The organism is Deltaproteobacteria bacterium, from assembly GCA_016219225.1.
In the GTDB taxonomy this organism is placed as follows: domain Bacteria; phylum Desulfobacterota; class RBG-13-43-22; order RBG-13-43-22; family RBG-13-43-22; genus RBG-13-43-22.
Window position 1 is genome coordinate 1 of sequence record JACRBX010000047.1, and the last position, 57,671, is coordinate 57,671.

At 49.2% G+C, this 57,671-nt stretch carries 52 protein-coding genes (1 of these 52 running past the window's edge); 34 read left to right on the top strand and 18 right to left on the bottom strand.

Annotated features, from left to right (window positions below; translation table 11 throughout):
• The 16 genes from HY879_03655 to HY879_03730 all read left to right on the top strand — a co-directional run.
• Positions 1-474: hypothetical protein (locus HY879_03655; GenBank protein ID MBI5602427.1), on the top strand; the 474-nt coding region annotated here is incomplete at its 5' end.
• A gap of 284 nt (positions 475-758) precedes the next feature.
• Positions 759-2,486: a hypothetical protein gene (locus HY879_03660; protein ID MBI5602428.1), complete on the top strand. Its 1,728-nt coding sequence runs from the start codon at positions 759-761 to the stop codon at positions 2,484-2,486.
• Positions 2,487-3,077: 591 nt separating this feature from the next.
• Positions 3,078-4,805: a hypothetical protein gene (locus HY879_03665; GenBank protein MBI5602429.1), complete on the top strand. Its 1,728-nt coding sequence runs from the start codon at positions 3,078-3,080 to the stop codon at positions 4,803-4,805.
• 54 nt (positions 4,806-4,859) lie between these two features.
• The gene (locus HY879_03670) at positions 4,860-6,233 is read left to right on the top strand and encodes a glycosyltransferase family 39 protein (protein ID MBI5602430.1); all 1,374 of its coding nucleotides are present in this window, start codon (positions 4,860-4,862) and stop codon (positions 6,231-6,233) included.
• 4 nt (positions 6,234-6,237) lie between these two features.
• Complete coding sequence (locus HY879_03675; protein ID MBI5602431.1) at positions 6,238-7,587, top strand: hypothetical protein; 1,350 nt, start codon at positions 6,238-6,240, stop codon at positions 7,585-7,587.
• Positions 7,588-7,601: 14 nt separating this feature from the next.
• Complete coding sequence (locus HY879_03680) at positions 7,602-8,381, top strand: glycosyltransferase family 2 protein (protein ID MBI5602432.1); 780 nt, start codon at positions 7,602-7,604, stop codon at positions 8,379-8,381.
• Positions 8,382-8,561: 180 nt separating this feature from the next.
• On the top strand, positions 8,562-9,041 hold the full coding sequence (locus HY879_03685; GenBank protein MBI5602433.1) for an N-acetyltransferase: 480 nt from the start codon (positions 8,562-8,564) through the stop codon (positions 9,039-9,041).
• A 3-nt stretch (positions 9,042-9,044) separates the two neighbouring features.
• Positions 9,045-9,419, top strand: coding sequence for a hypothetical protein (locus HY879_03690; protein MBI5602434.1), 375 nt, complete (start codon positions 9,045-9,047; stop codon positions 9,417-9,419).
• Positions 9,420-9,429: 10 nt separating this feature from the next.
• On the top strand, positions 9,430-10,446 hold the full coding sequence (locus HY879_03695) for a Gfo/Idh/MocA family oxidoreductase (GenBank protein MBI5602435.1): 1,017 nt from the start codon (positions 9,430-9,432) through the stop codon (positions 10,444-10,446).
• Between the two features lie 2 nt (positions 10,447-10,448).
• Positions 10,449-11,543 carry a DegT/DnrJ/EryC1/StrS family aminotransferase gene (locus HY879_03700; GenBank protein MBI5602436.1) on the top strand — a complete coding sequence of 365 codons (1,095 nt, stop codon included), beginning with the start codon at positions 10,449-10,451 and terminating at the stop codon, positions 11,541-11,543.
• 452 nt (positions 11,544-11,995) lie between these two features.
• The gene (locus tag HY879_03705) at positions 11,996-13,414 is read left to right on the top strand and encodes a hypothetical protein (protein ID MBI5602437.1); all 1,419 of its coding nucleotides are present in this window, start codon (positions 11,996-11,998) and stop codon (positions 13,412-13,414) included.
• Positions 13,415-13,518: 104 nt separating this feature from the next.
• Entirely contained in the window at positions 13,519-14,292 is a 774-nt protein-coding gene (locus HY879_03710; protein MBI5602438.1) for a class I SAM-dependent methyltransferase, read from the top strand.
• 53 nt (positions 14,293-14,345) lie between these two features.
• Positions 14,346-15,317 carry an NAD-dependent epimerase/dehydratase family protein gene (locus HY879_03715; GenBank protein ID MBI5602439.1) on the top strand — a complete coding sequence of 324 codons (972 nt, stop codon included), beginning with the start codon at positions 14,346-14,348 and terminating at the stop codon, positions 15,315-15,317.
• The gene (locus HY879_03720; GenBank protein ID MBI5602440.1) at positions 15,314-16,498 is read left to right on the top strand and encodes a DegT/DnrJ/EryC1/StrS family aminotransferase; all 1,185 of its coding nucleotides are present in this window, start codon (positions 15,314-15,316) and stop codon (positions 16,496-16,498) included. The genes HY879_03715 and HY879_03720 overlap by 4 nt, the downstream gene beginning before the upstream one ends.
• A 166-nt stretch (positions 16,499-16,664) precedes the next feature.
• The gene (locus HY879_03725; protein MBI5602441.1) at positions 16,665-17,651 is read left to right on the top strand and encodes a glycosyltransferase family 2 protein; all 987 of its coding nucleotides are present in this window, start codon (positions 16,665-16,667) and stop codon (positions 17,649-17,651) included.
• 62 nt (positions 17,652-17,713) lie between these two features.
• A complete protein-coding gene (locus HY879_03730) occupies positions 17,714-18,826 on the top strand; it encodes a GDP-L-fucose synthase (GenBank protein MBI5602442.1) in 1,113 nt (370 codons plus the stop codon).
• A 279-nt stretch (positions 18,827-19,105) separates the two neighbouring features.
• On the opposite strand, the gene HY879_03735 is transcribed toward HY879_03730, so the two are convergent.
• The 14 genes from HY879_03735 to HY879_03800 form a co-directional block, all read right to left on the bottom strand.
• Complete coding sequence (locus tag HY879_03735; GenBank protein ID MBI5602443.1) at positions 19,106-21,058, bottom strand: TRAP transporter fused permease subunit; 1,953 nt, start codon at positions 21,056-21,058, stop codon at positions 19,106-19,108.
• A gap of 51 nt (positions 21,059-21,109) precedes the next feature.
• Positions 21,110-21,568 (bottom strand): hypothetical protein, encoded by a 459-nt coding sequence (locus HY879_03740; GenBank protein MBI5602444.1) that lies wholly within the window; start codon positions 21,566-21,568, stop codon positions 21,110-21,112.
• Positions 21,569-21,789: 221 nt separating this feature from the next.
• Positions 21,790-22,782 carry a TAXI family TRAP transporter solute-binding subunit gene (locus HY879_03745; protein ID MBI5602445.1) on the bottom strand — a complete coding sequence of 331 codons (993 nt, stop codon included), beginning with the start codon at positions 22,780-22,782 and terminating at the stop codon, positions 21,790-21,792.
• Positions 22,783-23,081: 299 nt separating this feature from the next.
• Entirely contained in the window at positions 23,082-24,701 is a 1,620-nt protein-coding gene (locus HY879_03750) for a long-chain-fatty-acid--CoA ligase (protein MBI5602446.1), read from the bottom strand.
• Between the two features lie 45 nt (positions 24,702-24,746).
• The gene (locus HY879_03755; protein ID MBI5602447.1) at positions 24,747-25,514 is read right to left on the bottom strand and encodes a LamB/YcsF family protein; all 768 of its coding nucleotides are present in this window, start codon (positions 25,512-25,514) and stop codon (positions 24,747-24,749) included.
• A gap of 56 nt (positions 25,515-25,570) precedes the next feature.
• Positions 25,571-26,356, bottom strand: a complete 786-nt coding sequence (locus HY879_03760) for a putative hydro-lyase (GenBank protein MBI5602448.1) — start codon at positions 26,354-26,356, stop codon at positions 25,571-25,573.
• A 52-nt stretch (positions 26,357-26,408) separates the two neighbouring features.
• Complete coding sequence (locus HY879_03765; protein ID MBI5602449.1) at positions 26,409-27,338, bottom strand: biotin-dependent carboxyltransferase family protein; 930 nt, start codon at positions 27,336-27,338, stop codon at positions 26,409-26,411.
• Positions 27,325-27,999: a 5-oxoprolinase subunit PxpB gene (gene pxpB, locus HY879_03770; GenBank protein MBI5602450.1), complete on the bottom strand. Its 675-nt coding sequence runs from the start codon at positions 27,997-27,999 to the stop codon at positions 27,325-27,327. The genes HY879_03765 and pxpB overlap by 14 nt, the downstream gene beginning before the upstream one ends.
• Before the next feature lie 17 nt (positions 28,000-28,016).
• On the bottom strand, positions 28,017-28,721 hold the full coding sequence (locus HY879_03775; protein ID MBI5602451.1) for an ABC transporter ATP-binding protein: 705 nt from the start codon (positions 28,719-28,721) through the stop codon (positions 28,017-28,019).
• A 7-nt stretch (positions 28,722-28,728) separates the two neighbouring features.
• Positions 28,729-29,478 (bottom strand): ABC transporter ATP-binding protein, encoded by a 750-nt coding sequence (locus tag HY879_03780; GenBank protein MBI5602452.1) that lies wholly within the window; start codon positions 29,476-29,478, stop codon positions 28,729-28,731.
• Positions 29,475-30,488 (bottom strand): branched-chain amino acid ABC transporter permease, encoded by a 1,014-nt coding sequence (locus HY879_03785; protein ID MBI5602453.1) that lies wholly within the window; start codon positions 30,486-30,488, stop codon positions 29,475-29,477. Before HY879_03785 ends, HY879_03780 begins: the two co-directional genes overlap by 4 nt.
• The gene (locus HY879_03790) at positions 30,476-31,390 is read right to left on the bottom strand and encodes a branched-chain amino acid ABC transporter permease (protein ID MBI5602454.1); all 915 of its coding nucleotides are present in this window, start codon (positions 31,388-31,390) and stop codon (positions 30,476-30,478) included. The genes HY879_03785 and HY879_03790 overlap by 13 nt, the downstream gene beginning before the upstream one ends.
• Positions 31,391-31,550: 160 nt before the next feature.
• Positions 31,551-32,855, bottom strand: coding sequence for an ABC transporter substrate-binding protein (locus HY879_03795; GenBank protein ID MBI5602455.1), 1,305 nt, complete (start codon positions 32,853-32,855; stop codon positions 31,551-31,553).
• A 125-nt stretch (positions 32,856-32,980) separates the two neighbouring features.
• On the bottom strand, positions 32,981-33,121 hold the full coding sequence (locus tag HY879_03800) for a hypothetical protein (protein MBI5602456.1): 141 nt from the start codon (positions 33,119-33,121) through the stop codon (positions 32,981-32,983).
• A gap of 183 nt (positions 33,122-33,304) precedes the next feature.
• On the opposite strand from HY879_03800, the gene HY879_03805 reads away from it, so the two are divergent.
• The 3 genes from HY879_03805 to HY879_03815 all read left to right on the top strand — a co-directional run bounded on the left by HY879_03805 (position 33,305) and on the right by HY879_03815 (position 36,550).
• Positions 33,305-33,997, top strand: coding sequence for a GntR family transcriptional regulator (locus HY879_03805; GenBank protein MBI5602457.1), 693 nt, complete (start codon positions 33,305-33,307; stop codon positions 33,995-33,997).
• Positions 33,998-34,224: 227 nt separating this feature from the next.
• Entirely contained in the window at positions 34,225-34,539 is a 315-nt protein-coding gene (locus HY879_03810) for a hypothetical protein (GenBank protein MBI5602458.1), read from the top strand.
• Positions 34,540-34,882: 343 nt separating this feature from the next.
• Positions 34,883-36,550, top strand: coding sequence for a LysM peptidoglycan-binding domain-containing protein (locus tag HY879_03815; GenBank protein MBI5602459.1), 1,668 nt, complete (start codon positions 34,883-34,885; stop codon positions 36,548-36,550).
• A gap of 153 nt (positions 36,551-36,703) precedes the next feature.
• On the opposite strand, the gene HY879_03820 is transcribed toward HY879_03815, so the two are convergent.
• The 4 genes from HY879_03820 to HY879_03835 form a co-directional block, all read right to left on the bottom strand.
• Entirely contained in the window at positions 36,704-37,474 is a 771-nt protein-coding gene (locus tag HY879_03820) for an alpha/beta hydrolase (GenBank protein MBI5602460.1), read from the bottom strand.
• 161 nt (positions 37,475-37,635) lie between these two features.
• Positions 37,636-38,619, bottom strand: coding sequence for an electron transfer flavoprotein subunit alpha/FixB family protein (locus HY879_03825; protein ID MBI5602461.1), 984 nt, complete (start codon positions 38,617-38,619; stop codon positions 37,636-37,638).
• Between the two features lie 16 nt (positions 38,620-38,635).
• Positions 38,636-39,430, bottom strand: a complete 795-nt coding sequence (locus HY879_03830) for an electron transfer flavoprotein subunit beta/FixA family protein (GenBank protein MBI5602462.1) — start codon at positions 39,428-39,430, stop codon at positions 38,636-38,638.
• A gap of 67 nt (positions 39,431-39,497) precedes the next feature.
• Complete coding sequence (locus HY879_03835) at positions 39,498-40,079, bottom strand: TetR/AcrR family transcriptional regulator (GenBank protein MBI5602463.1); 582 nt, start codon at positions 40,077-40,079, stop codon at positions 39,498-39,500.
• Positions 40,080-40,437: 358 nt separating this feature from the next.
• On the opposite strand from HY879_03835, the gene HY879_03840 reads away from it, so the two are divergent.
• From HY879_03840 to HY879_03910, 15 genes are all read left to right on the top strand, one after another.
• Entirely contained in the window at positions 40,438-41,643 is a 1,206-nt protein-coding gene (locus HY879_03840) for an ABC transporter substrate-binding protein (GenBank protein ID MBI5602464.1), read from the top strand.
• 131 nt (positions 41,644-41,774) lie between these two features.
• Positions 41,775-42,668, top strand: a complete 894-nt coding sequence (locus HY879_03845) for a branched-chain amino acid ABC transporter permease (GenBank protein MBI5602465.1) — start codon at positions 41,775-41,777, stop codon at positions 42,666-42,668.
• A 14-nt stretch (positions 42,669-42,682) separates the two neighbouring features.
• Positions 42,683-43,633 carry a branched-chain amino acid ABC transporter permease gene (locus HY879_03850; GenBank protein MBI5602466.1) on the top strand — a complete coding sequence of 317 codons (951 nt, stop codon included), beginning with the start codon at positions 42,683-42,685 and terminating at the stop codon, positions 43,631-43,633.
• 56 nt (positions 43,634-43,689) lie between these two features.
• Positions 43,690-44,412, top strand: coding sequence for an ABC transporter ATP-binding protein (locus HY879_03855; GenBank protein MBI5602467.1), 723 nt, complete (start codon positions 43,690-43,692; stop codon positions 44,410-44,412).
• Positions 44,405-45,118, top strand: a complete 714-nt coding sequence (locus tag HY879_03860; protein ID MBI5602468.1) for an ABC transporter ATP-binding protein — start codon at positions 44,405-44,407, stop codon at positions 45,116-45,118. Before HY879_03855 ends, HY879_03860 begins: the two co-directional genes overlap by 8 nt.
• A 268-nt stretch (positions 45,119-45,386) precedes the next feature.
• Positions 45,387-49,808 carry an FAD-dependent oxidoreductase gene (locus HY879_03865; GenBank protein MBI5602469.1) on the top strand — a complete coding sequence of 1,474 codons (4,422 nt, stop codon included), beginning with the start codon at positions 45,387-45,389 and terminating at the stop codon, positions 49,806-49,808.
• A 193-nt stretch (positions 49,809-50,001) separates the two neighbouring features.
• Positions 50,002-50,418: a hydrogenase iron-sulfur subunit gene (locus HY879_03870; GenBank protein MBI5602470.1), complete on the top strand. Its 417-nt coding sequence runs from the start codon at positions 50,002-50,004 to the stop codon at positions 50,416-50,418.
• A 54-nt stretch (positions 50,419-50,472) separates the two neighbouring features.
• A complete protein-coding gene (locus HY879_03875) occupies positions 50,473-51,156 on the top strand; it encodes a methylenetetrahydrofolate reductase C-terminal domain-containing protein (GenBank protein MBI5602471.1) in 684 nt (227 codons plus the stop codon).
• Positions 51,140-52,021: a methylenetetrahydrofolate reductase gene (locus HY879_03880; protein MBI5602472.1), complete on the top strand. Its 882-nt coding sequence runs from the start codon at positions 51,140-51,142 to the stop codon at positions 52,019-52,021. The genes HY879_03875 and HY879_03880 overlap by 17 nt, the downstream gene beginning before the upstream one ends.
• Before the next feature lie 65 nt (positions 52,022-52,086).
• Positions 52,087-53,133, top strand: a complete 1,047-nt coding sequence (locus HY879_03885; protein MBI5602473.1) for a CoB--CoM heterodisulfide reductase iron-sulfur subunit A family protein — start codon at positions 52,087-52,089, stop codon at positions 53,131-53,133.
• Positions 53,130-54,788 (top strand): hydrogenase iron-sulfur subunit, encoded by a 1,659-nt coding sequence (locus HY879_03890; protein ID MBI5602474.1) that lies wholly within the window; start codon positions 53,130-53,132, stop codon positions 54,786-54,788. Before HY879_03885 ends, HY879_03890 begins: the two co-directional genes overlap by 4 nt.
• Positions 54,789-54,792: 4 nt before the next feature.
• A complete protein-coding gene (locus HY879_03895; protein MBI5602475.1) occupies positions 54,793-55,260 on the top strand; it encodes a 4Fe-4S dicluster domain-containing protein in 468 nt (155 codons plus the stop codon).
• Positions 55,261-55,370: 110 nt separating this feature from the next.
• Positions 55,371-56,252 (top strand): CoB--CoM heterodisulfide reductase iron-sulfur subunit B family protein, encoded by an 882-nt coding sequence (locus HY879_03900; GenBank protein MBI5602476.1) that lies wholly within the window; start codon positions 55,371-55,373, stop codon positions 56,250-56,252.
• Position 56,253: 1 nt separating this feature from the next.
• On the top strand, positions 56,254-56,685 hold the full coding sequence (gene gcvH, locus HY879_03905) for a glycine cleavage system protein GcvH (protein MBI5602477.1): 432 nt from the start codon (positions 56,254-56,256) through the stop codon (positions 56,683-56,685).
• 105 nt (positions 56,686-56,790) lie between these two features.
• Positions 56,791-57,671, top strand: partial view of an FAD-binding oxidoreductase gene (locus HY879_03910; protein MBI5602478.1) — the 5' end (the start) only. Its footprint extends 1,702 nt past the window's final position; only the first 881 of its 2,583 coding nucleotides appear in the window; it begins with the start codon at positions 56,791-56,793; its stop codon lies beyond the right edge, outside the window.

The window sequence follows — 57,671 nt, forward strand, 5'->3', positions numbered from 1 at the left end:
AAGATCATTATCTGTGTAGCAGTATCGATTCATTTTGTTCTATGGTCTGATTATTTTTATGCCTTTAAAGAAGAAAATGACGTCCAATTAAAAAATCTATTTCCGCAATACACCGAAGGCAGAAAACTGGCTGGGATTATTTATGATGATAAGTTCAGAAATGGCCCCGTTTATATTCACTTCCCAAACTATTATATTGTCTGGAAGAAGGGAATCGCCGCATCATCCATGGTGGACTATGAAGTTGGGACTGTGATAAGGAGGAAAGTTAGCGAAACCATCTTGCCATCTTATTTGGAATGGATTGATCCCGATTCAAAAAAAGGTGAAAGTTATGATGGGAGATATTCGATGATGGACTTTATCTTGATTCGGGGATCAATTCCGGAAAAAGATCGAGAAAATTTTAAAGAGTTTGAATTTAAAAGATCTTTTTCAAAATGGTCCCTTTACGAAAGATTATCAAATCATTGATTGGGAGCATTGGAGAATTTGACCTCCCGAGGGAGTTACAGAGAAAATGGCATCATTAATTTAGTCAACCAGGATGACAGACAAAAATTATTAGGTGGCGACCTATTCAGTCGTGCCTGGAGACCGGCTCCGAATGGGAATGGGGAAATCAGCGATTTCTATTATTGAATAGTTACGGAGTTATGATAGATACTGAACCGTTGATGTGCTCGGTTCGATCCGGAAAATACACATCTTGAGGATCAGAATTGCTTTCTAAGACAGTCCGGATATGGATGATTTTTTTGACCCTGGTTTGGGTTGCCCTTTTTCTCGGTGCCGGGACCGTCTCCGTTATTTCCTATTCGGCTGCTAAAGTCCTGGCCGACCAGGTCAGTATGGCAGGCAGTGCTCACCGATTCCCGTTGGAATTTTTTGAAGGAATACAAAGACAGGCCCGCTGGACCGTTGTCTTCTTGGCCCTTATCGGGATCGTTTTCTTTATCTTGCGAAGGAAGATCCAGCAAAACTTGGAAGAACTGATCCCTTCCCAAACCGGCCTTCGTAACTTAATGGACTTTTCTTCCTTTTCCCGAATAGAAATGGCCGGACTTCTTGTTTTGATTGTCATCGGCTTTTACCTTCGATTGGTCCAAATGAAAGGGATTGTGACCTACGATGAAGCCTTTACCTATTTCCAATACGCTCAAAATCCTTTGACGGCCGTTACGGTTTACACCCATGTCAACAACCATATTTTCCATACCCTGCTCATTTCCATTATCACCATTTTCTTTGGAGGTTCTATCTGGGCGTTTCGGTCCGTAGCCTTTATCGCCGGACTGTTGCTGATCCCTATTGTCTTTGGGGTGGCCAGGTCTCGACAACCAGGGGCTTCGACTTTAACTGGTTGGCTGGCGGCAACAATCGTGTCCGTTAACCCATTGGTCGTCCAGTATTCGGCCATGGCCCGTGGGTATACTCTTCAGGCCCTGATAGCTTTATTGACCTGGGGTCTATTCGTCCGGATTTACCAGGGGGATCGTACCCTGGTTTTCATGCTTGGCGTGCTATGCTCCCTATCCCTGTGGACCATCCCTACCTCTTCCTTCCTTTTGGTCGGTCTTGGATTTGCTTTTTTATTCGGGTTTTTCGAAAAAAGAATAAAGATGAATGCCCTGCTCAATTTTCTTTTAATTACAGGAATATTTTCGGCTATATTCTGGGGTCCGGCTATTATCGTTTCCGGTTTAAAAGCTTTTTTAATGAATCCTGATGTCAATCCAGTTACCGGGGGGGGGACGGTTGATCCCTTTTTTGAGCGTTTCAGGTATCTTAAGGGGCCTTTGTCACTTCATAGTGGAGGATCAGCAGGAGTCGGTGTGGTGGGTCTTTTGACCCTTTGGGGTTTGTCTGCGGCACCTAATCCTTGGCGTTGGCTTGGGATGGGGATTTTTCTCTCCATCATCTCTTTGATCGCTTTAGTTCAAGTGACGCCTCCCCCACGGACGTGTGTTTTTTTGGTGCCTCTTATAGCCCTCCTGGTTGATTTTGGCCTTTGTAACATAAGCAAGCTATGGCAAAAAAGAAGAAAAAGAGCGGAGGTTATTGTAGGTGTCCTGGCTATTTTTTATATCCTCACAGTCTTTCCCATCCCTCTCCAATACGAGGGACCCGGACATAAAGAGGTTTCCGACTTCGCCAAAGTGGTAGCCAGCCAGTGGACCCCAGGGCAGACTATCATGATACAACCCGAAACAACCCGAATGCTTCAACCTATTTCGGGAAGTTTATATCATTGGTATAATGCCTATACGGTTAGATTTTATTTAGAAAGAGCGGGAATTCCGGAATCGGCCTTTCACTGGAGAAGAAAAGGCCCCTCCTATAGAGGAGTTTGGTTGATTTCAGTTCAGGTAGACGGTAAACCTATGGACCTCCAAGGACCTGAAGGTAAGAAATTTACTTGGGACCTGATCATGGGTCCCTATTCCTTGGCTAAAAAAGTGCCTAAGAGCCAAATCCCGGATTAAATAGTTGCAAGATAAAAGATTTTGTAATAGTTTAATAACATATTTTATCGGGATAAAATAAGGAGTTGTTTTTATGGGGTCTTTTTTGAATTCAAAGAGATAATTTCGAAAAAATAGAGCATCAGATGGCTATAATAAAAGTTTGTCTTTTATTGATTATGACCATTTTTTCTTGACAACTTTTTTAAGAACATCTGAATGAATTTCGGATAGCTCTCTGACCATCATTTGGGGACCCAAGAATGGGAAAAGGGTAGAGTACCTATGGGAAGGCGGTTCAAATTACCATTGAGAATGTTGGGTATTTTTCTGGTTCTTTACCTGTCGTTGTCCGGAACAAACTGTTCGGCCGAAGCGGGCAATCTCATTTATAATGGAAATTTTGAACTTCCTGCCTCCCAGAACCCACCTCCCGGTTGGGCCATGTGGGGGGCAGCCATCTACCAGAACCCGGACCATTATACTTTAGACCCTAATAGTCCCTATCGAGGCCGGTATTGTCTGCGAATTCATCATCCGGCCGGCACCTCAGGTTATATTGTCACGTCACCCAAGAATGCCATTCAACCTAAGCAAGGAAATATTTATAGGGTGTCTTTTTTTGCTCGCACAGACAAACCAGGGCCTTCCGTGTTTGGTTTTTACGCCTACGAAAACATCAGAACCTATGTTGACGCCCCATCTCCCGGTTTCTTTTCCTTGGACGTGGATCGACAATGGAAGAAATTTACTTTTGACATCAGGGAGGGGCTGGGTTTTTTTGCCGACCGGTCCAGATTTCTGCTGTTGACCCTGAAAGCCACTAATGATTCCAAAGAAGAGAAAACCCTTTGGATAGACGAAGTTTTTGTTTCCGAAGAGGACTATTCCCCGGGAGTACGCCTGATTGATGAAAGGTCGTTGCCCCACGAGACTTTGGCGCACCGATTACAGCCGGGCCCATCTCTATCCTTTACGGTGGACGGGCAAAAGCGGTTAAGGGATGTTAATCGCATGGTCAGCGGGATCTCCTTTCATCGCGTAGCGGGTCATACGGGGCAGCCCTACAACGGACAGGGGGTATATACACTGTCCCCTTCTTTGGAACAGGCCGTTCGTGACCTTCGCCTGCCTTTGACCCGTTTTTATGGGTTAGGAGATGAGCCCTTCAGCCTGGAAGAGGCCATCGACAAGGCCGCGGAGGTATGCCTGCGGGTTGGAATCCCTCAAGGGCAAACGGTGCTTGAGTTTGAGCCCCAGGATGCCCGATATAAACTGGCCCCGGAGGTCTGGGGTAAAGGGGTCCGCCATTCGGTCCAAAAGAAATATGGCTTTCGTTATTGGGAGATCGCCAACGAACCGGAAAATGCCGCTCTTAAACCGGGTCGAAAAGTGGCCTACCCCTCCCCGGACGACTTTGTAGACCACTTTAAAAAGGTCAGTCAGGCCATCCGGCAGGTGCAGCCCAAGGCCCAAATCGGGCTCCCTATCTCCGAGACCCCCTTATGGGGAACCTATCTCCTGAGTAAGGCAGCCGGATATTATGATTTTGTGACCGGTCACTATTATGCCGTCTCCCAGGCCCACCGCCGAAAGTTTGAAGCCGTTGCCTTAACTGAAAACTTCAAGATCCTGGATAAAATAATCCGCATCAATGAACTGATCAAGGCCTATAATCCTGGGAAAGAGGTCTACCAACTGGATACCGAATGGGGAATGCACAGTGGAGGGCCGAACAATGAAGCGGCCGACTTTGTAACCCGAAACGCCAACATCTTCGGGCTCCTTCATCGGGCCGTACGCCTGATCTATTATGCCCGGGAGGGGATCCTCCGAGGTGCCGGCTCCTGGAATTTATTGTCCAATCTGGATGCCCCCGGGTTTGCCGTCCTTTCTTCTCAAGCCCCGGGGGAAAAGACTCTTTTGTATTGGCTTTATTATTATTTTAATCGCCATTTAGGAGACTGGGTTCTCGATATGAAGGGGACGGCTCCTTACTATATTCCAGTTTCAGGAGAGGACCCGCTGACCAAATCAGGTGAATTTCCAGGCCCTTTAACTCCGGTCCTAACCACCATGAGTAAGGACGGAAAGGCCCTTTTTTTTGTTATCGCCAATGGATCATGGCATAAGGAGGTCCCTTGCCTGGTGACTATTTTAAATCATCATTCCAGTCAGGCGGAGGCTGTTTTGCTTACCCATCATGATTCTAACGGAAGACCCTTTTTGGATAGAAAGGAAGATGCTGTTTCCCGATTGCCGGTTTCGATCCAGAAACAGGAACTGCGATGCAATATTCCGCCTCATTCGGTGGTTTTTATTACCGTGCGGGGGAAATAAGTCTCTCTCCTCTTTGCCCTGCACCTAGGGAAGCAATACAAGAGAAGAATTAACATGGGTCGTTCAAAAGCCATCTGGATCATCCTGATAATCTGTCTTGTCAGCCGGTTGATTTTCTTCCTGGCCGTTAAACCCTGGGATCAACGGGTTAGAGACGGGATCCTTCTTAAAGAGGATGCCTTAGAGTACCACCAATTGGCCATCACCATGGCCCAAGACCATCAGTTTGCCTATGAAAAGGATGGACCTACAGATACCTTCAGAACCCCTCTATATCCTTTGTTCGTCAGTCTGATTTATTTTTTTCAAGACCAACCCAGGCCATGGACGGTTCTCTTAGTCCAAATATTGATTGATACGGCCTCCTGTTTTTTACTCTTTTTATTAATCGTTAAATTTTTAAATAAACGGATAGCGTTTTATGCCTCTCTTTTTTATGCCGTAGATCCGTTCTTTATTTTGTACTCGGTCACCCTCCTAAGTGATATCCTTTTTGTATTTTTATGCATCCTGGGGGCCATCTTTTTGGCCGTGCCCTTGGCCAGAGAATTCAAGGAAAGGAGCAGCGTCTGGATCGCCCTATCCGCCCTGACCTTCGGCCTGGCCACTCTGGTCAGACCGGTCTCCCAATTTATTCCTTTTATCATTTTTTTCTTTCTGCTCTATATCTTGAGGGAAAAATTGAAGAAAGGAATAGGGTTGATGTTGTTATTTTTTCTTTTCTTTCTATTAACCCTTTCCCCTTGGATGATAAGAAATCTGGTCCGTTTCGATACACCTTCTTTGTCAACTGTAGGGAGTTATGATATCGTCATCCTATATATTCAACCCATGGAGATCGAGCGCAGGGGACAACCCTTCGAGGATGTTCGAAAGGCCCTCCTCAAGGAGGCGGACCAGCTTATGATCCAAGATGGTAAAGATCCTCAGAGGATGAATGAATTCCAAAAAGACCCATACTGGAGAAGACTGGCCTTCCGCTATATCGCCCAATATCCTTTCTCTTTTTTAAAGCATTTTTTATTCGGTATTTTACATACCATGGGAAATCTGGCCACCGGTCCTTATGCCGAGTTGCTCCAGCTTTCAAATAAAACGGGGAATTTTCAAATCAAAGGCCATTCCGGCTTGATCGCTTTAATAAAAGGATGGTTTAGTCAAAAATCCAGGGTAGAAATAGGAATCGGCCTGACCATTGCTTTGTATTTAATGGGTAGTTATTTTTTGTGGGCTTTAGGTCTGATTATTTTTTGGAAAAGTTGGCGTCATCAGCCTTTTTTGTGGTTCAGCCTTTTGATAGCCTTATATTTTATTTTCATTACCGGTTCAGCGGGATTGGCCAGGTATAAACTTCCTGCCGTTCCCTTTTATTTGGTTTTTGTCGGGTTGGGCCTCCATTATATCTTGTGCCGGGACAAAAGGGAATAGGGACATGAAATGGTTTAAAAAGACTCCGTTTTCATTATGGGCCATTATATTAGGATATGGCTTGCTTAATATTCCTTTTTTGTTCTCAGGATTTGGAGAACCGGATGGTTGGAGAAATGGATTGGCCGCCCTGGGTTGGGCACAAGATTTGGGTTATATACCCTCCAGATTTCCGGGCTTCCCGGTGGTCGAATTGGCTTACGGTGTAGCGGCCAAGCTTTTTCCATGGGAGTCGTTTTGGATTTATACCAATTTGGTGACTCTATTCATAACGATGATCGGGATTTATTTTTTCTTTCAGATAGCGCATTACCACAAGATATCCCAACTTCTGACAACTGTTTTACTCCTCTTTTTTATACCGGTCGTCTTTATTAACGCTTCCTCATCTATGGATTACCTCTGGACCGCAACCTTTATCTTGATTTCCTACTGGGCCTTATTACAAAATAAAGCGATTATAGGAGGTCTTTCCCTTGGTTTGGCCATCGGAGCCCGGTTAACCACAGGCATTTTTTTGCCCGCATTTTTACTATTTCTGGTATGGAATGAGAAAGTTTTTACTAAAAAGACTGTCCTTCGGGGAACTCTGCTGTTCGTTTGCGCGACCCTGTTCATTTCCTTGGGCGCCTATTTCCCCTTGCTCTGGCGATATCATCTTAATTTTCTGGAAACCCTATACCCGCCTCGTGATTTTATCCGGAGCGGCTATTATGTCATGCAATGGATTTTCGGATTGCCGGGGTGGATATTTTTTCTATTCTGGGTATTCAAGAAAAGAAAAGGGTTTATGCAATGGAATTGGGAGTTTTACTTGTGGGGGTTCATCATTGCCGCTTATCTTGTTTTGTTTCTGGTTAAACCAGAAAAAGTGGAATACCTGATCCCCATGTTCCCTTTTGCGGTCCTCTGGATCGCTCGATGGCTCAATGGGAAACACTTGACTATCTTGACCTGCCTGGTTATTGGGAATAATTTAATATCCTTCCTGGTGTTCCAACCCGGTCCCCAAGGATTGAAAATGGAATGGGTCGACAAAGGGACCGCCTTTCAGAAGTACGCCGCCTACAAGCAGTATATCGGAGATAATCGTTTTCTTGTTCGATATCCTTATTTGCCTAATTCAGTAGTGGTTGTGGGCTGGTATGAACCTGGCATTGAATATTTCTTAGAGCTTCCTGCCAATCAGACCAGAAAGAATGAGTTGTTAAAAAACAGGATCCAATTTTCTCATAATTCCGGTTGCGCCTGGCGAAAAAACACTTATTTAGTGGAGGGACCGAGTCGGGAAAAAGAGGGAGATCCTGCTTTAGTTAATGCCCAGGTTATTCGTCTCCCCTCAATGTCCAAATAATGGAAGGAAGGCCCATGGTACTTGGTAAAAAAGTAGTCGTAGTTATGCCGGCTTATAATGCCGCGCAGACCTTAGAGAAAACCTATAGTGAGATGCCTCATGAAGTAGTGGATGATGTGATTTTAGTCGATGATTTCAGTCATGATCGGACGACTGAATTGGCCCGGTCTTTGGGGATCAAAGTTTTTCTCCATGAGAGTAACTATGGGTATGGAAGAAACCAAAAAACTTGCTATGCCGAGGCGTTGAAAGTGGATGCCGATATCATTGTTATGCTCCATCCGGATTATCAATATACACCCAGGCTGGTTCTACCTATGGCTGCTATGATTGCCGGAGGGGAATATGATGTGGTTTTAGCCTCCCGGATCATTGGTGGGGGCGCCTTAAGTGGGGGAATGCCCTATTATAAATATATTTTTAATCGCTTTCTTACCGCTTTCCAAAACCTATTGATGGGTTCAAAACTCTCTGAATTTCATACCGGCTATCGGGCTTTTTCACGGAAGGTTTTGGAAACACTTCCTCTATTGGAAAATTCAGATGATTTTGTTTTTGATAACCAGATGTTGGCCCAAACCTTGATTTTCGGATTTAAGATCGGAGAACTCTCCTGTCCGACCAAATATTTCCCCGAAGCCTCATCGATTAATTTTTGGAGAAGTTCTCGATATGGGATCGGGGTAATCCTGACCAGCCTGACGTTTCGGCTGCAAAAATTGCGATTCGTGCACTCCCGGTTATTTAGCTCCAAAGGCCAACGTTTGGGGGAAGGTTATTATAAAAAATATTAATTTTTATACTATTTTATCCTTGATAGAGTTTTTTTTATCCTTTATTCTTTCTGAAGATAATAAAAGAGATTAGGAAATAATCAATCTCAGTCAAAACACGCTAAAAACGATGGTAAGAGATAGGGAGATCAGGGGATAACCTCAAAATAATTGTAGCTAAGAAAAAACGAGAGGATAAATATGCCGATAGCATCAGATGTTAAATTGGGGAAAGGGGTCTGCTTCCATCATCCCGAATTAATCAATCTCTATGGGTGCAGTATCGGTGATGAGACCAAGATCGGTGCCTTTGTGGAGATCCAAAAAAATGCCCAAATAGGTGCCCGTTGCAAGATTTCCTCTCATGGTTTTATCTGTGAAGGGGTAACGATTGAGGATGAGGTCTTTATAGGGCATGGGGTGATCTTTATTAATGATCGGTATCCTCGGGCAACAAGGGATGGTTATTTACAGGATGATAGCGATTGGGAGGTCGTCCCCACAAAGGTTAAACGCGGGGCTTCTATCGGTAGCGGGGCGTTGATCCTTTGTGGCGTAACTATTGGAGAGAAGGCCATGGTGGGTGCAGGAGCCGTGGTCACTCAGGATGTACCCGACTGGGCCATAGTTGCAGGGACGCCAGCCAGATTCATTAGGAATATCAATGAAAAAGAGCAATAGGAATTGACTGTTTCTGGTCTGATATTGGTGATTTTCAGCGCTTTATTGACTGTGGCGGCTAATCTCCTAATGAGAGCGGGGATTTTGCGGGCCGGTGGATTTCATCTTGGATTAAATACGATCCGTGAACCCATCCTGTCCCTCCTTCAGCAACCCATGTTTCTGATAGGAGTTATTTTATATGGAGCTGCTGCGGTTGTCTGGTTTCGCGTCCTTTCTTTTGAAAATCTCAGCAATAGTTATCCCTTACTGGTGAGTCTGACTTTTGCCTTGGTTACTTTGGGTGCGGCTTTATTTTTTCACGAACAAATCACTTTGCAGAAGATAGTGGGGTTGTTGGTAATCTTAGTGGGTATTATATTAGTGGCTTCAAATTGAGGAAAATTAAATGATCCAAGTAGGTGTGATTGGTTATGGGTATTGGGGGCCCAACTTGGTCCGTAATTTTTTGGAGGTCCCTGGGTGCCGGGTAGTAATGGTGAGTGATTTGCGCCCTGAACGGTTGGCCTTAGTACAACAACGTTATCCAGGGATAAGGATAACCGTTGATTATCATGATTTGATTTCCGACCCGGCTATAGATGCCATAGCTATCGCCACCCCTGTTCATACCCATTTTAGCTTAGCTCTTGAGGCCCTACGGTTAGGAAAGCATGTGTTGGTAGAGAAGCCCTTGGCCGATACCTCTGATCATTGTCTTCAGCTTATTGAAGAAGCGGCCGGGCGAAATAAGGTATTGATGGTGGACCACACCTTTGTTTATACCGGGGCCGTGCGAAAAATCAGAGAATTGGTTGAGGGCGATAGTCTGGGTGACCTTTACTACTATGATTCGGTGAGAATAAATCTCGGGTTATTTCATAATGACGTCAATGTGATCTGGGACTTGGCGGTACATGATCTTTCCATTATGGATTTTGTCATGTCGTCACGACCAATTGCTGTATCCGCAACGGGTATCCGCCACATTCAGGAACAACCTGAAAATATTGCCTATCTTACTTTATTTTTTAATAACTTTTTGATCGCCCATTTACATGTTAATTGGCTTGCTCCTGTTAAAATACGTCGGACGTTACTTGGGGGAAGCCAAAGAATGGTTGTCTACGATGACTTAGAGTTTAGTGAAAAGGTTAAGGTCTATGATAAGGGAGTCACGGTTAATAGCACTGTCGATAGCCTTTACCAGGTGCTGGTTGGTTATCGTACCGGCGACATGTGGGCACCCCAATTATCTACGACTGAGGCCTTGTTAATGGAATCTCAACACTTTATCTCCTGCATTGAGAAAGGCGAGCACCCGGTTACGGACGGACAAGCTGGTTTGCGGGTGGTGCGTATCATCGAAGCAGCTACCCAGTCCATGGCTCAGCGTGGGCGGCCGATGGATTTGAGCAAGGACTAACGATGATCCCATTCGTCGATTTGAAAGCCCAGTATTTAAGTCTTAAGGAAGAGATTGACACCGCTGTGGCTAAAATTTTTGAAAGTTGCCAGTTTATCTTGGGAGATGAAGTTTCGGCCTTTGAAAAGGAATTCGCCGCTTATACCGGAACACGGTTCGGAATCGCCGTAAATTCAGGGACCAGTGCTTTGCATTTGGCTTTATTGGCAGCCGGAATAGGCTTGGGTGATGAAGTGATCACCGTCCCGTTCACCTTTGTGGCCACCGTAGCGGCTATTGAATATGTAGGAGCCCGCCCGGTCTTTGTTGACATCGAGCCCGGATCCTATACCATGAATGCAAAACAAATTGAGGAAAAAATCACTGAACACACCAAGGCCATTCTTCCCGTCCATTTGTATGGCCAACCCGCCGATATGGATCCAATTCAAGAAATTGCCCGAAGGAATGGTCTGGTCATCGTCGAAGACGCCGCTCAAGCCCATGGAGCCGAGTACAAGGGGCAAAGAGTCGGAGGGATCGGTCACTTGGGATGTTTCAGCTTTTATCCGGGGAAAAACCTGGGGGCCTATGGTGAGGGTGGAATGGTGGTCACCAACAATCCTGAATATGATCGTTTGATTCGTATGCTGCGTGATTGGGGGCAGGACCGGAAATACTCCCATGTATTAAAAGGGTTTAATTTTCGTATGGAAGGGCTGCAAGGGGCTATTCTGCGAGTCAAATTACGGCATCTCGAAGCTTGGACGGAGTCTCGGAGGACTCATGCGGACGAGTATCGTAACAGGCTAATAGGATGTGATTTGCAGCTACCGGAGGAGATGCCCTATGCCCATCACGTCTATCATGTTTTTACCGTTCGTTTTTCCCGAAGAAATGTTCTTCAGGAAAAATTAACCGCCGAAGGGATACAAACAGGGATCCATTATCCTTTGCCGGTGCATTTACAAATGGCTTATTCTAATTTGGGTTATCAGAGAGGTGATTTCCCATTTTCAGAAAGTGCAGCAGAAGAAGTTCTTTCTCTGCCTTTGTATCCCGAAATGAATGAAACTCAAATAGAAAGAGTCTGCAAGGTCATAAAGCAAAATGGATAAACCTCCTATGGAATATTATAACGCGAAAATGCTGTTCGTCGTTTACCTTTCGGGGAAATAAATTCTTAAGATTCAAGATGCTCAATGAAGCAGATTTGCGAGTTTAAAAAGGATTCCTTTGAAAAAATGAAAGTTTATAATAAAGGGTTAACCCTTATCGATAACCCTGAGAATCGTTTTTAGATGATGACCGGCTACAGGCAGAAGGGATATGTGGGCTCCTCCTTCGGATATCAACGAAGCCTTATGGAAAATTGATGTCGGATAATACCTTTCTGAGGCCTCACCTCGCAAACCCAAAGCTCATTTTAATATTATTAATCTTATTGGCATGGTCTTGCCGACTCATCCTTGTCTTCCATGGCGGTCAATTGTTTTGGCCGGATGAGATGCGATACTTCCGGACATGGAAATTACTTTACTATATTTCCAACGGAAATATAGGGGAGGCTGTGGACGCTCTTATCCCAGATTCTTATGTGAATGGAGGATTTATTTTCCTATCCACCATTCCTGCTTTTTTTCAATATGGAATAATTCTTTTAAAAAATCTCCCTCTTACTTTAGCATCGGTTGGGGATACGAGTTGGGTGCCTGCCCTATTTCTGTCGACTGCCTCCGTAGCCAGTATTGGATTAATCTATGCTGTTTCTCGAAAGAAAGGTGCCGGTGAAACAGAGAGTCTGCTGGCAGCATTCTTGATGGCCATCTCGGTGAGTATGTTGTATTATTCTCGTCATCTGTTTTCTTACGACCTTGCCATGGCTTTAGGCCTACTGGCTTTGTGGCTAGGATTGAATCAGCACTGGAATATTCGACAATCGGTCCTGTGCGGTCTTTTGGCCTTTTCAACTTTTTGGGTTTATAATGGATATTGGTTATTTGCCTTGACATCTCTGGTTTTTCACACATTATCCGGTAAGCCGCCGAAACGGGACATGATTAAACGAGGGGTAGTCAGCGGATTTGGATTCATCTTACCCATAGCCCTGCTAACCCTTTGGACTTTTTACCGAGGCACAACTCCGTTTATCACTAAATTGGTCAGGAGTAGCCAAGTCATAACACAAGGTGATTTTTCTGAAGGTTGGTCTTTACCCTGGGTCTATCTTTGGCAGGCTGAACACGGTCTGCTATTTCTATGGGGAATAGGCATTGGAATAGTCCTTTGGCTGTCTTTTAGGGACCGGCACCCGGCCCGTGAGCGGGGTTTGGTCTGGGTAGGAGCCGTAGCCGGAATTTATTTGTTTCTTTTCTTTTTTTCTTCTGTCCTTGAAAAAATGGTCGTCTATGGGCGTCTGGCCCGACAAATGGTGCCTTTTTTATGCCTATCAGCTTCTTGCGGCCTTACCTATTTTGTGGAAAGATATTGGCCTAAAGGTAAAAATTGGATGCTAATCATCTTTATCCTTATTTTGATCCAAACAGCGATTAACTTTGCCCAACCTTTCAACCAGCGTTTCCCGGTTGACATTCAGCGTCGGGTAAAGGATCATTATGGAGAAGTAGCTCTGGATTTATCGATTAAGTGCCCCCCGGCCTTATGTGAAAAGGAGAAAAAGATGTTTTTGATTAAACGTCAGTTAGAAGCCATCTACGGAGAAAAGGCCCGAAACCTAATTATGAAGGAATCATCGGCAGAGGATGGAAAGGGGGAAAGGTGTCCCTCGCCATATGTTTTAGTAAATGCTCAATATCTCTACCCAGTCTGGGGATCCAAGACCATATCGACCGGTGAGACTTTGTTAAGCTTTAACCATCCGTTGCAGTATCTTCCCTATCAGTATGAAGGGTATACCCCCAAAGAACGCTCAATTCTCAGATCTACGGATATTTCCATGCGTCTGATAGATACCAGAACCACCCGATAAAGAATGAATAAGATAGGGATAGGAAACTCAAGTTTGGCAAATTTTTTATGTTACCAGTGCTTCTGCTCTTCCAGGCAGGTTGCGGATATAAAGGAAAATGACTATTGACTGATCCGATTGGAAAAATAAAAAAATTTTGGGATGATCGGGCACTAAATGACGATTTGTCGGAAGATCTACTTACTCATCGTGACAAAAATCAGAGAATGTTGGAGATTGAGACCCTATCGTCCCACCTTCCATACAACCAACATATCCTGGATATCGGTTGTGGAAATGGCTTTTCAACGGCCTTATTCTCCAAACAGGCCCAAAAAATTGTTGGTCTTGACTATTCCGGGGCTATGATTGAGCGGGCCAAAAACAATTTTGGACATCTTCCTAATATTGAATTCAAGGTTCAAGATGTGCTCAATTTGGATTTCCCGGAGTGTCATTTCGATGTTGTTATTTCTCAGCGATGTCTGATTAATCTTGGAACCTGGGAAAATCAACAAAAGGCCTTGCTGAACATTAAAAAGGTTTTAAAGCCCGGCGGTTTTTTCCTCCTTCAGGAAGGGACACGGCAAGGGCGGGAAAAATTAAATCAAACGAGGGAAATTTTCGGCTTGGACCGCATGCCGGAGGTGTCTTTTAATCTTGATTTTGATGAAGACAAACTCTGGCCTTTCATCCGGCAGCATTTTGATATTGTCGAAATTCGCCGGTTTGGGCTTTATGATTTGATTTCACGGGTGGTGCATCCTCTTTTGGTCAGTCCCGCCAAACCCGAATACGATGCCGAAATAAATAAGATTGCCCGGCGCCTTTCCCGGTTAAGGGGAATGGAAGAGTTGAGTCGAGAGTTCAGCGCCTTTTTGCGTCGCTTGGACGAGTGACGGGAAAAAGGCACAAAAATACAAAAAGATTGAGTGGCGGGAAGGAATTAGAATTGAGATTAGAAAAAAGCAGGGTATTGATTACCGGGGGAGCCGGATTAGTCGGGTCCCATATCGTTGACCATTTAGAAGGAATGGGGCTGGCGGAAATTGTTATTCTTGACAACTTTGGTCGCGGCCGACGTGAGAATCTATCTTTGGCCATGGCCCGTAGCCCTCTAAACATCATCGAAGGCGATATAAGAGACCGAAAATTGTTGGCTGAGGCGATGAAAGGGATTGACGTTGTTTTTCATCAAGCAGCCATCCGTATTACCCAATGTGCCGAAGAACCGCGCTTGGCTCTTGAGGTAATGGCCGATGGAACTTTCAATGTTTTGGACGCGGCGGTCCGGGCGGGCGTAAAAAAAGTTGTGGCCGCCTCTTCTGCCTCGGTTTACGGTCTGGCTGACACCTTCCCCACCCCTGAGTCCCATCATCCTTATTATAACCGTACTCTTTATGGTGCAACTAAGGTGTTTAATGAGGGTTTGCTGCGGTCTTTTAATGACATGTATGGTCTCGACTATCTCGGTTTGAGATACTTTAATATTTATGGACCTCGCATGGATATTTATGGCGCTTATACGGAGGTCTTGATTCGATGGATGGAACGGATTGTTAAGGGAGAACCGCCTCTTATTTTCGGGGATGGCACCCAGACCATGGATTTTATTTATATAGAGGACGTGGCCAGGGCCAACATCTTAGCGGCCGAGGCTGAAGTTACCGATGAAATTCTAAATATAGCCAGTGGGAAAGAGACGAGCCTCAATGAATTGGCCCAGGCCTTATTAAAAACCATGGGATCGGATTTGTCTGTCCAGCATGGTCCTGAACGAAAAGTAAATCCCGTTTCAAGACGCCTGGCTGATGTGAGTAGAGCCCGGAAACTGATAGGCTTCGAAGCCCAAACCTCTTTGGAGCAGGGATTGGGTCTTTTGGTTGATTGGTGGCGGACGCAAAAGAAGGATGTTGATCGATGATTCCGATTATCAAACCCATCATGGACCAAACGGAGGTCGAGGCCGTAGAACGTGTAATTTTGAGCGGGTGGGTTACCCAGGGACCGGAAGTGGCTGCTTTTGAACAAGCCTTCGCTTCACAAGTAAAGGCGGAACATGCCTGTGCCGTTTCAAGTTGTACTGCCGCCCTGCATCTGGCCTTGCTGGCTGTGGGGGTTAAACCGGGAGATGAAATCATCACGGTAACCCATTCTTTTATTGCCACGGCCAATAGCATCCGTTATTGCGGAGCAATACCGATTTTTGTAGATATACAGCCGGGAACCTATAATATGGATCCCTCTCTTATTGAAGAGGCCATTTCAAGCCGAACCCGGGCCATTTTATGTGTGCATCAGATGGGTATGCCTTGCGATCTCAATAAAATCATCAATGTGGCCCGGAGGCATTCTCTGCTGGTAATTGAGGATGCAGCCTGTGCCATAGGGAGTGAAATTCTCCGGAAGGGGAAATGGGAAAGGATCGGTAAACCCCATGGCGATATAGCCTCTTTTTCCTTCCATCCCCGCAAAATTATCACTACCGGAGATGGAGGAATGATTACCACGGCCAACCCGGAATGGGATAAGAAAGTGCGTCTTCTTCGACAACATGGAATGAGCGTTCCCGATACGGTGCGACACGGTGCCCAGCAGGTAATTTTTGAGTCTTATCCGATATTGGGATACAATTATCGTCTGACCGATATTCAAGCAGCGATCGGAAAAGAACAACTCCAAAGACTGTCGAAAATTATAGGGCGACGGCGACAATTAGCCTCTAACTATTTGAGGTTGATGGCCGATTGGCCTGGTTTTGGATTGCCGGTGGAGCCTTCCTGGGCCAGAAGTAATTGGCAAAGTTTCTGCGTCCGCCTTCCAGATAACTGCGACCAGCGAGAAACCATGCAATCTTTGTTGAAGGCCGGGGTTGCCACACGACGGGGGATTATGTGCGCTCATCGGGAGAAAGCCTATGACCGGGGAGATTGGTCCTGTGGCCCCTCCTCGGAGAAATGTGATTGCCCCCCCAAGACCTGTTTCCGTCTTAAACAAAGTGAACAGGCGCAAGACCGAACCATCATTTTACCTCTTTACCATCAAATGACTGATGATGAACAGGAAAAGGTCGTCAAAAGCCTTAAAATGGCCTGCGGGGTTTAAGAAAAAACACTCTTCGTCGTTGTGTGATTCGTCGTTCGGCGAAACCGATTTTATACTTCAAGGTGCCTCTGGGGGCATGAGGGTGCGAGAAAAAAATAAAGATCGGAGTTCGAAGAAAACCATTTTTATATTGCCTTCTTACCGTTTCAGGGCATAAGGGTTAATAATGGAAAAAACTTTTCTTTCTCTGGTAACTCCGGCGTTTAACGAAGCAGAGAATTTGCCAGTTTTATATGATCGGTTATCGAAAATCCTCAAAGCTTTAAACTTGGAATGGGAATGGCTAATAATTGATGATCATTCTGCAGATGATACCTTTGGGGTGATAACCTATTTGGCTAAACAGGATACACGGGTTCACGGAATTCGCTTGTCCAGAAATTTCGGTTCTCATATGGCTATAACCTGCGGACTCCAACGGGCCAAAGGGACTGGTGTGATTATTATGGCGGCCGATTTACAAGACCCTCCTGAAACACTGCCGGCCCTTTTGGAAAAATGGCGTAATGGTGCCCAGGTTGTTTGGGCCGTTCGACGGTTACGGGAAGGGGAGAAAAGTTCTAAAGTCGGCTTTTCTCGTCTATATTATTTCTTGATGCGGCGGATTACGGGAATAAAAGATATCCCGGCTACCGGAGCCGATTTTTTTTTAGTTGATCGTACTGTCGTTAATGCCTTCCGGGAATTCAGCGAGCGAAATGTTAGTATCATGGCTCTGATAACCTGGATGGGTTTTCGGCAGGATTACATTTATTACGATAAACAAGCCCGAAAATTCGGTCGTTCGGGATGGGATCTCAGGAAAAAACTAAAATTGGTTGTAGATTCAATGACCTCGTTCACCTATTTACCCGTCCGTCTCATGTCATACCTCGGCTTTTTCGTTGCTTTAATGGGACTGGTTTATGCCGCAGTGGTCATCATTAACGCTTTGAGAGGAAACCCGGTACAGGGCTGGTCTTCTCTCATGTTGGTCGTACTGGTAATCGGCGGTTTTCAAATGATTATGATGGGAATCTTAGGGGAATACCTCTGGCGGTCTTTGGATGAATCCAGGCGACGCCCCCCCTATCTGATTGAGGCTGTTACAGATTTTCGATCCAATTCCAGTGATACCGATAATAAAACCGATCGAGAAATCGGAAACATTTGAGATGGTGTTCCATTTCGAACCCTGAGAGGACAGTCAGGGGAAAAATTTTTTGAGGTTAAAAGATGGCAACTGAAATTTCTAAAGAAGCCCGTATTTATGTGGCCGGGCATGGCGGGCTGGTGGGTTCGGCCGTCCTCCGCCGATTAAGGCAGGAAGGCTTTTCCAATATTTTGACCGCCACCAGGGAACAATTGGATCTGCGGGATCAGGCGGCGGTCAATTACTGGTTCCGGGCCAACCGGCCGGAATTTGTTTTTCTGGTGGCCGGAACGGTCGGGGGGATCCTGGCCAATGCCACCCGGCCGGCGGAATTCATCTATGACAACATGATGATCCATGCTACCGTGGTCCATGCGGCCTATATTTTTAAGGTCAATAAACTCCTTTATCTGGGCAGCTCCTGTATCTACCCCCGGGAATGCCCCCAGCCCATTAAGGAGGAATATCTCCTGACTGATGTGCTTGAACCGACCAATGAAGCCTATGCCATTGCCAAGATCGCCGGGATTAAACTCTGTCAGGCTTACCACCGCCAGTACGGCTGCAATTTTATTTCCGGTATGCCGACCAATCTATACGGCCCTCATGACAATTTCGATTTACAGAGTTCCCATGTGCTCCCGGCCCTGATTCGGAAATTTCATCTGGCCAAATTAGCCGCTCAGGGGAAATGGGAAGAAATTGAAGCCGACGAAAAGATATTCGGTCCCCTGCCGGAAGACTTGCGCCTTTCCCTGGGACTTTCCAATCGGATCCGGCCACTGGCCGGCGGCACACCGCAATCGGTGATTATCTGGGGTTCCGGGGCCCCCAGACGGGAGTTCCTTTATGTGGATGACCTGGCCGATGCCTGCCTATTTATTATGCGCCACTATGAACCTTATCTCGAACCTGGGCCTATAGTCCAAAGGAATGTAATCGACCATCTCAACATCGGAACCGGCGTGGACCAGACCATTCGGGAACTGGCCGAAGCCGTGCAAAAGATCGTCTATCCGGAGGCCAACCTGATCTTTGATCACACCAAACCGGATGGGACCCCCCAGAAGCTATTGGATATCTGTAAATTGAAAGATTTGCAGTGGCGTCCCAGGATCGGTTTGGAAGAAGGGATTGCCCAAACCTATGACTGGTATGTCAAAGAAACCGAAAGATTAAGAGGGCAGGGGGGATAAGCTCTAACCGAAGCTATTTGAAATTTCGTATCAGTTTAGCTTTTGGAAAACGGCGATAACCCCTCTGTCATTCCGGTGAAAACCGGAATCCAGGTGTTATGTTGAGACGAAAAGAACCTGGATTCCGGTTTTCACCGGAATGACGTTTGAGAAAGTCAGGATTTTCATGTAAAAGTTTCAAGTTTTTCAAAAGGCTAAATTGTTACGAAATTTCTCTGTTTTTCGTTTTTAGGAGTAACCAGCATCCAGCATCCAGTAACGAGTAACCAGTAACCCGCATCAAATATCCGTTCTCATTTTCTGGAGAACAATAACCAGGACCACCAATCCCAGACCGATGGCATCATAAAGCCACGAAGAATAAACCAGCATCAAGCCGCCGGCGGCCAGGAAAATACGTTCCATCCCATTGGCCCTTTTTAAAAACCAGGCATCCACGCCACCGGCCAGGGCGGCAATGCCGATCATGGAAGTGAAGGAGGTCCAGAGGATCTTGGGCCAGGGGCCGGACAAAAGCAGGCCGACCCCATCGGGATGCAAGGTGAACATGAATGGGACGATGAAGGCCGGCAGGGTGTATTTCCAGGCCATCATGGTGGTTTTAAAAGGGTTCCCACCGGTCAGGGCCGCCGCGGCAAAGGGGGAGAGGGCCGTGGGCGGAGAAACTTCGGATAAAACGGCATAGTAGAAAATAAACATGTGGGCCGCATAATCCGGAACCTTGAGCATGATCAGGGCCGGGGCGGCAATAACCGCGCCGATGATATAAGAGGCTGTTACCGGGACCGCCAGACCGATAACCCACATCAATATCCCCGTAAATACACAAGTCAGGAATAAATTACCTCCGGCATAGCTGATGACGATAGAACTGAATTTCAGCCCCAATCCGGTCAGGGTCACCACCCCGACAATGATGCCGGCGCTGGCGCAGGTGGCGGCCACCCCTAATACGCCGATAGAACCGGATCGCAGGGCGGCAATTAATTTTTTGGGTTTTAAGGCCGTTTCGGATCTGAAAAAGCTCACCCCAAAGGCGATCAGGGTGGCATAAAAGACCCCCATAATGGGCGTAAAACCCACGACCATCAGGACCACGATGGCAATCAAAGAGGTAAAATGAAACCAATAGCGCCAGGTTAATTGCTTTAGGCTATAGGTCTCATCGATGGAGACTCGTTGGGCGCCGAATTTTTTGGCGTCAAACTCGACCATCAGAAAGATGGATAAGTAATAGAGGAGGGTGGGCATTACCGCCATACGCAGGACATCGAGGTAGGAGATTTTTAAAATCTCGGCAATCAGAAAGGCGGCCGCTCCCAGGACCGGCGGCGAAATGATGGCCCCTATCCCCCCGGCCGAAAGCAATCCACCGGCCGATTCCTTGTCATATCCGGCTTTGGCCAGCATGGGATAGGCCACAGATCCCAAGGTAACGGTCGTAGCCACCCCGCTGCCCGAAGGCCCACCTAAAAGAAAGGAGGCTAAAGTCACGGTCCGGCCGGCACCGGTAGGTTTCCGGCCCATAGCGGCAAAGGAAAAATCGATAAAGAATTTACCGGCCCCGGAATATTCCAGAAAGGCTCCATAAATGGTAAATAGAATTATAAAGGTGGCGGAGACATCGATCGGGACGCCAAAGATCCCTTCCAGGGTCATATACATGTGGCCGACGATGCGTTCCACATCATAGCCGCGATGGGTCCAGGGGGACGGCAATTGAGGGCCCATATAGGCATAGATCAAAAAAAGAATACTGATAAAGGGCATAATCCAGCCGGTGGCCCGTCGGACGACCTCCAGGACCAGCAAGATAAAAATGATCCCAAAGGCCTTATCCCAGAAAGTGGGTGTCACCGCCCGGTAGATGAATTCTTCAAAGTCAACTAACATATAGACGATGGTGGCTACTCCCAGGAAGGCCAGACCGATGTCATACCAGGCGATGCGATTTTTTAGTCTTTTTAAGGGGGGAAAGACCAGGAAGCCTAAAAAGAAGACAAAAGCTACATGTACTCCCCGAAGGATCTGGGTGGTCACCGTCCCCACCGCGGCATAGAGGTGATATAGGGACATGGCTACGGCCATAATAGTGATAAAGGTTTCGAAAGGTCCCGAAAGCCTTCGGGTGACCCCTTCTTCTTCTTCAATATATTTTTCTGCTTCCTTTATCCGCTCTTCATTGATCAAAGGTTCCGAAGATTCCTGGTCCCCTCTTGGTTCTGAATCCATAGATCATCCTTTTTCCCCTGATACTCTCCGGGAAGTTCATAGTATAGGAATTTAATGGGTTCGTATTTCTATCAGAGTGCCTTCCGGCAATAAGGTGGATAGGGATATTTTTTCTGTTCCCCATTCTAACCGGACTTCCCCGATAGGAGATATCAGCATCGGGATCTTGCCGATTTTTCTGGAGAGCCTGACCCAGTCAGAGGTAGATTCTTCAAGGCCATAATATTCCAGGACCGCCGGGCTGCCGGTTTTTATCCTGTCCAGCCAGATTGAACCTTCTGAATCGATTAAAAAAGCTTCCCAAACCCAGGTGTCGTAAATCGAATTGCGATGAATCAGGAAGAACTGATCCCCCGGGATAATCGGTCTTTCCCAATAGACCCGGCCGGCATCCCTTAATACCACTTGAAGCAAAGTGGTCGTGTGAGCTGGTAAAGGCAACAGGACCCACAACAGGATCAGGAGAATGGCCGGCAGGCGTTTTTTTCTTTTTCGATCCCTGGGTTCCATTAGGCGCTTAGTACCGATACCTCGACAAAGTTTTGTTGATCAAGGGGCGAACTTCCTCATTTTGCTTCGTCGGTGCCCACGTCAGGTGGGTATGATGGTTTAACACGCCAATATGAATAATAAATATCGAATTATGAATTTTTTTCCTTCCTTCGATATTCATTATTCGATATTTGATATTTTCATGTTTCGTAGTGCCCCATAGTGGCAAGAGGGGTTTGTTAGATTTTTGCCCCTTTTTCCTTATAATACTTGACCGCTCCCGGATGGTAAGGAATAGGGGTGCCATGCACCGCCCCTTCCAGGGTCAGGTGGTTGGCCTCTTTATGAACGGCCACCAGTTCCGGTTTATGGGCAAACAAGGTTTTTAAGATATTATAAGCCAGGGCGGCATCCAGTTTTTCATGGCAGATCAAGATATTGGCGACGGCGGCCACATGGGTGTCCGAAGCAATTCCAGGGTAGGTGTTTTTGGGGATGTTTCCTTTGAAATAGACCGGTCCGTATTTGGCCACCATTTTGGCTACACCATCCTCGTGGCCGATCAGTTTAATTTTGATCCCCGGCGTAGCGGCGATATCCAGGATGGAAGCGGTCGGCAGCCCTCCGTCCCAGAAATAGGCATCGATCTTATTATCTTTCAAGGCCCCGGCCGATTCGCTGGCCCCCAGCCGATCCCGGGTAATATCCTTGTCGGGATTAATACCATAAGCCTCCAAAACCCGTAAGGCCTTAACTTCCGTCCCTGATCCCGGGGCACCGGTCGATATTTTTTTCCCTTTCAGGTCGGAGACTTTATTGATGCCTTTTCCATCCAAGGCCACGACATGCATAAAGTTGGAATAGAGTACGGCCAGATTGCGGATGGGGAGTTTATCCTTGAATTTCCCGGTCCCCATATAGGCATCATAAGCCACATCACCCATGACAAAACCCAGATCGGCCTTTTGGGCGGCCACCAATTTGCAGTTGTCCACCGAGGCGGCGGTGACTTCGGCCGTTACCTCCACCCCAGGCAAATATTTGGTCAGGACTGCGGCCATCCCTCCCCCATAGGGGTAATAGACCCCCCCGGTCCCCCCGGTAACGACGGATAGCCGGACTTTGGTTTGGGCTAAAACCTGGTCCGGGGAATAAATCAGGATTCCCAATCCGACAGCACTGGAAATTTTTAGAAAATCCCTGCGATTCAAATAATGACTTTTCCTCTCCATAAGTAGCCTCCTAAAATAGTTATGCGTTGATCGGGATTATTCCCTTATTTCAAACCATCTAACCGGCCAAACTTTAAAAAATTGTTATCAGTTTAGCCTTTTGAAAAATTAGAAGCTTTTACTTGAAAATTCTGACCTGCTTGCCCCGTCATTCCGGATTCCGTCCCGGAGGGACTACACCCCGGAGGGTGAAAACGGGAATCCAGATGTCATGCTGAGCCGAAAAGAACCTGGATTCCCGTTTTCACGGGAATGACGAAGAGGTTATCGGCGTTTTTTAAAAAGTAAAACTGATACGATCAATGCACCTTTTTATCATATTTATCCCAGAAGGGATCACGCAAACCCTTTTTATAGAGTTTTCCTGATCCGGTCCGGGGTAAATGATCGAGAAAGGTTATCGACTTCGGGGCCTTATAATGGGCCAGGTTTGTTTTACAAAACCGGATAATTTCCTCCTCGGAGGCTTGTTGTCCTTCTTTCAATACCACGGCGGCGTGCACGGCTTCCCCCCATTTTGCATCCGGGACACCGAAGACCGCGGCCTCAAGGGTCTTGGGAAACTGGTATAAGATATTTTCCACTTCAGTGGAATAGACATTTTCTCCTCCGGTCAAGATCATATCCTTTTTCCGGTCGACGATATTCACATACCCCTCTCCATCGATGACCGCCAGGTCCCCGGTATGAAGCCAGCCGTTTTGGATGGCCTTTTCGGTTTCTTCCGGCAGCTTCCAATAACCCTTGGTGATCGTGTCCCCCCGGACAATAATTTCACCCACCTCCTGATCATCCGGCCGGACCTCTTCCCCGTTCTCCCGGACTACCTTCAGAGAAACGCCGATAAAGGCCCTGCCGGTCTTGGCCTTGTAGACGAATTGTTCTTCAGGGGGCAATTGTTTCAGATGTCCCTTCAATAGGGAAAGGGTCAGATAGGGGCTGGTTTCCGTCATGCCGTAGGTCTGAATGTAATCGCAGCCGAACCCCTGCATAATTTTCCGAACCACCTCCGGGGCGATGGGTGCCCCGCCGCTTAACAACACCCGAAGATCCGGGAAGATATAGCCCGAAAAATCCGGATGATGGATCAGCAGATTCAACATGGTGGGGATCATGTTGGAAATCGTCACCTTTTCCCGGACCATGGACTCCAGAACCGCTTTGGGTTCAAATTCCCTAACCAGAACATGGGTGCCGCCCACCCAGGTAATGGCCCAGGTGGCCCAGGCATCGGCCAGATGGAAAAGGGGAGCCACATGGATCCAGACGTCGGAATCCGTCAACTGCAGTTCGGCAATAGTCCCCAGGGCATGGAGGTAGCCATTTTTGTGGCTCAGCATGACCCCCTTGGGTCTCCCGGTCGTTCCGCTGGTGTAATAAATCTGGGCCGTAGCCTCATCACCGGGTCCCCAATCCTGGAGCGGGTCTGAAGAGGATGTCCTTAACGCCTCTTCGTAATCTAACCCTCGAGACCGGGTCTGGTCATTTGGATCCACCCAGAGGGTGGTTTTAAGCGAAGGGGTTAAAGACCCAAGGCCTTCGATCTTAGGGAAAAAATCAGAATGGGCGATTAATAATCGGGATTCCGAATCCTTGAGAATAAATTCTATTTCCCGGGTGGATAAACGATAATTGAGGGGGACGAGAATGGCTCCGATCAGGGCGGTGGCAAAATAGGCCTCCAGAAAAACATGACAGTTGTAATGCAAAATGGCCACCGCCCGGCCCGGTCCCAATCCCTGGGCTTTCAGAAAATGGGCCAGCCGACCGATCCGTTCAAAAAACTGTTCATAGCTCCAAGTTGCCTGATGGCAGCGAATAGCCTCTTTTTGAGGATAGGCCCGGGCCGCTTTAAATAAAAGTTCGGCTAAGTGAATGGAAACCCCTCCTTTCTCAATTCCGCTTATGGTACTTTCCAAGCTTTAATAGAGAGTCGGAAAAAATTCAACCAAAATTTTTGTTTTTCAAATAAACTTTTTAGATAGAGGGGCCGGTTTAATCCCTGATTTTTTTAATTCCTTGTTGAGGATCCTGGCCACCTTCCAGGCCCCGGGTGTGTCGCCATGAATGCAGAGGGTATCCGCTTTCAGTGTAATTTCCTTTCCTTCCAGACTGGTTATGGTCCCGAAGGAAATGAGTTTAACGATCCTTTCTTTGACCCGGTCTGGGTCATGGATCACCGCCCCGGCCATGATCCTGGGTGCCAGTCGGCCGTCTTTTAAATAGGCCCGGTCCGGAAATACCTCCTGGGCTACCTTTAGCCCGGAGGCGGCGGCTAATTGGGCACCCTTCGACCCGGCTAAGAGCACCAGAATTATTTCCGGATCAAAGGCCTTAACGGCTTCGATCACTTCTCGGGCCGTTTTTTCATCCTGGGCGGCCAGATTATATAAGGCCCCGTGGGGTTTTACATGCTGGAGGGAAAGGCCGCAGGCCTTGGCCAGGGCTTTCAAGGCCCCTATCTGATAAAGGAGATAATTTTTGATTTCTCCGGGGAAGGTCTGCAAGTTTCGTCGGCCGAATCCCAATAAATCCGGGTATCCGGGATGGGCTCCCACGGCCACACCGTGCTTTTTGGCCATTTCCAAGGTTTGGGCCATGACCATGGGGTCTCCGGCGTGATAACCGCAGGAGATGTTGGCCGATGTAATATAGGGGATAATCTTTTCGTCTTCGCCGATTTTATAAGAACCGAAACTTTCCCCCATATCGCAGTTGATATCGATCTGCATATATTCCTACCTTTCCCTAACGGAATCGAGTCTGACCTTTTCCCGGATCCCTTTATTCACGTTACGGCCAGGGTTTCATTCTTGATATCGGTGATGAACATGTGTCCTGGGGCATGGGTGATACAAACCTCCGACTTGGCCGATAAGGCCGCCAGGGCGGAAGTGACCCCGCAGGCCCAGAAGACCGGCGTCTCCCCTTTTTGGATGGTCACCGGGTCCCCGAAATCCGGTTTTCCAAGATCTTTTATCCCCAACTTTTTTTCATTCCCTATATGAACAGGCGCACCGTGCACCAAGGCATAACGGGCGGTGACCTGTACGGCCCGGGGGACCAGCTCCTCCTGGATGGGCCTCATGGAGACCACCAAGGGAGCGGAAAAAGGCCCGGCCGGATCGCATTTCCGGTTGGTGATATACATGGAGACGTTTTTGTTTTCGTCGATGTTTCGGATGGGAATGCCCGCCCCAATCAGGGCCTCTTCAAAAGAAAAGCTGCAACCCATTAAGAAGGAAACCAGGCCGGGATTAAAAAAAGAAGAAATTTCCCGAACCTCCTCTTTCAGCTTCCCCCTTTCCCAAATCCGGTACAAGGGAAGATCGGTCATTAGGTCCGCTCCCGGAGCGGTCCTTCGGGGTTCAATCTGACCCGGTTCGATGACCTCCAGGACAGGACAGGGCTTGGAGTTTCTTTGGCAGAAAAGGAGGAAGTCAAAGGCATAGTTCCGATCCAGGATGACCAAATTGGCCTGGGCATAGCCCGGAGCCAAACCGCTGGTAGGTTTGGCCCAAAGGCCCTTCCGGATTTTTTGTCTGATCTGACATGGGAAATCGATCTTTTTCATGACAACTCCTTTTATTAGATTCTAACGCTCTATATCTGAGGATTTATCCTCTTTAAAACCATAGAGCAATCTGCTTTTCTTTTTTGATGTAAAGCTCCTGGGCTTCCTCTATTCCGATGGCCTTAAATTGAACCCGATAACCAGGGAAGGCTTGGGCGATGAGGGGCAGATCAACGGTAGCCACGGTGGCAATCTTGACATACCCCCCGATGGTCTGACGGTCGGCCATGAGGATGATCGGTTGGCCGCTTCCGGGAATCTGGATGGAACCGAAGGCCATGGCGTCGGAGAGGATGTCCGGCCCGGTTTTGTGCCTTATGGGGGGGCCGGCCAAAAGACAGCCCATCCGGTCGCTCCGTTGGGTGACGCTATAATCAGCCGTTAAGAAGGTGGCCAGCCCTTCTGCGGTAATCGCATCGTCCTGGGGGCCCAGGACCACCCGCAGGATGGGTTCACGACTATAGATGGGAATAAATTCCGCCGGCAAGGATGAAAAAATTCCCGGACGGATCGGTGGGCCTGATTCCAGGACATCTCCTTTGCGTAAAGCCCGTCCAGCCAATCCTCCGAACCCGCCGCGCAGATAAGTGGACCGGCTTCCCATGACCAAGGGAACCTCAAACCCTCCGGCCACGGCTAAGTACCAACGGGCGCCTTTTCGCCCAAAGACCAAAGAAAGGACATCCCCCTTGGCCGCCTGATGAGCGGTCCAGGTAGGTATGATTTTGTTGTTCAGGCGGGCTTCCTGCTCGGCACCGGTTACGGCAAACCAGGTGTCCCTTAAAAACACGGCGGTGAATCCGCCCAAGGTGATCTCCAGAGAGGCGTCCTTTCCCGAATTGCCGGCCAAAAGGTTGCCGAGACGATAGGCGGTCTGATCCATGGCCCCGGATACGGGCACGCCCCGGTCCTGGAAACCATAACGGCCCTGATCCTGGACCGTAGTCAGCGGTCCGGGACGTATGATCCTAATGGTGTTCAAATTCTTCTTCACTTATGGGGTTAAATTTCACCCGGTCCCCGGGCTTCAGATAAAAGACCTCTTCCCGGTCCAGGTCAAAAAGCTTGATCGGGGTCCGTCCGATCAACTGCCAGCCCCCGGGACTGTCGATGGGATAGATCCCGGTCTGTTGGTCGGCAATACCAACCGTGCCGGCCGGGACTAATTCCCTGGGAACTTTTTTCCGAGGCGCAAACAACCGGGGGTCCAATCCCCCCAGGTAAGGAAAGCCCGGGGTAAACCCGATCATGTAAACCTGATAAACGGCCTTCGAATGGATTTCAATAATCTCCTCTTCGGTTAAATGAAGGTAGTCAGCCACCACCTTAAGATCCGGCCCATAGGCGTTCCCATAACAAACCGGGATCTCGACCAGACGGCCCACGGTTTCGGCAGCGCCTCCCGATAATTCGCTAAAGGAGAAGACGATTTTTTGAAGGTCTTTAAAGGATAACACGGTTGGATCGTATTGGACCAGGAGGGAGCGATAGGTGGGGATTAAATCGATGAGTCCTAATGGCGGCTCAGCCTTCAGCTTATTAAATAAAGCATAGACCTCACGGTTTATCAACGGATCGATGACGGATCCGAATTCGACGGCTACGGCTGAATCGCCGCAGGGAAGGATTTTGGGATGACCCATGGAGAAAGCCTTTTAATTTAGAGGCCCAGAAAGGCCTTTTGGACGGCATCGCTTTTCAGAAGTTCTTCTCCCGGGCCTTCCAGGATCGTTCGACCCGTTTGCAGGATATAGCCGTGATCACAAATTTCCAGGGCCTCGCGCACATTTTGTTCCACCAGTAGGATGGTCATGCCCTGACTTTTTAGTTGATCGATGACCCGAAAGACTTCATCCACCAGGATGGGGGCCAAGCCCAGGGAGGGTTCATCCAGGAGCAATAGCTTGGGATCGGACATGAGACCCCGGCCGATGGCTAGCATCTGTTGTTCTCCCCCGGAAAGGGTGGCTGCGGCCTGAAGGCGTCTCTCTCCCAAGCGGGGGAAAAGGGTATAGACCCGACTTAAAAGCTCATCGATGCGCACCTTGTCCTTGAGGACATAGGCTCCCAGAAAAAGATTTTCCTCCACCGAAAGGGGCCGGAATAATTTTCGATCCTCCGGTATGCAGACGATGCCTTTGCGGACGATTTCAGCGGTCTTTAACCCTATCAGGCCGATCCCGTTAAACGTCATCTGACCTTGGGTCGGACGCAGAACCCCCATGACGGCCTTGAAAAGGGTGGTCTTCCCGGCCCCGTTCCCGCCGACCACAGAGACCAGCTCCCCCTGATCCACGCGGAGGGAGATGTCCTGGATGACCGGGAGCCCGGTGTAACGGACTTCGATGCGCTTTATGTCCAACATGCCCAAGTTATGCCTTATCCTTTTCCTGCCGATGTTTTAAAAAACTCTCTCCCAGATAGGCCCTGATCACTTCCTCATCCTGGATTACCTTCCGGGGTTCACCTTCTGCGATCTTTTTACCGCTTTCCAAGACCACCACTTTTTTGCTTAAGCGCATCACCAGTTCCATGACGTGCTCGGTCAAAAGGAGGGTGATCTTCATTTCCTGATTAATTCGTAAAAGAAGGGCGATCAGCTCCTCGATCTCCGAAGGGTTCAGACCGGCGGCCACCTCATCCAAAAGGATCATTTTCGGCCCTGTGGCCAAGGCCGTGGCCAGGGTGACCCTTTTTTGGGCGGCCACCGGGATTTCGGTCATCCGGTTTTTCTCCTGAGCCCTCAGGCCCATAAAGTCCATCACTTCATGGGACCGCTCCTGGGCCTTTTTTCTGGAAGGGGTTTTTAAAAAAGCCCCGATCATGATATTTTCCAGGACATTGAGGTCACCGGAAGCGGCATAGACCTGAAAGGTCCGGGCCAAACCCATTCGGGAGATCTCAAAATCTTTCAGGAAGGTGATGTCCCGGCCATGGAAAAAAACCCGTCCGGAGGTTACCGGGTAATACCCGGCGATACAGTTAAAAAGGGTGGTCTTACCGGCCCCATTGGGACCGATGAGTCCCACAATTTCCCCTTCTTCCACATCGAAAGAGATTTGCTGGTTGGCCACCAGCCCCCCAAAATATTTGGAAACTTCCTGGACCTTGAGGAGGCTCATGGGTATTTTCTCCTCTTAAGCCGGACCTTTTCCACGATCCCCCAGATTCCCCGGGGCTCAAAGGCGGCCACGGCCATGATGATGGCGCTGTAAATGATCAGGTCTATCCCGACCAGGCCGGCCGAGGCCCCCAACCATTCTTTGAGATAGCTCTTCAAAGGGATAAGGATGGCCGCACCGATGATCGGGCCCCAGAGGGAACCGGCCCCGCCGAGCATGGCCATTAAGGCGATCAAAACCGAGATGTCCAAACTCATGGTATCTTCCGGTTCGATGTTTTTGATGTAACAGGCATGAAAAGAGCCGACCGCGCTGACAAAGGCCGTGGCCACGGCATAGGTCTTGATTTTGGCCCAGTGGACGTCGATGCCCAAGGAGCGGGCCACTTCTTCATTGTCTTTGATGGAGCGGAGCTGGAACCCCAGCCTGGACTTGCGAAACCAGTTCATATAAAAAAGGCCGATAAAAAAGAACCCCAGGATCAGGTAATAGTAATAGACGTCCTCCTTGAAGATGAGACGGAAAAAATCGGGTGGTGCATATTTGATGGGCGATATTTCCAGGCCCCGGGCGGCCCCGACAAAATTCCAGACCTCAAAAATATCCTTGAGCACCAGGGAAGTGGCGATGGTGGCGATGGCAAAATAATGCCCCTTTAGACGGAACAGCGGGTAGCCGAGGATAAAGGACCAGCCCACGGCCAGGGCCATACCCAGCGGCATGGAAAACCAAAAGGGGATATCCCAGCGGATCAAAAGCACGGCCGTGGTATAGGCCCCGATGCCGACGTACTGGGCCTTGCCCAGATCGACCTGACCCCCATAGCCGCCGATGGTGTTCCAGCCCATGCCGTAGACACTGAACATCAAAAACTGGATCAGGGTGGCCAGGGCAAAATTGGAGTGGGAAAACAGAGGGAAGCTGATCAGGAAAAGGCCTACCAGAGCGGCTATGGTCCGATCAAACCGGGTGAAATCCGAAAAATCCAGGGCGTTTTTTATTGCTTCCATCCGAACAGACCTCGGGGCCGCAAGACCATGATTAGGAAGTAGACCAAATAAACCAGGGTATATTTAAAAGAGGTCATGGGGACCTGCTCCATCCACTTAATATGAAACGTATAGGTAAAAAAATCCCAGATCCCCGGGAATTCGGTAATGATGCCCACCACCAGACCGGCCAAAAAGGCCCCGGGAACGCTCCCGAAGCCCCCTAATGCCACGATGGTAAAGGCGATCATGGTAAATAAAAGGCCCGCAAAGGGATTGACCGACCAGAAGTTGACCAGCAAGGCCCCGGCGATGGTGGCCGTGGCTCCGCCCAAACCCCAGGCCAGGGCATTCATCCTTTCGGTCCGGATGCCCATATAGCGGGCCCCTTCGGCGTTCAAGGCCGTAGCCGTCAGGGCCCTGCCTATTTTGGAGCGGTTCATGAGCAGCCAGATGGCTAAAAAGGCGGCTACGGATAAAAAAGCCGCAGCCAACTTGGTGGCCGGAAGGACCACGCCCATGCCGATTTCAAAACTCTTGCCCACCAGGATCCCTTTATTGACGGCCCGGTCTTCGGAGCCCATGAGCAGCAAGGCCAGGTTTCTCAAAAAAAGCATGAGCCCGAAGGTGCCCAGGAGCTGAGCCACCATGGGCCCCCGCAACAGATATTTGGCCAGGCCGTAATAACAGAGGAGCCCTAAAAGAAAGCCGAACAAAGCGGCGGCCGGGATGCTGAATAAAGGGTCCAGACCCGTGACCTGGGCAATCAATAGACCGGCATACATGCCGATCATCAGATATTCGCCGTGGGCGAAATTGACCATATCCATCACACCGAAGATAATGGTCAGTCCCAAGGCCACGATGGCTAATACCATCCCCAATAACAAACCGGATACGATGGCGCTCAGTAAGATTTCCATTAACCGTGTTCTCTTAAGAAAAGGCCCAAGGCGCAGGGTTCAAGGTTCAAGGAAAACCGAGGGCCGGGGCGGGTTTAAAACCCACCCCTACAAAGGTTGAGGACTATTCATAGGTTTTCGAACCGAACTCCGAACTCTTAACTCCGAACTTTCTATCGGGTTAAAAACCCTTAAAAGGAAAAATCAGGTTCGCGCTGGCCACGTCAAAAGGATAGGCGATTTCCAGGGTGATATTTCCATCCTTGTCTTTCTGATACTGGCCGATCATACCGGACCCCAAGGCATTCTGACCCAGATCCGGCCCACTGGTATTGAATTTGATCCCGGCCCAGGGGACAATGAGTTGATTGCCGGGGATATGGATCGTGTTGGCCCCCTTCTGAATATCGGCCGGTTTGGTCGATCCGGCCTTTTCCAGAACCTCCACCCAGGTCTGAACACCGGTAAAGGCCCTGGCCGAGGCCCCGCTTAAATCATGGCCGGTTTTTTTCTTATAAAATTCATTAACCTGTCCGGCCACCTTTTTGACCGTGGCCACTTTGGGTAAAAAAACCGTCCGGGTCAGGACCCCGACAATGTCATCGCCAAGGGTGTTTTTGAATTCCGGAGCCTCAAATCCGGCATCCTGTCCCCAAACGATCTTGGGTTGAGCCTTTTGGGCCTTGAGGGTCTTCATCATTAAGATGGCGTCCGAGGCATAAGAGGCAAAGAGCATGGCGTCGGGTTTAACGGCCTTCAGCGAGCCCACTTCACTGGAAAGATCCACGGATTTGCCGGCATAGAGTATGGACTTTTTAACGGTAAAGCCGTATTCTTTGGAAAAAGTTTCGATCAATTTAGAAACACTTGACCCCCACTCGGTTTTTTCACAAGCCGAGGCCAAATTGGCGATCTCCGCCTTGGGAACGGCCTTTACTCCCTTGGCTTTGCCTTCGGTCAGGCCTTTTAAAAATTCGAAGAGGTCTTTGGTAAAGGTCACATCATGGGGGGTGGTCCGCCAGAACCATTTGAACCCCCGATCGGTCAAATCCGGGGAGGTGGAGGAATCGTTGATCATGGGGGTACCGTATTGTTCACAGACGGCGCTGACCGTTTTGGTTACAGCACTGTGATAGCAACCCATGATACCCACGACCTTATCATCCAAAATCAACTTCTTGGCCAAGTCGGCCCCCAAGGTCGGGTTGCCTTCATGATCTTTGAAGATCAATTCGATCTTGGCCCCATCCAGTCTTTTGATTCCTGAATTTTTGGCCATGGTCATGGCCATGTTGGGATAAACATTATTGGCTATTTCTTGGGCCAGCTCGGCCCCGGCCCGGAGCTCCCGCCCTTCGGCTGCGGCCCCGCCGGTCAGGGGATAGATAACCCCTATCTTGACCGTATTGGCGGCCAAGGCCGTTCCCATTCCCATAACCAAAGCAACTAAGACCAACATCCCCGAAATTCCCCATTGCTTTTTCATAAGTTCCTCCTCGTCTTTTTGGGTTTAGTACACTATTCAATGAATATTCTTGCCCTGCTTCACTCCCTTGTTTCTGATGAGTTTATTTTTCTGTTTTTTTTAACACTATTTTGGGGATTCTTCTATTAAATAAAATCAAACAGATCCCTGTCGGGAATGATGACATCCGCCGGTGTGTCGCCGCCTCTGGCCTCCGGGCCGTAGGATTGGGATTGGACCGTGTTCAAGCCCTTATGGAGCACTAAGTGGGGGGCTTTTCTATGCAAAAAATATCTTGTAAATATTATTATGTCAATAAAATAAATATATTAAAAAAATATTTTGTAAATATTTTTATTAATTTATTATTTGACATTGGAAATGGGTGGCGATACACTTGACCAAACTAATAATTTGTTATATAAAAACAACTTGTTATTAAATGAATACCCTTCAAGAGGCAACTTTCTATGGCTAAAATTGAAAAAGCGCCCAAGATTCCCATGGGCATTCAAGCCTACCATCTTATTCATAAGAAAATCATTACTCTCGATCTGGAGCCGGGGCAGCATCTGGACGAGAAACAATTGGTCCACCAATTAGGGATCGGACGCACCCCTATCCGGGAGGCCTTACTGCGGTTAGCTTCAGAGTTTTTAGTCGAGACCCAGCCGAGCAAAGGGTTTATTGTCAGGCCCTTAACGGTTCAGAACGTCAAAGCCATGTTTGAGGCTATGCATATCATGGAGATGGGAGTAGTTTCTTTAGCCATACGTCAAGATCCATCCAAGTATCTGCCCATGATGGAAGAATCTCAGAAGCGTTTTGAGAAAGCTATTGAGACTAACGACGTCCTGGAGATGGTCTTGTCCAACCATAGTTTTCACATGCACTTCGCGCAATGCTCGGCCAATGAATACCTGATTCGGGCTTTAAAAGATGTCCGTAACGAGGTCAACCGATTGTCCTATCTCTCGTTCGGCAGCAGAATGGATATTACAGATGATATCCGTCAGCACTACAAATCCGTCGATCAGGATCATTTGCAAATGATGGATTGTTTGATAAAAAAGGACCAGGATTTGTTGCAAAAGACCGTTGAGGAACATAACAAAGCCTTCCAGCGGCGCGTCATTTTTTACCTGACCAGTTCGAAACTCTGAGTGAGCCGGATCAGGCCTGAACCCCTAGGAAGTCAAAGAGTTTCATCCCCTATCCAAATCCCCTATCCAAAATAATCAACGAAAAAATTGAGTCTTCCGAAGAGAATTTTAATTCAAACAAGTGGAAGTCCTTCCCTGCCGTTTTTGATAACAGCCGAGGGATTGAAAATCCCTAGACATTGCCATACAAAACAAATACATTCGCCCAATTTAGAGGAGAATAGCCGATGGCCCAAAATGAAGCCCCAGAAGATGAAATGCAGAACTTATTGGAAGTCAAGGATGAGATTTTGGAAGTCTTGAACCAGCTTCGAGAGACTTCCGAGCGGCTGCAAAAGGGTTTAGAAGTCCCTTATGATAAGGTCAATTCCCTGTTAGCCCGGGGGGAAGCCCTGGCCCAAAAAATTGGTTCCCTGCCGGGAATGGGGCAGGCCGGAGAGGACTTTTCAGTCCATATCAACAAAATAGGCCAGGCCATAAAAGACCTTCAGAACTTTGATGCCTTAAAAAAAGAAAATCTCATTACAGGCGTTAAATTTTAATTTTGTTTCCATAAATTTTTTGGGTTGCATTTATTGAAAAGATATGATACCTAATCAAGGTAAGTGTGGTCATCCCCTTATAAATCAGAGTAGCGCATGGGCAGCCGAGTACTCTAAGGCCGCGTACACCAGTATAGAAAAGAAAGGGTGGGGAATGAGTGGAATTGATTGGTTGAAGGTATGTTGGCTGTTTATAATATGTCTGATTGCTGTTCCTTCAAATTCGTATGCGTTGGCGCCTCCCAACCCCACAGCTTTCAAATCCCCTCCCGTTCCTGAATTAATACCCACACCAACAGCCAAAAATCCCAACCTTTCATCGTCACCTTCAGAAACTTTTGAATTGATCCCTCCGGTCCTGGTGGATGAAGAGGCTCTTGATGTTGTGGCCAATGATCTTCCTCCAATCATCAAACCTTCTCATGAAGAAATCAAAGAAAAGGTTATTTTAGAATTAAAAGAACTCGAAAAGGGAAGAGAACCCAAAATAAAGGCCTCTTTCGATTTTCCTATTGTGATTAATGACCAGGTGGAATACTTTATCGACTATTTCCAGACCAGACTCCGTAACCGTTTTTCCCTTTGGATGGCCCGGTCCAGCCGTTATATACCGATGATGAAAAAGATTTTAAACGAACACGCCTTGCCGGAGGATTTAGTCTATCTGGCCATGATCGAAAGCGGCTTCAGCACCAAGGCCTATTCCAGGGCCCATGCCGTAGGGCCTTGGCAATTCATCCGGGAGACCGGAGAGCGATACGGCCTTCGAGTCAATTCCTGGGTGGATGAACGGAAAGACCCCATTAAATCCACTAGGGCAGCAGCCAAGCATCTGTCCGATCTTTTTAATCGCTTTGGTTCCTGGTATCTGGCGGCCGCCGGCTATAATGCCGGTGAAGGAAAGATTTCCAGGGCCCTGGCCCTTTATAACGCCCAGAATTTCTGGGAAATCACGGCCGACCATTGTCATTATATAAAAGAAGAAACCAAACAATATGTTCCCAAGATGATTGCGGCCGCCCTGATTGCCAAAGAACCCGAAAAGTACGGATTTGATAATATTCCCTACTTCCCGCCTCTTTCCTTTGAAGAAGCCACCGTTCCGGGAAATGTGGAATTAAAAGATGTCGCCACCGCCTGCGGGGTGGACCTGGAGACCATTGTCGATTTGAACCCGGAATTAAAGCGATGGATTACGCCACCGGGAGTTTCCAGCTATGCCCTTCGTATTCCCAATGGAACCAAAGAAAAACTCCTGGAAAATTATGCCCAGTTAGTAAAACCAAAACCGGTGGTTACCTATGCTGAACACCGGGTCAGGAAAGGGGAGCGCCTGGCTTCCATTGCCAGGAGATACGGGGTCAAAGCCAGCCTGATCGCCCGGGTTAACCGGATTAAGGGCAAAGGCCAGCTTAATGCCGGCCTGGTGTTATTAATTCCCCAAAAAGGGGGGTCTTCCGGATCTGCACCTGATGTTGATTTAATCGACCGTGAAAACCAGTTCGATAAAACCGCATCCCTTCGGGCATCCCGAACCTCCAGGGGGAAAAAGGTTTCTTTCGTTGCCCATAATGAAAATGAAAAAGAGGACCAGATTCGTCGCATCCAATACAAGGTTAAAAAGGGAGATTCCCTTTCTTCTATTGCCGAAAAATTTGATGTTAAGATTGCTATGATTAAAAAATGGAATCCTAAAGGAGGCAAAAAAGTCCAGGCAGGAAGCACCTTGACCTTGTTTGTTCCCAAGGGTAATTCCGATCGAGAAGGAAAGAAAGAAAACGGGAAACCCGGCAAGTTAAATCAGAAAAAATTCAAAGCCGAAGGGAAGAGTGGCATTAAACTTGTGACTTATACGGTTAAAAAAGGAGACAACCTGTCGGAAATCGCCGAAAAATTTAATACGACCCCTGATCAAATCCGGGCCTGGAACAGGCTTTCCTCGAAAGGTCTGATTAAACCCGGAGATAAACTGAGTCTCAAATCCCTTAAACTCCCGGCCGAAAATATTTAATCCCCCTTCCCAAGCCCCTTTCATTCTTTCATTCTAAATCCCCAGGCCTTTGCCTGGGGGGGAACGAATCAGGAAAATATATTAAAAAAGGGCTATAGACCAGGAGCTGTAGGTTAAACGATTTCAAGTTTTTCTTCGCCCATAGCCCATAGCCTATTGCCCATAGCCCTTTTGAGGTATTCTCCACTTGAAACTTGCATCTTGCATCCTGAAATTTAACAGGACGAAATCCCGAACAGCCTGATTGACCTCTTTGTGTTTTTCCAACATCACCAGGTGTCCTGCTCCGGGAATCAGGATGAGCCGGGAGGAAGCTATCTTTTTTTGAAGAAAGTGAGAAGAGGCCGGTGGAGTCATGACATCTTGATCTCCGACCAGGATCAGCGTTGGGATTTTGATAGTTGAGACTTCTTCCTGTCGATCGAAATGATCACAGGCCTGAAAATCTCCCTGAATAACGGGGATCGGGGTTTGCTCCATTAACTGGATGGATTGCCTGATAAGCTGGGGGGGAGTCCCCTGGGCAAAGCTCCCTTGAATGATCTTGGCCAGGGTTTCGTCCGGCTGTTTCTTTAATCCGGATACTATCTTGGGAGAAACTCCCAAAGTGGCCCCGGTGGCAATCAAAATCAAACCTTGGATTTTCTCCTGAAATCGCAGGCCAATCTCCAGAGCGATAGCCCCGCCCATAGAATGACCGCCGAGGAAAAAGGTGTCGAAGAAAGGCCCCGTCAGGGTTTCGTGAACCCATTGGGCGTAAGAGGAAATGGAGGTCCTCCCCGGACCCGTAGTATTTCCATGACCGGGGAGTTCCAGGGTCAGTATGTTTAAAAAACGATCCAAGCCCCTCAGTTGCGGCAGAAAAGACTGGGAACTTCCGCCGGCCCCGTGAATCAGGACCAGGGTGGGTCTCTTAGGGAGCAAGCCGGAGTCGCCTGTCCGGAAACCTACATCAGCCGGCAGACCGTAACGTTGCATGGTATGGAAATTTTGAGGAAGTTTTTTCAGACAGGATTTACAGGATGGACCGGATAACTTGTTGACCTTAAATCCTGTTTGTCCTGTCTGAAAAAAAGTTTGTCTTTTTACATGATCTTTTTAAATTCTTCTTCGAGAACCGGAACCACCTCAAAAAGATCGCCGACGATCCCATAATCGGCCTTCTGGAAAATCGGGGCGTCCGCGTCTTTGTTGACGGCCACGATAACCTTGGATGATCCCATACCGGCCAGATGCTGAATCGCCCCAGAAATACCGCAGGCGATATAAAGATTGGGATTGACGACCTTGCCCGTTTGTCCCACTTGATCGGTGTGGGGACGCCAGCCGGCATCTACGGCTGAACGGGAGGCGCCGACACTGGCCCCGATGATCGCAGCCAGTTTTTCCAGAATGATGAAGTTCTCGGAACCCTTCATGCCGCGGCCGCCGGAAACGATACAAGTGGCCTCGGTAAGATCTACTTTGCCGCTTTGATCGGCAAGCTCTTCCACCAGGGTGGTCCGCAGATCTTCCGGCTTAAGAGAGACCGGAACCGGAACAGTCTCAGCGGTGCGGTTGGTATCGGGCTCAAGAATGGCAAAGACATTCGGGCGGGCTGTTACCATCTGGGGCCTGGCGGTCTCACAAACCACCTCGGCATAGATTTTACCGGCGTACATGGGCCGTTTGGCGACCAATAATCCGTCTTCCAAACGGAGGCCGACGCAGTCCATGGCCAAACCGGTTGAAAGTCTGGCCGCTAACTTGGCCGCCAACTCCTTGCCTTGTTGACTGGCCCCCCCTAAAACGATATCCGGTTCGTTGGCCTTGATGAGTTCGGCCAGGACCGCCGTATAGGCTTCCGGGGTATAGGCCGCCAGTTCAGGGGCATCGGCAATATAAATAGTCTCCGCTCCATAGGCGGCTAATTTTTTGGCTTCCTCGCCGATTTGATGGCCTATAACGATTGCCGCCAGGGGCTGTCCCGATTGATCGGCCAAACGCCTTCCTTCACTAACCAATTCAAACGATATCTTGCGCAGGGTTCCCCCTCTTTGTTCCGCAATAATCCATATTCCTTTTGCCATAACCTCTTCTCCTTCACTAAATAATTTTGGCTTCTTCTCGTAATAACTTGACCAGTAACAATCCTTTCTCTTGAATCGTTTCTCCTTCGACGATTTTACCGGGTTGGCGTTCGGGAGGCGGGGTTAAGGATCTGATCTTTAACTTGGAGCCCGCTTCCCCGACCTGGTCCGGAGAAAGGCCTAAGTCACCGAGCTTCTTGGCCGTCAGGGGTTTTTTCTTGGCCTTCATGATCCCTGGCAAAGAAGCATAACGAGGTTCGTTCAAGCCTTTTTGGGTAGTAATAAGAGCCGGCAAGGAGGTTTCAAGGACCCAGGTGGCCCCTTCCACCGGACGATGAACCTTAACTTTGGTCTTGTCCTCTGAAATTTCCACCTTGGTAATAACCGACAATAAAGGGATCTGTAACTGTTCCGACAAGGCGGCGCCCACTTGGGCATTGTCGTCATCCACAGCGCGCTGGCCGCAGAAAATAAGATCAAAGGGCACTCCCTTTACCGCCGCGGCCAGGACCCGGGCCATGGCCAGGGCATCCCCTCCATCGGCTGCCGGATCATCGACGTGAATAGCCTCATCGGCCCCCATGGCCAGGGCCGTACGCAAGGATTCTACGACCCGTTGAGGCCCGACGCCGATCACAGTCACCTTACCCCCTGTTTTTTCCTTAATACGCAGGGCTTCTTCCACTCCAAATTCATCATAAGGGTTCATCACCCATTTAATGTCAGCGGTTTGAATCCCTTTTCCCCCGGAATCGATTTTAATTTGCGTTTCGGTATCCGGAACTTGTTTGATACAGGTTAATATATTCACCTTTTCCTCCTTTTCCGCCCATCCCCGTTCGATCGGAAGGGCCGGTATTTTTTTGATTGTACAATAATCAGGCCGTTAATCCTTTTAAGAAAAAGTCACTGATCTGTTTGGCCGCCGTGGGGATCGAATATTTTTTTTGAGGCGCCAGGACCCAAAGTCTGGACAATTCATCCAGAGCGCCAAAAAAGGCCCGTTTGGCGATCCCGGGATTAATGTCCTGGCGGAAGACTTTTTGGGATTGTCCTTCAATAATGATCTCCGAAATTAAATCCAAATATTGGGCGAATTTGCGATTGTCATATTCTTTCATAAATTTACTGCTTTGCCGGGTCTCCACCTGAATAACCTCAGCTAACGCTCTATCCTTTTTAACCATTCCCATATGGATCCTGGCAAATTTTTCAATTTTTTTCCGGGGATCCGTTTCCTTGGCGATCTGAGAGCGCATTTCATCGATAATCCTGGTCATGGCCTCTTCAAAAAGGCTGATCAAGATATCATCTTTATTGTGAAAATAGAGATAAATGGTCCCGTCCGCCACATTGGCGGTTTCGGCAATCTCGGAAACTTTGGATTGATAGAAGCCTTTCCGGGCAAATACACTGACGGCTGCTCGTAATATTTTTTCTCGTTTATTGAGATCGCGCATAGGACTTCTGTGAATGATGTCTCATTCACTATATAACCAAGGTATTTTGGAGTGTCAAGTTTTTATTTTTGATGTGATAGCAAAGAGATGAATTAAGGTTGACAAAAGATGCGTTGTCTATCAATATCAGCACCAGGGATTAAAAATCCGGTTCGATGGATCTCCGTTAATTAAATCTCTTGACAGGATAACCAGGTAATAATATAGCTATTTAAAAGTCATTATCCCTTGGAGGTCTTCGAAAACCAGACAGAAGGGAGGGGGGGAAGAACTTCATAACAACAGGAAACGGAAAGCATTTCTTAACAAACTTAAATGAAGCCTTTAATCTTTTTTGAGGAGAAAGGGGAGAAACGTTATGAAAAAATTATATTGGATCTTTCTGGGTGCCATCCTGTTAACCTTTAGCCTGGCCGGCCTCCTGATGGCGGCTGAACCCATCAAAATCGGATTCATTGCCTCCATCACCGGTCCAGCCTCCTTCCTCGGTGAACCGGAAAAAAACACTGCCCTGTTGATTCAGGATTGGATCAATAAAGAAGGGGGAATCAAAGGGACTCCGGTGGAAATTATCATCGAAGATTCCAAAAGCGAAGAGAGCCAGGCGGTTCTGGCGACTAAAAAGCTGATCGAAAGGGAAAAAGTGGTCGCAGTGGTCGGATCTTCCACCACCGGCGAATCCATGGCCATGGCCCCCATTTGCGAAAAGGCTCAGATCCCGATGATTTCCATGGCTGCAGCTTTGCAAATCGTCACACCGGCCGATGAATATAAGCGGATCGTTGAAAGCCCCAAGGCGGCTTTTGAGGTTCCCAAAACCCAACGTCCCTGGATTTTTAAGACGCCTCAAACCGACACCCAGGCCGTCGAAGCGATTTACAATTACCTGAAGAAAAAAGGGATCAGTAAAGTCGGGATCATCAGTGTCAGTGCAGCCTTTGGTGATTCAGGACGGAAGGAACTTAAACGGTTGGCTCCCAAATTCGGTATTACCCTTACCGCCGATGAAGTCTACGGACCTAAGGATTCAGACATGACTGCCCAGTTGACGCGGGTTAAAGCCAGCGGGGCCCAGGGGGTCATCAACTGGTCTGTCGGCCCGGTCCAGGTGGTGGTGACCAAAAACTGGAAGGCCCTGGCCATGGGGATTCCCTTGTATCAAAGCCATGGTTTTGGGAGCAAGAAAAATATCGAATTGGCCGGCGGTGCGGCCGAAGGGGTCATCTCTCCTTTGGGGCGACTGGTGGTCTGGGATAAACTGCCCAAAAATCATCCGCAATATACGGTTCTTTCCAAGTATGCCCAGGAATTTGAAAAAAAGTATAAGGCCGAGGTTTCCACCTTCGGAGGCCATGGTTATGATGCCTTAATGATGCTGATTGAAACGATTAAAAATGTGGGGACCGATAAAACCAAGATCCGGGATTATATTGAAAACCATATTAAAAAGTGGCCTGGGACCGGCGGGGTCTTTAACATGTCTCCTACGGACCATACCGGGTTGGATCATACCGCTTTTGAAATGATTCAAGTGGTCAAAGGCGATTGGGAATTTGCCAAATAAGTGAATAAGCATAGGGTTCGGAGTTCGGAGTTGGGAGTTTGTAGACGGACTATACTATAAACCTTATACTCCGAACTCTAAACTCCGAACTTGCCCCCCTTTTGTTAATTGTTTCAGAGTGAAGGCGCAAAATGGACCTCCAGAGTCAGATTATTCAATATTTAGTGACTGGATTGACCGTTGGCAGCATCTATGCCATGGTCGGGTTGGGGTTTACCATCATCTATAACGCCACCGGCATCATCAATCTGGCCCAGGGAGAATTTGTCATGTTCGGGGGTCTGGTTATGGTTTTTTTGACCGTTACCCTGAAGATTCCCATGTTTTTTTCCTTTCTCATCACTCTGGTCCTGATTACCCTGGTGGGGGTTTTTTATGAGCGGTTTTTTATCAACCCTTTGAAAAATGCCCCGTTAATGACCCTGCTGATTATCACCGTGGCCGTGTCGATTTTTTTCCGGGGAATTGCCATGTTTATCTGGGGGAAAGACCCTTACAGCCTTCCCCCCTTTTCTTCCGGTCAGCCCCTGATTGTGGCCGGCGCAGCTATTTTGCCTCAGATCTTCTGGGTCCTGGGCCTTTCATTGCTGGCCGTTATTGGGATGAATCTTTTTTTTAATCGAACCATTACCGGCAAGGCCATGAGTGCCTGCTCAGGAAATCGTCTGGCTGCCAGTTTAGTAGGGATCAATGTCTCCAAGATGGTCCTGCTTTCTTTTGCCCTGAGCGCTACTTTGGGAGCGGTAGCCGGAGCCAGCATCACCCCCATTGCCCTCATGGAATACGATCGGGGGCCTCTTCTGGCCCTAAAAGGGTTTTGCGCGGCCGTGCTGGGCGGTCTGGGTATGGGAACAGGGGCTGTAGTTGCCGGGTTTATCATCGGGGTGATAGAATCCTTTTCGGCGGGGTTTATCTCATCCGGTTTCAAGGATGCCATTGCCTTAATTATCCTGATCCTGGTCCTCTTTATCAAACCCAGTGGCATATTCGGCAGTGCGGAAGTCGGGAAGATTAAAAAAATTTAGGGGCTGGCACAGGGATGGGCAAACAAAACTACCTTAAACTCCTCGGACTCACCTTTCTGGTTATCCTGATCCCTTTATTTATCAGAGGGGATTATTACCTGAGTGTTCTGGTTTTTATGGGTATCAATAGTTTGGTGGTTATGGGTCTTAGCCTCCTGATGGGCTATGCCGGCCAGATATCCTTAGGGCATGCCGCTTTTTATGGTATCGGAGCCTACTGCACCGGGGTTCTGGCAGCCAAATACGGATTATCCATCTACCTGGCCTTCTTGTCAGGGATCTTTCTTTCGATTGTAGTGGCCATTATCATCGGCATACCGGCCCTGCGGTTGAAGGGCCATTATCTGGCCGTGGCCACCTTAGGGATAGGAGAAATTGTCTTTATATTTTTTAATGAACTGATGGAATTGACCGGAGGGCCATCAGGGCTTTCCAATATTCCAGGGGTCCACATCGGTGGTTTTCAATTCAACTCCAGTTTCCGCTTCTATTATCTGGTCTGGGGGATTGTCCTTTTAGCCCTGTGGTTCTCTCTTAACCTGCTCCATTCCCGAGTGGGGCGGGCCCTGCGTTCCATGCATGGTAGTGAAGTTGCGGCCAATGCCATGGGGGTCAACCTTTCTCTGTATAAAATCCAGGTTTTTGTTCTGAGTGCTATTTATGCCTCCATCGCCGGCAGCCTCTATGCCCATTTTGTTAATTTTATCGCACCTAATAATTTCGGGCTCATGACTTCCATCCTGTTCCTTATGATGGGGGTTATCGGGGGCATCCAAAATATCTGGGGTTCTATCCTGGGAGCGGCCCTCTTAACCTTTTTGCCGGAATATCTCAGGGTCTTCGAACAATACGACATCCTGGTCTATGGGGCCATTCTTCTGGCCATCTTGTTATTCATGCCGGAAGGGTTCTTGGAAGGCACTCCTGTTTTAATCCGAAAACTGTTCAGGCGGGGGAAAAACTGATCTTGGCAGAACCTCTTTTACGGATTGAAGGCTTAAAAAAGGCCTTTGGTGGCTTGATGGCCATTGTCGATTTGTCTTTTGAGGTCCGTCCCGGGCAGATCAAATCGATCATCGGTCCCAATGGGGCCGGGAAAACCACCCTTTTCAACCTGATTACCGGAGTGTATCCGGTCTCCGAAGGGCGCATCTTTTTCCAGGGCGGAGATATTACCGGCCAGAAGCCCTATCTGATTGCCGGGTTGGGGATCTCCCGGACGTTTCAGACCGTTGAACTGTTTGGAAACATGACCGTTCTGGAAAATATCATGGTGGGTTGTCACTGTCGGTTTAACAGCGGCTTGCTGGCTTCCGGCCTTCGTCTACCCCGCATGAAAAAGCAGGAGACCGAGATCCTTCAAAATTCCCTCAACTTATTGGAGATGGCCGGGCTTTCTGCCAAAGCCCACCTCCCCTCGACCAGCCTTCCCTTAGGGGAACAAAAAACCCTGGAAGTCCTTCGCGCCCTGGCCACCGAACCGACCCTGATCCTGCTGGATGAACCGGCTGCCGGACTCAATGAATCGGAAACCCAGAGGATGTCGGAACTGATTTATGCTATCCGGGACAGCGGGAAAACTATTCTGCTGGTTGAACATGATATGAGTCTGGTGATGAAGGTTTCCGACGAAATCGTGGCGATTAATTACGGCCAGAAGATTGCCGAAGGACCGCCGGAATTTATTCAGAACGATTCCAAAGTGATTGAGGCTTACTTGGGCGGAGAGATGGAATATGCTTGATCTGAAGGGGGTTAATGCGTTCTATGGAACGATTCAAGCCTTAAAAAACGTCTCCATCAAAGTGGGGGACGGAGATATTGTTACCATCATCGGAGCCAATGGGGCCGGGAAAACCACATTACTGAAAGCCATATCGGGGGTGATTCAAAACAGGAGCGGAACGATACGCTATCAGGATATTAATATCATCCACCATTCCCCGGTAAAAATTGTTGCCCTGGGGATTTCCCAGGTCCCGGAAGGCCGTCAGTTGTTTGCCCACTTGACCGTATTGGACAATTTGCATCTGGGGGCCTATCTGTATCATAATCGGAAATTCAAGAACGAGATCGAAGAAAAACTGGATTGGGTGTTTAATTTATTCCCCGTTCTGAAGAAGCGGGCCAAGCAATTGGCTGGAACCATGAGCGGAGGGGAACAACAGATGGTGGCTATTGCCCGGGCCTTGATGTCCCGTCCAAAACTCCTCCTTCTGGATGAACCCTCCATGGGCCTGGCCCCTCTGGTGGTACACGAAATTTTTAAAGTCATCCGGCGACTGAATGAGCAAGGAACGACTATCCTGCTGGTGGAGCAAAATGCCCGGGCTGCTTTACAGATCGCCGGATACGGTTATGTCCTGGAAACCGGCACCGTAGCCCTGGAAGGCCCGGCCCAGGAACTTCTGGCTGATGAAAAAGTCCGTCATGCGTATCTGGGGAAATAGACTCCCCTGAGAAACATCACGGTGTAAGCCCTCATGCCCGCACGAACACCACGAAACATGAAAATGCGAATATCGAATATCGAATATCGAATCATGAATATCGAAGGAGAGTTTCCTTTTAATTCCGAAATCCGAAATCTAAAATCCGAAATCGGAATATATTTTCGTACTAAGCCCCCATGCCTGTTTTGTAGGCCACGAACAATGAAAATGGGTTTCGCCGAACGCCGAACGCTTAACGCCGAACGTTTTTTTCGTACTAACTCCCATGAATCAAACCGTAGACCATAAAATTGGAGCCGTATTAATTGCCGGGGCCGGTATATCCGGCATGCAATCGGCCCTGGATCTGGCCAATGCGGGCTTTAAGGTCTATCTGGTAGAGAAGAACATCAGCATTGGCGGGGTTATGGCCCAGTTGGACAAGACCTTTCCGACCAACGACTGTTCCACTTGTATGATTTCCCCTAAATTGATCGAAGTAGCCGGTAACCCCAATATCGAAATTATAACCCGGACCCGGATAAAAGGGATCGAGGGAGAACCGGGGAATTTTACCGTTGCTTTATATCGGGAACCCCGATTGATCAAGGAAGAGGCCTGCACCGGATGCGGAGAATGTATTAAGGCCTGTCCCGTCGAAGTCCCGGCCGATTTTAATCTTGGGCTCAACCGCCGGAAGGCCATTTACCGACATTTTCCACAAGCCGTACCTTCGGCCTTTGCCATCGACCGGCGGGGTACCTCTCCCTGCAAGGCCGCCTGCCCGGCTCACATCAGCGTCCAGGGCTATGTGGCCCTGATTGCCCAGGGAAAGTTTGCCGAAGCCCTGAATCTCATTCGGCAGGAAAACCCCCTGCCTTTTGTCTGCGGTTATGTTTGTACCCATCCCTGCGAAGAAGCCTGTTTGCGACAAGAGGTGGATGCCTCGGTAGCCATCCGGGACCTCAAGCGCTTTGTGGCCGATTATGAGAGAAATCAAGAACCGGTAAGGCTTCCCCTGGTGGAAGGGAAAAAGCCCCGGAAGATAGCCGTTGTTGGCTCCGGGCCGGCCGGGCTGACCTGCGCCTATTATCTAACTTTACAGGGATATTCCGTAGAGGTTTTTGAGGCCTTGCCCGTGGCCGGGGGCATGTTGACCGTCGGGATTCCCACCTACCGCTTGCCCAAAGAGGTGGTGGCAAGGGAAATTAAGGCCATTGAAGGCCTGGGGGTCCGAATTCATTTGAATGCACCAATTGGGCCTGATCATACTCTGGCAGATCTCAAAGAGAAGGGATTTGAGGCCGTTTTTATCGGTGTCGGGGCCCATCAAGGGATTCGTTTAGGGCTTGAAGGGGAAGACCTGGAAGGTGTGGTGGCCGGAGTGGATTTCCTCAGGCGGACAGCCCTGGGTCAACAGAAATCGTTGGGGAAAAAGATAGCCGTCATAGGCGGCGGCAATGTGGCCATCGATTCCGTACGGACCGCCCTGAGGATGGGGGCCGAAGAGGCCATGGTCCTTTACCGGCGGACCCGGGAGGAAATGCCGGCCTACGAAGAAGAAATTGAAGAGGCCCTTGAGGAAGGGGTGTCCATCCATTACCTGACCGCCCCGATGAAATTTATTGGAGATGAAGGGGGCAAGCTTAAAGCCATTGAATGTCTTAAAATGGAGTTGGGTGATCCGGATGCCTCGGGCCGACGGAGACCGGTACCCATCGAAGGTTCCCTTTTTACGATTCCCGTAGACGGGGTGATTACGGCCGTCAGCCAACAACCAGAGATGGAAAAGCTGAAGCTTCCAGCAGGCGTTAAGGTTTCTCCCTTTGGGACCCTGGAGGTCGATCCGGTTACCTTTCAGACCGACCTTCCCTGGGTTTTTGCCGGTGGAGATGCGGTTTCCGGGCCAAAGACGGTTATCGAGGCCATAGCCGCAGGCAAGGAAGCGGCTCTTTCCATTGATCGTTTTTTACAAGGGAAGGATCTGGCCGCGGACCGGGAGAAAATTTTCGAACCGGCCCGGCCGGATATTCAGGGTATAGCCAAATCCCCTCGTTGTAAACCCCGGCGAACCGATCCCAACAGACGCCGGACCCGATTTGAAGAAGTGGTCCAGGTCATGACCGAAGAGGAAGCCCGGACGGAAGCGGCCCGCTGTCTGGCCTGCGGAATCTGTTCCGAGTGCTATCAATGCCTCGAGGCCTGCAAGCCCGGGGCTATCGATCATGCCATGAAAGGAGAGGATATTTCTCTTCAGGTGGGGGCGGTTATTTTATCTCCCGGGTTTGAAATCTTTGATGCCCGTCTTAAAGGAGAATACGGTTACGGCCGATATCCCAATGTCTTGACCAGTTTGGAATTCGAACGCCTCCTTTCGGCCTCCGGTCCCTTTATGGGTCATATCCAGCGGCCTTCAGACGCTCAGGAACCCCGGAGGGTGGCCTGGATCCAGTGTGTCGGCTCCAGGGATGCCTCCATCAACCAGGATTACTGTTCCTATGTCTGCTGTATGGTTGCTACCAAGCAGGCCGTTATTGCCAAAGAACATTTGCCTTCTCTGGAACCGACGATTTTTTTTATCGACCTGAGGGCCCAAGGCAAAGGCTTTGACCGTTATTATGAACGGGCCAGGCATGAGCATGGGGTCCGCTATGTGCGCAGTATGATTTCCCGGGTGGTGGAGCATCCCAAGACCCACGATTTAATCATCTCCTATATTGATGAGAACAATGCTTTCCAGAATGAGGAATTCGACCTGGTAATCCTTTCGGTAGGCCTCAAGCCCCATTCCGAATCCCGGCAGCTCGCCCGGATATTAGATATCCGGACCGATCGCTTTGGTTTCAGCCAGGCGCCGCCTTTTAATGCGCTGGGAACTTCTCAACCGGGAATTTTTGCCAGCGGTGTCTTTCAAAACCCCAAGGATATTCCGGAGACGGTAACCCAGGCCAGCGGTGCAGCCGGGGAAGCGGCCGCCTTGCTCTCGGGGGCCCGGGGCACGAAGATCAGGGAATTGGTCTTTCCGGAAGAACGGACGGTGGCCGGGGAAGAACCGAAGATCGGGGTGCTGATCTGCCATTGCGGCATCAATATCGCCGGGGTGGTGGATGTGGATCAGGTGACGGAATATGCCAAAACCCTGCCCCAGGTTGTTTATGCCGATCACTTCCTTTTTACCTGTTCGACGGACAGCCAGGAACGGATGCAGCAAATCATAAAAGAACAGGGCTTGAACCGGGTTATCGTGGCCTCCTGTTCCCCCCGGACCCACGAAGGTTTATTTCAAGATACGCTGCGCAAGGCCGGACTGAATAAATACCTCTTTGAGATGGCCAATATCCGTGACCAATGCTCCTGGGTCCATCAGAGCGAACCGGGGCTGGCCACGGAAAAGGCCAAGGATCTGGTGCGCATGGCCGTGGCCCGGGCCGGGCGTTTGGAATCCCTTTATGACCGTCCGCTCGATGTAATCCAAAAGGGCCTGGTCCTAGGCGGGGGTGTGGCCGGGATGACGGCGGCCCTCAACCTGGCCGAACAGGGATTCGAGACCTGCCTGATCGAACAATCCGATCGGTTGGGTGGCCAGGCTTTGAGACTGCATCAGACCCTGGAAGAAAGGGGTGTGCAGGATTATGTGGGCCGGTTGATTAAACAGGTAACCGAACATGCCGGGATTCAGGTCTATACCGAAAGCCAGGTCCTGGACATGAAAGGGTCTATCGGCCAATTTACGAGTACTATTGCAAAAAACGGGGAAAAGGTCTCGATTGACCACGGCGTGGCTATTGTGGCAACCGGGGCCTCGGAGTATCTGCCGAAAGAGTATCTGTTTGGGAAGCATCCCGGTGTGGTCACCCAACTGGAATTCCAGGACTGGCTTTTTCAGCAACCGGAAAAAATCCAGGGGGCTAAGCAGGTCGTCATGATCCAATGTGTGGGTTCCCGGGAAGAAGAGCATCCCTACTGCAGTCGGGTTTGTTGTTCCACGGCGGTGGCCAATGCCTTAAGGATCAAGGAAATCAGCCCGAAAACCGAGGTTATTATCCTGTACCGGGATATGCGGACGTACGGCCGGAAAGAGCTCTATTATAAACAGGCCAGGGAGGCCGGCGTCCGGTTTATCCGCTTTGATTTTGAAGTCAAACCCGAAGTCGTGGAAGAAGGAGGCGGCTTGAAGGTCACGGTTATGGACCAAAGCCTTAAAGCCTACCTCATCCTTAGGCCGGATTATCTGGCCCTTTCAGCGGCCATACGCCCGGCCCCGGAAATTAAAAATCTGGCCACAACGCTGAAACTCCCGCTGGATGCCGATGGTTTTTTCCTGGAGGCTCATATTAAACTGAGACCCTTGGACTTTGCCAATGCCGGGATGTTTCTCTGCGGTCTGGGGCACGGCCCTAAATCCCTGGAAGAAAGCATTGTCCAGGCTAAAGGGGCCGCAGCCCGGTCAGCCACGATCCTGGGCCAGAAACAGATTCAGGTCGGCGGTAAGACGGCTGTGGTGGATGAAGAGTTATGCATCGCTTGTCTGACCTGTGTCCGGGTGTGTCCTTTTGGGGTTCCCATGATCAATGAACGCCATTTTGCTGAAATGAACCCGGCCGCCTGCCAGGGATGCGGGAACTGCGCCACGGCCTGTCCCCAGGGGGCCATTCAGGTAGGCCATTCCAAGGACGAACAGTTTATAGCTTTATTGGAGGCGTGTTGAAAGAAAGGTGTAAGGTACAAGGTATAAGGTGTAAGGTAAAACCGTTCGGCGAACATTAAATGTTCAGTGTGCGTCAATCAACCCATTTAAACCTGACATCTTGAACCTGGGCTAACTATTGGGGGAAGGTGTAAGACACACGGTTGGTTTTACCTTGAACCTTGAACCATGTACCTTGCACCGTTAATTTATTATGTTTGAATCATTCGAACCTAAAATCATTGCCATGGTCTGTACCTATTGTACCTATACGGCGGCTGATATGGCCGGGTCCATGAGATTGCAATATCCCTGGAATGTGCGGATTGTCAAATATCTTTGTACCGGCAAGATCGATATTCAGCACATCTTGAAAGTCTTTGAAAAAGGGGCTGATGCCATCCTGGTCGGCGGCTGAGAAATCGGCGACTGCCATTTCCTGGAAGGAAATCTAAGAGCCAAAGAACGAGTGGAATATGCTAAAGAACTGTTGAAAGAAATCGGTCTGGAACCCGGGCGACTCGAGATGTTCCACATCGGGGCCTCCGATGCTCCGGCCTGGGCCAAAGCCGTGACGGAGATGACCAACAGGGCCAGGGATCTGGGGGCGAACCCACTTAAAAGATATTAGACAGGATTAACAGGATCCTATTAGATAATATTTTTCATAGGTAAAGGATTTTGAATGATCATTGCCAGTCGTAAACCTTTTGAAGAAATCAAAAAGAGTTTAACGCCTTATCAAAATATTCTGGTTGTGGGTTGCGGGACCTGTGTGGCCGTTTGTCTGGCCGGGGGGAAAAAAGAGGTCGGTCTCTTAGCCAGCCAGCTCAAGATGAGTTTTGGAATAGACCAGAAAAAGGTGCATATAACGGAAGAAACCCTGGAACGTCAATGTGATCGGGAATTCCTGGAGATGATTCGGGACAAAGTCAAAGACACCGATTGTCTACTTTCTTTGGCCTGCGGTGCCGGAGTCCAGTTTTTGGCCGAAACCTACTCTGAAAAGGCGGTTTTCCCAGGGGTAAATACAACCTTTATCGGCGTGGCCGAGGCGGCAGGATTATGGACCGAGCGCTGTCGGGCCTGCGGTGACTGCCTGCTGGCCGTGACCGGCGGGATCTGTCCCCGAACCACCTGCACCAAGGGGCTTAATAACGGTCCCTGCGGAGGCATGATCGAGGGAAAATGTGAAGTGGACCCTGAGCGGTCATGTGCCTGGGTTTCCATCTATGATCGGCTGGCCAGGGAAGGACGGCTCACCCAGATCGAATCCATGCGCCCTCCCGCTGACTTTCGCCGCCGGACCAAACCCGGAAAGGTCCATCATCCGGCTTATCTGAGGAGGTATCATGCCGGGTCCAAATAAGTTTGCCGAAGGATTACGATCCGGGACTTTTATGGTGACCTGCGAGTTGGATCCGCCGAAGGGAACCGATCCAACAAAAGCAAAAAAGATAATGGATCTCCTTAAAGACAAGGTACAGGCCGTAGTGGTTTCCGATAATCCGCAGGCCCGAATGCACATGGCCCCCATCGGATTTTGCCGTTATCTCCTGGATCAGGGCATCGAACCGGTCATGACCATCACCTGCCGGGACCGTAATCGCCTGGCCTTGCAATCCGATCTTTTGGCGGCCGTGGGGCTCGGCATTCAAAATATATTAGCCGTAACCGGTGATTATATCACCTGGGGCGACCACCCGGAAACCAAACCGGTTTATGATCTGGATTCCGTTCAGTTGATCCGGGCCATTTCCCTGCTGAATGAAAATAAGAACCTTTCCGGGAATGGGGTTGAAGGGCCATCCCCTTCATTCACCATCGGCGCCGCGGTGACGCTGGCCGGCAACCCGATCCTGCCTCAGGTTTTGAAGTTTAGGAAAAAGGTGCAGGCCGGGGCCCATTTTTTTATGAGTCATCCGATTTTTGATCTGGCCGGTGTAGAGGAATTCTTTAAAGAGAAGAGACCTGACCGGAAAACCCCTTTACTGGCCTCGGTTTGTTTGTTAAATGAGACCCGGATGCGGGAATATGCCCCCGGCAAATACCCCGGTCTATATATTCCCGAGACTGTTATGAAAAAATTTCGGACCTTAAGTTCGGGAGAATTTCAGGCCGGGATGATGTCCCACACGGTCAGGCTGATTGAAGAGATAAAAAAAGACGGCCGCTTCCAGGGGGTCCATTTGATGCTTAACGGCGATGAAGAGCGGATTGTGGAGCTCATTTAAGTTCGGAGTTTTGAGTTCGGAGTTCGGAGTGAGGACTTTGAAATGCAGAAGGAAATAATTACAAGGTGAATCCCACTAATTCCAAAGTACTCATCCTCGGCGGCGGCATTGCCGGCCTAACGGCTGCCCTGGCCCTTGGCCGTTTGAATATACCAGTGGAACTGATCGAAAAATCAGAGGCCCTGGGAGGAATGGCCCGGAATTTTTGTTGTAAGGCCACAGAAGCCTGCCAGCAATGCGGTGCCTGTCTTATAAATGATGCCCTGGCGGCCTTGACTAAAGAACCCTTTATTGAGATTCATTTGCAAACCGAGTTAACCGCATTAAAGATGGAAGCCAAGGAATTTCTCTATACTTATAGCCGCCCTGGGGGGGGCGGCGAGGGAAGGGCCCAGGCCCTTCTCCTGGCAACCGGTTTTACCCCCTTCAGGGCTGAAGACAAACCCCAGTATCGGTATAAAACCTTGCCCAATGTCCTGACCGGGTTAGATCTGGAAAGACAACTTAAAGACACCGGGAACATCGTCAGACCATCCGATCGGACCATCCCCCAGTCCATAGCCTTTATTCAATGTGTCGGCAGCAGAGACCTTCATTCAGGACATCCCTATTGTTCTCAGGTTTGCTGCGGTTATGCCCTGCGCCTGGCCAACCTGATCAAGCATAAGAATCCGGAGATGGCCGTCACTGTTTTTTATATGGACATCCAGACCTTCGGCCAGAATTTCCCCCTCTTTATGGAACAAAGCCGAAAGCAAATAACTTTTGTCCGTTCCATTCCCGGCGAAATACAAAAGGGGGAGAACGATCAGGCCGTCTTAACCTTCCAGAAGGAGACCGGGGCCGGCAGTCAAAAACAAGCCTTTGATCTGGCCGTGCTCTCCATCGGCATCAGACCCGGGCCGGACCATTTGTTTTTAGCGCAACGATTGGGAATTTCACTAACGCCCGATGGTTTCCTGAGTAAAGACGAAGGGTCTTCCTTCCGGCCGGAAGGGATTTTTTTTGCCGGCACTGTTCAAGGGCCTAAAGGCATCGAGCGAAGCATTTCCCAGGCCTATCAGGCCGCCGAAGAAGTGGCCGATTATTTGAAAACGAGGTCGAACCAGTGATTCCCCTGGAAGAATTTAAAAAGATTCCCAGGGTGCTCATCCTGGGGAAGGGACTGACGGCCCAGGAAACGGCCGCACAACTGATTTCCTTAGGCTATGAGGTACTGTCGGTCGATCCCGATGACCAAAGGCCATTGCTGCGGATCGAAGGTTTTGCCGGGGACTTCCAGGTGCAATTTAAATCCGGACAAAAGCAATGGACTGAGGCTGTAGGCGCCATTGTTTTTGCTCCTGAGTTGGTTGCTGAACCCAAACCAGATGTCTATTCCTTGACCGCTTCCGATCAAATCATAGGTATTGATGGCCTGGTTGAACTTCTTTCCCCCTCACCTTCACCCCATGGAATGGAAGAATTGGTTCCAGCGGGCCAGTCTCCTTCGGCCTATCCGGCCTTCAGTTCTTCTTCTTATATTGCCTTCCTGGTTGGGTTACAGGACGAAGGAAACGTGGCCGAAATGGCCAGGATCTTTTGGCTGGCCTTAAAGATTCGAAAGGAATATCAATCACAAGTTTATATCTTTTGCCGTCATATCAAGGTGGCCGAAGAGGGGATGGAGAGGCTCTACCAGACTTGCCGGGACGAAGGGGTGATTTTTTTCAAGTTTGATGGGGCAGGGCCGGAAATGGTCAGGATTGGAGAATCGATCGGCTTGGAATTTGAAGATGCCGTGTTAGGACAGCCTTTTGAATTAAAGCCCGATCTTCTGGTTATTGAACCCCTCCAGGTGCTGCCCCGGGAAATCCGGGAATTGGCTGTTTCCGCTCAAATCGGGATGGATGGAATGGGTTTCCTTCAGCCGGCCAATGTTCACCTGCTGCCCCAGGCCTCAAAGCGGGAGGGGATATTTATCGCCGGTCCGGGAAAAGGCCCCATGGTCCCTCAAGCCTGTTTGGAAGAAGCCCGGGCCGCGGCGTTGTCGATCCATCATTTTTTTGAAGGCCGGATTTCAGACCAGATGGACCGGGAGGTTACGGTTGATAAGGGGCTTTGCACCATCTGTCTAACCTGTCTCCGCTACTGTCCCCATCAGGCCATAGGCTTTACCCACCGGGTTTTTATCCACCCTCTGGCCTGCCGGCGTTGCGGCATCTGTGCCAGTGAATGCCCCATGGATGCTATACAAATCGCCGGTTTTTCCGATCAGGAGGTGGAGCTGAAATTAGCGGCCCTCCAGGAAAGATGGGAGCAAATGGAAACCGGTCTGGTCAGGATGGTTATTTTCGGTTGTCAGCGGTCGGCCGGGAGGGCCTGGGAGGAAGCTCAAAGCTCAAAGCTCAAAGTTCAAAGCGACAACGAAGAGGTGCAAGGTACAAGGTATAAGATACAAGGTGAAATCGAATTTATTGCACTGCCCTGTGCCGGAAAGCTGGACCCCGATTATATACTGAAAGCCTTGAGTATGGGGGCCGATGGGGTGCTGGTTCTGGCCTGTCCGGAAGAAAATTGTAAATCCTTACACGGGAATACTTACGCCCGGGAGCGTATCCAGGAGGCCCGGCATTATGTGGAAGAGGCGGGCCTCAATCCGGAAAAGATCCGTTTTAACAATTTATCGAGCAACATGGTTTGGTATTTAAAGGAAATTATCGGGGAATTTATGGATGAACTAAGCGAATCCAAAATTCCGCAATCCGCAATCCGCAATCCGAAATAGAACGATGGATCGTATTGACCTGAAAAAATTAGACCCCGATTTTAAGCACCGGTTAGCCCGGGAATTGGGGGGGGAACACATCAAAAAATGTTTTTCCTGCGGGGTCTGCTCGGCCCGCTGCCCCGTAGAAAAAATCGAGCCGGAGTATAACCCGAGAAAGATCATCCGTATGATCTTGTTAGGCATGGAAGAGGCCTTGCTCAAAGAAGAATTCCTCTGGCACTGTTCGACCTGTTATACCTGTCAGGAATCCTGCCCCCAGAAGGTTAATTTTACGGAAGTCATCTTCGCCTTGCGCAACCTGGCCGTCCGCAAAGGCCTGGCCCCGCCCGGTATGGGAGCGGCCCGGAATTTACTCAGTCAGCAGGGTCGGATGTATGAGGTGGGGGATTTTGAAAATGAGAAACGTCAGGAACTGGGGCTGCCGAAGATAATGGGAAACCCGGAGGAATATAAGAAGCTCTTAGGATAATAATCGAAGTGGTAACGGTTTATTAAAATATCACAGCCGGGGGCGGCTGTGCTACATAAGACTGTGCCCCAAAAGATGGTTGAATAAAAACAGGGATGTTTAAATCTGATATGAAATATGCATTCTTTTTAGGCTGTACGGTCCCGGTCCGGAATCTGAATTACGAGCTATCCGCCCGCCTGGTGGCCCGGAAATTGGGGATGGAGTTGGTCGATCTGGAAGCGTTCCAGTGTTGCGGCTTTCCTCTGAAATCGATCAATTTTTTTGAATCGTTGGTGATTGCTGCCGCCAATCTGGCCCTGGCCGAGCAGGCCGCTTTGCCGGTCTGCACCTTATGCAGTGCCTGCGGGGGCTCCTTAAGCGAAGCCGATCACCTGCTCAGACACAACAGCCCGTTAAAAGAACAGGTTAATGACCGCCTGAAGGTATTGGGTCTGGAATACCAAGGGACCGGGGAAGTCAAACATTTCATCCGCATCCTCTATGAGGATCTGGGGCTTGAAAAGATAAAAGAGAAGATCGTACGGCCTTTGACCGGTTTTAGCTTTGCCCCCCATTACGGGTGTCATTATTTCAAACCGGCCGAGACCGCCGGCGGGATTGACCCGGTGGAAACCCCCCAATCCTTAAGCCGGTTGATCGAGGCAACCGGGGCCGAGGCCCTGGCCTACGAAACCTTGCTTAACTGCTGTGGCGGGAGTATTTTAGGGGCCAAGGAAGATCTGGCCAATACCCTGGCCGGGCAGAAGCTGGCGGAGGTGAACCGTTTAGGGGCCACTGGTTTGGTCTTGATCTGCCCCTTTTGTAATGTCATGTTTGAAGGCCAGCAGAAAAAAATAGAGAAGAAACTGGAACAAAAATTGAAAGTGCCGGTCCTTTACTATCCCCAGCTTTTAGGGTTGGCCCTGGGGGCCGGGCCGGATGAACTCGGATTTAAGTTGAATCGAATCAAAGACAAGGAATTCTTAAAATATTTTGACAAGGAGGTCTGACATGGAGATCGAAGGCTATTTTTTTCCGGATGATTTATGGTATGATAAAAACCACTTCTGGGCCCGCATCGATGGAGACCAGGTCGTGATGGGGACAACGGATTTTGCGCAGAAACTGGCCGGTGATATCGGGTATGTGGAAATCCCCGAAGAGGGCCAGAAGGTTCAGCAGGGGAAACCCTTTGGTTCCATCGAATCCGGGAAATGGGTGGGGCGGATCTACGCTGTTTTTTCCGGAAAGGTGACGGTGGTCAATGAAGCCCTGGAAGATGAGCCGGAATTGATCAATTCATCCCCCTATGATCAGGGCTGGATCTGTCAAATCGCTCCGGAAAATCTGGAGGCGGAAAAAGGGAATCTGATGCCGGCTTCGGAATTGAAACCCTTTATTGAAGCCGAGATGGCCAGGGTTAAGGATTTGATGAACAAATAAAATCAGGCGCAAGGCGCAGGGCACAAGGCGTAAGGTAAAAAAAGAAGAAGATTTTCCTTGAACCTTGCGCCTTGTGCCTTGCGCCCGCGATAAAGGAGTGCTGTCATGGGATACATTGAAGAGTTAAAGGCCATCGTTGGTGAGGATAATGTCCATACCGGGAAAATTGATTGTTTCAGTGTCTCCAGGGATCTGTCGGTTCACGAGGGGTTTCCGGAAGCCATCGTTTTCGCCCGTACGACCGAAGAGGTGGTCGGTGTAGTGCGAATAGCCGGGGCACACAAAATTCCGGTGACGCCCCGGGGGGCCGGGACCAGTGTGACCGGCGCGTCCCTGGCCTCTAAGGGCGGTATCCTGCTGGACCTTTCCCGGATGAACAAGATCAAAGAGCTCAATAAAAATGACCGGTATGTGATTGTCGAACCGGGGATCGTCTGCAACGCCCTGAATGCCCAATTGGAACCCACCCACTTTTTCCCTCCCGATCCGGGCAGCGCACCAATCTGCACGGTCGGAGGGATGATCGCCTGTAACGCCAGCGGGGTGCGGGCCGTCAAGTACGGGACCACCCGGGACTACGTCATGGGGTTGGAGGTGGTGCTGGCTGACGGCCGGGTTATTCATACCGGCTCCCTGGCGCCGAAGACCGCCGCCGGTTATGACCTGACCCATCTGTTCGCCTCTTCCGAGGGGACCCTGGGCATCATCACCGCGGCCACTTTGAAAATCCTGGCCAAGCCGCCTTATATCGCCTTTGCCAAGGCCACCTTCCCCTCTGTGAAGGCGGCCGGTGATGCCGTGGAAAAGATGCTGACCTCGGGGATCCGCCCGTCTTCCTGCGAAATCCTGGACGACATGTCGATCGAGGTGGTCAAACAGGCCATGAATCTCGAGTTTGCTCCTGAAGTTAAATGTATTCTGTTCATTGAAATCGACGGCCACAAATTAGAGGTTCAGGATTACATTACCCGGATCGACGTCATCTG

Coding starts and splice junctions, on each gene's coding strand:
- HY879_03825 (MBI5602461.1), bottom strand. CDS start 38,619: ATGGCAAAAGGAATATGGATTATTGCGGAACAAAGAGGGGGAACCCTG.
- HY879_03740 (MBI5602444.1), bottom strand. CDS start 21,568: ATGGAACCCAGGGATCGAAAAAGAAAAAAACGCCTGCCGGCCATTCTC.
- HY879_03875 (MBI5602471.1), top strand. CDS start 50,473: ATGATCATTGCCAGTCGTAAACCTTTTGAAGAAATCAAAAAGAGTTTA.
- HY879_03850 (MBI5602466.1), top strand. CDS start 42,683: ATGGGCAAACAAAACTACCTTAAACTCCTCGGACTCACCTTTCTGGTT.
- HY879_03725 (MBI5602441.1), top strand. CDS start 16,665: ATGGAAAAAACTTTTCTTTCTCTGGTAACTCCGGCGTTTAACGAAGCA.
- HY879_03760 (MBI5602448.1), bottom strand. CDS start 26,356: ATGAAAAAGATCGATTTCCCATGTCAGATCAGACAAAAAATCCGGAAG.
- HY879_03840 (MBI5602464.1), top strand. CDS start 40,438: ATGAAAAAATTATATTGGATCTTTCTGGGTGCCATCCTGTTAACCTTT.
- gcvH (MBI5602477.1), top strand. CDS start 56,254: ATGGAGATCGAAGGCTATTTTTTTCCGGATGATTTATGGTATGATAAA.
- HY879_03670 (MBI5602430.1), top strand. CDS start 4,860: ATGGGTCGTTCAAAAGCCATCTGGATCATCCTGATAATCTGTCTTGTC.
- HY879_03785 (MBI5602453.1), bottom strand. CDS start 30,488: ATGGAAGCAATAAAAAACGCCCTGGATTTTTCGGATTTCACCCGGTTT.
- HY879_03755 (MBI5602447.1), bottom strand. CDS start 25,514: ATGCAGATCGATATCAACTGCGATATGGGGGAAAGTTTCGGTTCTTAT.
- HY879_03860 (MBI5602468.1), top strand. CDS start 44,405: ATGCTTGATCTGAAGGGGGTTAATGCGTTCTATGGAACGATTCAAGCC.
- HY879_03865 (MBI5602469.1), top strand. CDS start 45,387: ATGAATCAAACCGTAGACCATAAAATTGGAGCCGTATTAATTGCCGGG.
- HY879_03805 (MBI5602457.1), top strand. CDS start 33,305: ATGGCTAAAATTGAAAAAGCGCCCAAGATTCCCATGGGCATTCAAGCC.
- HY879_03780 (MBI5602452.1), bottom strand. CDS start 29,478: ATGAGCCTCCTCAAGGTCCAGGAAGTTTCCAAATATTTTGGGGGGCTG.
- HY879_03855 (MBI5602467.1), top strand. CDS start 43,690: ATGGCCATTGTCGATTTGTCTTTTGAGGTCCGTCCCGGGCAGATCAAA.
- HY879_03790 (MBI5602454.1), bottom strand. CDS start 31,390: ATGGAAATCTTACTGAGCGCCATCGTATCCGGTTTGTTATTGGGGATG.
- HY879_03745 (MBI5602445.1), bottom strand. CDS start 22,782: ATGGAGAGGAAAAGTCATTATTTGAATCGCAGGGATTTTCTAAAAATT.
- HY879_03880 (MBI5602472.1), top strand. CDS start 51,140: ATGCCGGGTCCAAATAAGTTTGCCGAAGGATTACGATCCGGGACTTTT.
- HY879_03795 (MBI5602455.1), bottom strand. CDS start 32,855: ATGAAAAAGCAATGGGGAATTTCGGGGATGTTGGTCTTAGTTGCTTTG.
- HY879_03675 (MBI5602431.1), top strand. CDS start 6,238: ATGAAATGGTTTAAAAAGACTCCGTTTTCATTATGGGCCATTATATTA.
- pxpB (MBI5602450.1), bottom strand. CDS start 27,999: ATGGGTCATCCCAAAATCCTTCCCTGCGGCGATTCAGCCGTAGCCGTC.
- HY879_03685 (MBI5602433.1), top strand. CDS start 8,562: ATGCCGATAGCATCAGATGTTAAATTGGGGAAAGGGGTCTGCTTCCAT.
- HY879_03730 (MBI5602442.1), top strand. CDS start 17,714: ATGGCAACTGAAATTTCTAAAGAAGCCCGTATTTATGTGGCCGGGCAT.
- HY879_03735 (MBI5602443.1), bottom strand. CDS start 21,058: ATGGATTCAGAACCAAGAGGGGACCAGGAATCTTCGGAACCTTTGATC.
- HY879_03720 (MBI5602440.1), top strand. CDS start 15,314: ATGATTCCGATTATCAAACCCATCATGGACCAAACGGAGGTCGAGGCC.
- HY879_03810 (MBI5602458.1), top strand. CDS start 34,225: ATGGCCCAAAATGAAGCCCCAGAAGATGAAATGCAGAACTTATTGGAA.
- HY879_03775 (MBI5602451.1), bottom strand. CDS start 28,721: ATGTTGGACATAAAGCGCATCGAAGTCCGTTACACCGGGCTCCCGGTC.
- HY879_03700 (MBI5602436.1), top strand. CDS start 10,449: ATGATCCCATTCGTCGATTTGAAAGCCCAGTATTTAAGTCTTAAGGAA.
- HY879_03900 (MBI5602476.1), top strand. CDS start 55,371: ATGAAATATGCATTCTTTTTAGGCTGTACGGTCCCGGTCCGGAATCTG.
- HY879_03835 (MBI5602463.1), bottom strand. CDS start 40,079: ATGCGCGATCTCAATAAACGAGAAAAAATATTACGAGCAGCCGTCAGT.
- HY879_03845 (MBI5602465.1), top strand. CDS start 41,775: ATGGACCTCCAGAGTCAGATTATTCAATATTTAGTGACTGGATTGACC.
- HY879_03895 (MBI5602475.1), top strand. CDS start 54,793: ATGGATCGTATTGACCTGAAAAAATTAGACCCCGATTTTAAGCACCGG.
- HY879_03695 (MBI5602435.1), top strand. CDS start 9,430: ATGATCCAAGTAGGTGTGATTGGTTATGGGTATTGGGGGCCCAACTTG.
- HY879_03680 (MBI5602432.1), top strand. CDS start 7,602: ATGGTACTTGGTAAAAAAGTAGTCGTAGTTATGCCGGCTTATAATGCC.